The sequence below is a fragment of the Brevibacillus sp. MER 51 genome (genome assembly GCF_023714195.1).
Taxonomy (GTDB): Bacteria; Bacillota; Bacilli; order Brevibacillales; family Brevibacillaceae; genus Brevibacillus.
In genome coordinates this window covers 57,672-109,208 of sequence record NZ_JAMAUS010000016.1, presented here as the reverse complement: position 1 = coordinate 109,208, position 51,537 = coordinate 57,672, and the positions used below count along the sequence as shown (strand labels likewise).

Annotated in this window: 44 protein-coding genes (1 of these 44 cut by a window edge); 9 read left to right on the top strand and 35 right to left on the bottom strand. The window is 49.3% G+C overall.

The features are described 5' to 3' along the window. Positions 1-308: 308 nt before the first annotated feature. The 3 genes from mdh to citZ all read right to left on the bottom strand — a co-directional run bounded on the left by mdh (position 309) and on the right by citZ (position 3,849). On the bottom strand, positions 309-1,247 hold the full coding sequence (gene mdh / locus M3630_RS26010; protein WP_251254005.1) for a malate dehydrogenase: 939 nt from the start codon (positions 1,245-1,247) through the stop codon (positions 309-311). 52 nt (positions 1,248-1,299) lie between these two features. Beyond that, the gene (icd, locus tag M3630_RS26005; protein ID WP_173608867.1) at positions 1,300-2,583 is read right to left on the bottom strand and encodes an NADP-dependent isocitrate dehydrogenase; all 1,284 of its coding nucleotides are present in this window, start codon (positions 2,581-2,583) and stop codon (positions 1,300-1,302) included. A gap of 153 nt (positions 2,584-2,736) precedes the next feature. After that, positions 2,737-3,849, bottom strand: a complete 1,113-nt coding sequence (gene citZ / locus M3630_RS26000) for a citrate synthase (protein ID WP_048031704.1) — start codon at positions 3,847-3,849, stop codon at positions 2,737-2,739. A gap of 425 nt (positions 3,850-4,274) precedes the next feature. On the opposite strand from citZ, the gene ytvI reads away from it, so the two are divergent. Continuing rightward, on the top strand, positions 4,275-5,405 hold the full coding sequence (gene ytvI, locus M3630_RS25995) for a sporulation integral membrane protein YtvI (protein ID WP_221867561.1): 1,131 nt from the start codon (positions 4,275-4,277) through the stop codon (positions 5,403-5,405). A 76-nt stretch (positions 5,406-5,481) separates the two neighbouring features. On the opposite strand, the gene M3630_RS25990 is transcribed toward ytvI, so the two are convergent. From M3630_RS25990 to M3630_RS25940, 11 genes are all read right to left on the bottom strand, one after another. Then, positions 5,482-5,877: an FxsA family protein gene (locus M3630_RS25990; protein WP_173608869.1), complete on the bottom strand. Its 396-nt coding sequence runs from the start codon at positions 5,875-5,877 to the stop codon at positions 5,482-5,484. Between the two features lie 2 nt (positions 5,878-5,879). Next, positions 5,880-6,311 carry an acyl-CoA thioesterase gene (locus M3630_RS25985; protein WP_251254004.1) on the bottom strand — a complete coding sequence of 144 codons (432 nt, stop codon included), beginning with the start codon at positions 6,309-6,311 and terminating at the stop codon, positions 5,880-5,882. Positions 6,312-6,940: 629 nt separating this feature from the next. Next, the gene (gene nrdJ / locus M3630_RS25980; protein ID WP_251254003.1) at positions 6,941-9,202 is read right to left on the bottom strand and encodes a ribonucleoside-triphosphate reductase, adenosylcobalamin-dependent; all 2,262 of its coding nucleotides are present in this window, start codon (positions 9,200-9,202) and stop codon (positions 6,941-6,943) included. Positions 9,203-9,643: 441 nt separating this feature from the next. Next, the gene (pyk, locus tag M3630_RS25975; RefSeq protein ID WP_251254002.1) at positions 9,644-11,398 is read right to left on the bottom strand and encodes a pyruvate kinase; all 1,755 of its coding nucleotides are present in this window, start codon (positions 11,396-11,398) and stop codon (positions 9,644-9,646) included. Positions 11,399-11,437: 39 nt separating this feature from the next. After that, a complete protein-coding gene (gene pfkA / locus M3630_RS25970; protein ID WP_173608873.1) occupies positions 11,438-12,397 on the bottom strand; it encodes a 6-phosphofructokinase in 960 nt (319 codons plus the stop codon). 221 nt (positions 12,398-12,618) lie between these two features. Next, entirely contained in the window at positions 12,619-13,575 is a 957-nt protein-coding gene (gene accA, locus M3630_RS25965) for an acetyl-CoA carboxylase carboxyl transferase subunit alpha (RefSeq protein WP_173608874.1), read from the bottom strand. Next, on the bottom strand, positions 13,542-14,486 hold the full coding sequence (gene accD, locus M3630_RS25960; RefSeq protein WP_251254001.1) for an acetyl-CoA carboxylase, carboxyltransferase subunit beta: 945 nt from the start codon (positions 14,484-14,486) through the stop codon (positions 13,542-13,544). Before accD ends, accA begins: the two co-directional genes overlap by 34 nt. Before the next feature lie 20 nt (positions 14,487-14,506). Continuing rightward, positions 14,507-14,689 carry a glutamate decarboxylase gene (locus tag M3630_RS25955; RefSeq protein ID WP_173608876.1) on the bottom strand — a complete coding sequence of 61 codons (183 nt, stop codon included), beginning with the start codon at positions 14,687-14,689 and terminating at the stop codon, positions 14,507-14,509. 81 nt (positions 14,690-14,770) lie between these two features. Continuing rightward, the gene (locus tag M3630_RS25950; protein WP_047070614.1) at positions 14,771-15,442 is read right to left on the bottom strand and encodes a FadR/GntR family transcriptional regulator; all 672 of its coding nucleotides are present in this window, start codon (positions 15,440-15,442) and stop codon (positions 14,771-14,773) included. A 104-nt stretch (positions 15,443-15,546) separates the two neighbouring features. After that, positions 15,547-16,791, bottom strand: coding sequence for an NADP-dependent malic enzyme (ystJ, locus tag M3630_RS25945; protein WP_017250746.1), 1,245 nt, complete (start codon positions 16,789-16,791; stop codon positions 15,547-15,549). Between the two features lie 168 nt (positions 16,792-16,959). Beyond that, entirely contained in the window at positions 16,960-20,388 is a 3,429-nt protein-coding gene (locus M3630_RS25940; protein WP_251254000.1) for a DNA polymerase III subunit alpha, read from the bottom strand. A 169-nt stretch (positions 20,389-20,557) separates the two neighbouring features. Here M3630_RS25940 and M3630_RS25935 point away from each other — a divergent pair, with 169 nt between their 5' ends. After that, the gene (locus M3630_RS25935) at positions 20,558-20,869 is read left to right on the top strand and encodes a YtpI family protein (protein ID WP_173608878.1); all 312 of its coding nucleotides are present in this window, start codon (positions 20,558-20,560) and stop codon (positions 20,867-20,869) included. A 220-nt stretch (positions 20,870-21,089) separates the two neighbouring features. Here the strand turns inward: M3630_RS25935 and M3630_RS25930 are convergent, their stop codons facing one another. The 3 genes from M3630_RS25930 to M3630_RS25920 all read right to left on the bottom strand — a co-directional run bounded on the left by M3630_RS25930 (position 21,090) and on the right by M3630_RS25920 (position 25,099). Further along, positions 21,090-21,719: a DUF2087 domain-containing protein gene (locus M3630_RS25930; RefSeq protein ID WP_251253999.1), complete on the bottom strand. Its 630-nt coding sequence runs from the start codon at positions 21,717-21,719 to the stop codon at positions 21,090-21,092. A 697-nt stretch (positions 21,720-22,416) separates the two neighbouring features. Then, positions 22,417-23,727 carry a DRTGG domain-containing protein gene (locus M3630_RS25925; protein WP_087344701.1) on the bottom strand — a complete coding sequence of 437 codons (1,311 nt, stop codon included), beginning with the start codon at positions 23,725-23,727 and terminating at the stop codon, positions 22,417-22,419. A 214-nt stretch (positions 23,728-23,941) separates the two neighbouring features. Continuing rightward, complete coding sequence (locus tag M3630_RS25920; RefSeq protein ID WP_251253998.1) at positions 23,942-25,099, bottom strand: DUF445 domain-containing protein; 1,158 nt, start codon at positions 25,097-25,099, stop codon at positions 23,942-23,944. A 91-nt stretch (positions 25,100-25,190) separates the two neighbouring features. Here M3630_RS25920 and M3630_RS25915 point away from each other — a divergent pair, with 91 nt between their 5' ends. From M3630_RS25915 to M3630_RS25900, 4 genes are read left to right on the top strand one after another with little or no spacing between them, the layout of a single operon-like run. Beyond that, a complete protein-coding gene (locus M3630_RS25915; RefSeq protein ID WP_221867555.1) occupies positions 25,191-26,636 on the top strand; it encodes a YheC/YheD family endospore coat-associated protein in 1,446 nt (481 codons plus the stop codon). Positions 26,637-26,641: 5 nt separating this feature from the next. Beyond that, positions 26,642-27,730, top strand: coding sequence for a YheC/YheD family endospore coat-associated protein (locus M3630_RS25910; protein ID WP_251253997.1), 1,089 nt, complete (start codon positions 26,642-26,644; stop codon positions 27,728-27,730). Positions 27,731-27,733: 3 nt separating this feature from the next. Further along, positions 27,734-29,110 carry a YheC/YheD family endospore coat-associated protein gene (locus M3630_RS25905; protein ID WP_251253996.1) on the top strand — a complete coding sequence of 459 codons (1,377 nt, stop codon included), beginning with the start codon at positions 27,734-27,736 and terminating at the stop codon, positions 29,108-29,110. A gap of 41 nt (positions 29,111-29,151) precedes the next feature. Further along, positions 29,152-30,459, top strand: a complete 1,308-nt coding sequence (locus M3630_RS25900; protein WP_173608884.1) for a YheC/YheD family endospore coat-associated protein — start codon at positions 29,152-29,154, stop codon at positions 30,457-30,459. Positions 30,460-30,481: 22 nt separating this feature from the next. Here the strand turns inward: M3630_RS25900 and M3630_RS25895 are convergent, their stop codons facing one another. After that, the gene (locus tag M3630_RS25895) at positions 30,482-30,685 is read right to left on the bottom strand and encodes a hypothetical protein (protein WP_251253995.1); all 204 of its coding nucleotides are present in this window, start codon (positions 30,683-30,685) and stop codon (positions 30,482-30,484) included. A 108-nt stretch (positions 30,686-30,793) separates the two neighbouring features. On the opposite strand from M3630_RS25895, the gene M3630_RS25890 reads away from it, so the two are divergent. Beyond that, positions 30,794-31,552, top strand: coding sequence for a hypothetical protein (locus tag M3630_RS25890; RefSeq protein WP_251253994.1), 759 nt, complete (start codon positions 30,794-30,796; stop codon positions 31,550-31,552). Between the two features lie 54 nt (positions 31,553-31,606). On the opposite strand, the gene M3630_RS25885 is transcribed toward M3630_RS25890, so the two are convergent. The 11 genes from M3630_RS25885 to M3630_RS25835 all read right to left on the bottom strand — a co-directional run bounded on the left by M3630_RS25885 (position 31,607) and on the right by M3630_RS25835 (position 45,013). Next, positions 31,607-32,113 carry a hypothetical protein gene (locus M3630_RS25885; protein WP_173608887.1) on the bottom strand — a complete coding sequence of 169 codons (507 nt, stop codon included), beginning with the start codon at positions 32,111-32,113 and terminating at the stop codon, positions 31,607-31,609. A gap of 68 nt (positions 32,114-32,181) precedes the next feature. Then, positions 32,182-33,861 carry an SGNH/GDSL hydrolase family protein gene (locus tag M3630_RS25880; RefSeq protein WP_251253993.1) on the bottom strand — a complete coding sequence of 560 codons (1,680 nt, stop codon included), beginning with the start codon at positions 33,859-33,861 and terminating at the stop codon, positions 32,182-32,184. A gap of 3 nt (positions 33,862-33,864) precedes the next feature. Then, positions 33,865-34,731: a hypothetical protein gene (locus M3630_RS25875; RefSeq protein WP_251253992.1), complete on the bottom strand. Its 867-nt coding sequence runs from the start codon at positions 34,729-34,731 to the stop codon at positions 33,865-33,867. Between the two features lie 47 nt (positions 34,732-34,778). Next, positions 34,779-35,801: a bifunctional UDP-N-acetylglucosamine diphosphorylase/glucosamine-1-phosphate N-acetyltransferase GlmU gene (glmU, locus tag M3630_RS25870; RefSeq protein ID WP_237900227.1), complete on the bottom strand. Its 1,023-nt coding sequence runs from the start codon at positions 35,799-35,801 to the stop codon at positions 34,779-34,781. Continuing rightward, entirely contained in the window at positions 35,798-36,004 is a 207-nt protein-coding gene (locus tag M3630_RS25865) for a hypothetical protein (RefSeq protein WP_173608891.1), read from the bottom strand. Before M3630_RS25865 ends, glmU begins: the two co-directional genes overlap by 4 nt. 57 nt (positions 36,005-36,061) lie before the next feature. Beyond that, positions 36,062-37,894 (bottom strand): glutamine--fructose-6-phosphate transaminase (isomerizing), encoded by a 1,833-nt coding sequence (gene glmS / locus M3630_RS25860; RefSeq protein WP_232774682.1) that lies wholly within the window; start codon positions 37,892-37,894, stop codon positions 36,062-36,064. A 44-nt stretch (positions 37,895-37,938) separates the two neighbouring features. Beyond that, on the bottom strand, positions 37,939-39,300 hold the full coding sequence (locus M3630_RS25855) for a nucleotide sugar dehydrogenase (RefSeq protein ID WP_251253991.1): 1,362 nt from the start codon (positions 39,298-39,300) through the stop codon (positions 37,939-37,941). 30 nt (positions 39,301-39,330) lie between these two features. Continuing rightward, entirely contained in the window at positions 39,331-40,122 is a 792-nt protein-coding gene (locus M3630_RS25850; RefSeq protein WP_221867548.1) for a response regulator transcription factor, read from the bottom strand. After that, positions 40,119-41,561 (bottom strand): glycosyltransferase family 2 protein, encoded by a 1,443-nt coding sequence (locus M3630_RS25845; protein WP_173608895.1) that lies wholly within the window; start codon positions 41,559-41,561, stop codon positions 40,119-40,121. Before M3630_RS25845 ends, M3630_RS25850 begins: the two co-directional genes overlap by 4 nt. Positions 41,562-41,578: 17 nt before the next feature. Then, on the bottom strand, positions 41,579-42,769 hold the full coding sequence (locus tag M3630_RS25840; protein WP_251253990.1) for a HEAT repeat domain-containing protein: 1,191 nt from the start codon (positions 42,767-42,769) through the stop codon (positions 41,579-41,581). Between the two features lie 21 nt (positions 42,770-42,790). Beyond that, the gene (locus M3630_RS25835) at positions 42,791-45,013 is read right to left on the bottom strand and encodes a hypothetical protein (protein ID WP_251253989.1); all 2,223 of its coding nucleotides are present in this window, start codon (positions 45,011-45,013) and stop codon (positions 42,791-42,793) included. Positions 45,014-45,452: 439 nt separating this feature from the next. Here M3630_RS25835 and M3630_RS25830 point away from each other — a divergent pair, with 439 nt between their 5' ends. Further along, complete coding sequence (locus tag M3630_RS25830) at positions 45,453-46,367, top strand: NAD(P)/FAD-dependent oxidoreductase (RefSeq protein WP_251253988.1); 915 nt, start codon at positions 45,453-45,455, stop codon at positions 46,365-46,367. A 107-nt stretch (positions 46,368-46,474) separates the two neighbouring features. On the opposite strand, the gene M3630_RS25825 is transcribed toward M3630_RS25830, so the two are convergent. Genes M3630_RS25825 through M3630_RS25815 form a run of 3 tightly spaced genes read right to left on the bottom strand, consistent with a single transcriptional unit; the run spans position 46,475 to position 48,268 of the window. Next, a complete protein-coding gene (locus M3630_RS25825; RefSeq protein WP_173609140.1) occupies positions 46,475-47,029 on the bottom strand; it encodes a peroxiredoxin in 555 nt (184 codons plus the stop codon). A gap of 45 nt (positions 47,030-47,074) precedes the next feature. Further along, positions 47,075-47,323, bottom strand: a complete 249-nt coding sequence (locus M3630_RS25820; protein ID WP_173608899.1) for a glutaredoxin family protein — start codon at positions 47,321-47,323, stop codon at positions 47,075-47,077. A 21-nt stretch (positions 47,324-47,344) separates the two neighbouring features. Further along, positions 47,345-48,268 (bottom strand): NAD(P)/FAD-dependent oxidoreductase, encoded by a 924-nt coding sequence (locus M3630_RS25815; protein ID WP_251253987.1) that lies wholly within the window; start codon positions 48,266-48,268, stop codon positions 47,345-47,347. Positions 48,269-48,600: 332 nt separating this feature from the next. Here M3630_RS25815 and nhaC point away from each other — a divergent pair, with 332 nt between their 5' ends. Beyond that, complete coding sequence (nhaC, locus tag M3630_RS25810; RefSeq protein WP_173608901.1) at positions 48,601-49,953, top strand: Na+/H+ antiporter NhaC; 1,353 nt, start codon at positions 48,601-48,603, stop codon at positions 49,951-49,953. Here nhaC and M3630_RS25805 read toward each other — a convergent pair. The 3 genes in view from M3630_RS25805 to M3630_RS25795 are tightly spaced (at most 14 nt apart) and all read right to left on the bottom strand, a layout consistent with a single transcriptional unit that may run on beyond the window. Further along, a complete protein-coding gene (locus M3630_RS25805; protein WP_173608902.1) occupies positions 49,950-51,164 on the bottom strand; it encodes a sensor domain-containing diguanylate cyclase in 1,215 nt (404 codons plus the stop codon). The two genes, nhaC and M3630_RS25805, sit on opposite strands and share 4 nt — an antisense overlap. Positions 51,165-51,178: 14 nt before the next feature. Then, entirely contained in the window at positions 51,179-51,505 is a 327-nt protein-coding gene (locus tag M3630_RS25800; RefSeq protein ID WP_251253986.1) for a DUF3870 domain-containing protein, read from the bottom strand. A 12-nt stretch (positions 51,506-51,517) separates the two neighbouring features. Further along, a protein-coding gene (locus M3630_RS25795) for a PAS domain-containing sensor histidine kinase (RefSeq protein WP_251253985.1) crosses the window boundary here: on the bottom strand, positions 51,518-51,537 show its end. 1,393 nt of this gene lie beyond the right edge of the window; 20 of the gene's 1,413 nt are visible here — the last part of the coding sequence; its start codon lies beyond the right edge, outside the window — the gene reads right to left on this strand; the stop codon is at positions 51,518-51,520.

The window sequence follows — 51,537 nt, the reverse complement described above, 5'->3', positions numbered from 1 at the left end:
AATCCTTCATAAGTAGCAGCTCCTTTCGTATTGTAGCGCTCTGTCTATTGGCGTACTTGCCCTTAGTGTAGCCAGAGTAACCTACGAAGTTACGAATAGGGGCTGTCCTCGTTCATAATAACTTATGAAATCCTCCCTCGAAACTTCTACGTTTGAAGCGCTCCCGCCATTTATTCCGGAGCGAACAGTCATACCCCTTGCGGGGCGTAGGCCGAAGCGTAGACTGGAAATTCGCTTCTTCCACCACCACAGCAACTTTAATAGCAAAAGACGCCTTCCCAAAGAAAGGCGTCTTACATGTATTAATCTTATTTCAAAACAGCCATTACACTGCGTACAGAGTCAGCAGATTTATCAAGAGCTGCTTTCTCTTCGGCAGTCAGATCCAATTCGATCACTTTTTCGATCCCGTTTGCGCCGAGCAGAGTCGGTACACCCAGGTAGAGATCGTTGTAGCCGTACTCTCCTTGCAGAAGAGCGATGGATGGCAGAATGCGTTTTTTGTCCTTGATGATGGCTTCAGCCATTTGTACCAAGGAAGCCGCAGGTGCATAGTAAGCGGAACCGTTCCCCAGAAGGTTTACAATCTCGCCCCCGCCCTTGCGGGTACGCTCTACGATCGCATCCAGACGGTCTTGCGGGATTAATTTTTCCAATGGGATACCACCAGCATACGAGTAGCGAACCAATGGAACCATGTCATCTCCGTGACCACCCAGAACGAAGCCCGTTACGTCTTCTACAGATACGTTCAGCTCCATCGCCACGAAGGCACGGAAGCGAGCAGTATCCAGAACGCCGGATTGACCGATTACGCGCTCTTTTGGAAAGCCGGACGTTTTGAAGAAGGTGTACGTCATCGCGTCAACTGGGTTGGACAGTACGAGCACGATAGAGTTTGGTGCATATGTTTTTACTTGCTCTGCAACAGATTTCATAATGCCAGCATTGGTGTTAACCAGATCATCGCGGGACATGCCAGGCTTGCGGGCAATACCAGCTGTGATGATGACGAGATCAGCATCTTTGATGTCTTCATAGTTCGCAGTACCTGTGATGTTTGCATCAAAGCCAAATACTGGCGAGGATTCCATCATGTCGAGAGCTTTACCTTTTGTTGGGTTCTCCAGTTGCGGAATGTCAACCAATACGATGTCGCCCAGTTCTTTTTGCCCCAAAATGAATGCAGTTGTTGCACCAGTGAAGCCACTACCGATAACAGCGATTTTTTTACGGTTGAATGCCATGAACTATTCCCCTCCAAAAATGTAAGTGTAAAAATTTGTGCCCAAATCTATCTTACATGTTTTGAATCAGAGCGTCAGCAAACTCGGAGCATTTCAGTTCTTGTGCGCCTTCCATCAGACGAGCGAAATCGTATGTTACTGTTTTCGCGGAGATGGTTTTTTCCATGGAGTTGATGATCAGATCAGCTGCTTCGTTCCAACCCAGGTGACGCAGCATCATTTCTCCGGACAGGATTACGGAGGATGGGTTTACTTTGTCCAGACCAGCGTATTTCGGAGCTGTACCATGAGTTGCTTCGAAGATCGCATGACCAGTCAGGTAGTTGATGTTTGCACCTGGAGCGATACCGATACCGCCTACTTGTGCAGCCAAAGCGTCGGATACATAGTCACCGTTCAGGTTGAGTGTTGCTACTACATCGTACTCAGCTGGACGAGTCAGGATTTGTTGCAGGAACGCGTCAGCGATAACATCTTTCACGATGATTTTGCCAGCTGCTTCTGCTTCTTTTTGTGCTTTGTCAGCGTCGCCGCCTTCAGCTTTGATACGATCGTATTGTGCCCAAGTGAACACTTTGTCGCCGTATTCTGCTTCAGCCAGTGCATAACCCCAGCTTTTGAACGCACCTTCCGTGAACTTCATGATGTTACCTTTGTGTACGAGGGTAACGGATTTGCGCTTGTTGTCAATTGCATAGTCGATCGCTGCACGAACCAGACGCTCTGTACCATCTTTGGAAACAGGCTTGATACCGATACCAGAAGTTTCTGGGAAGCGGATTTTCTTCACGCCCATTTCGTTTTGCAGGAAGTCGATTACTTTTTTCACTTCTGGAGTACCTTCAGCCCACTCTACACCAGCGTAGATGTCTTCAGTGTTCTCGCGGAAGATTACCATGTCTGTCAATTCAGGATGTTTCACTGGGGATGGAACACCATCGAAGTATTGAACAGGACGTACGCAAGCATACAGATCCAGCTCTTGACGCAGTGCTACGTTGATCGAACGGATACCGCCGCCTACTGGTGTAGTCAGAGGACCTTTGATTGCAATCAGGTATTCACGAACAGCAGTCAGCGTATCTTCTGGCAGCCACTCGCTGTATTGGTTAAAGGATTTTTCACCTGCGAATACTTCGAACCAAGCGATTTTCTTCTCGCCTTTGTATGCTTTTTCTACAGCAGCATCCAGAACACGAACGGAAGCTTTCCAAATGTCAGGGCCAGTACCGTCACCCTCGATGAAAGGAATGATCGGATTGTTTGGAACTACCAATTTACCGTTATCCACAGTAATTTTTTCGCCTGCAGTTGGTTGCGTCAGGTTTTTAAACACAAAAAATCCCTCCAGTGTTATATATATTTGGTGATTATGAATATTTCCAGACGTAGGAGAACTACCACTCACTTGTGGTAGTTCTCAAGCTTGCGCTCAGGAGCGATCAGCTTGGCTGACCCCCTACCCTCCACGCTCGAAAATAGCGAGTTCTTAGCGGCGGTCAATTGGAACGTAGTGTTGGTTGACCGGACCGGTGTAATCCGCGCGAGGACGGATCAGGCGATTATTTTCATACTGTTCCATGATGTGTGCTGTCCAACCGGACATACGGCTGATAGCAAAAATCGGTGTGAACAGGTCCGTTTCGAGGCCGAGAGAAATGTACACAGATGCGGAGTAGAAGTCAACGTTTGGCTTCAGTCCTTTTTCACCGGAAATCATTTCATCGATCTTCACAGACATCTCAAACAGCTCAGGGCGACCGATTTGCGCGGTCAGTGCTTTGGACATTTCTTTCAGCCATTTCGCACGTGGGTCACCATCTTTGTATACACGGTGTCCGAAGCCCATGATTTTTTCCTTGTTATCCAGCTTGGTGCGGATGTAGGATTCTACGTTAGCCATGCCGCCGATTTCGTTCAGCATCTTCGCTACTGCTTCATTAGCGCCACCATGCAGAGGGCCTTTGAGTGTACCAATTGCAGACACGATACCGGAATAAATGTCAGTCAGAGTCGCAACAGTTACGCGAGCAGAGAATGTAGATGCATTGAACTCATGGTCAGCATGCAGGATCAGAGCAACGTCAAACGCTTTTACTGCTGTTTCTGTTGGCTCCTGGCCTGTCAGCATGTAGAGGAAGTTTTGTGCAATCGTGAAATCTGCACGTGGAGCTACTGGCTCCAAACCTTTACGCATACGCTCGTAAGCAGCGATCAAGGTAGGAGTTTGTGCCATCAGGCGGATAGATTTCCGATAGTTGGCTTCAGGAGACATATCTTGCGCTTCTGTGTCGTAGAGCGCTAACGAAGAGACAGCTGTGCGCAACGCCGCCATTGGGTGTACGCCTTTTGGATAGTGGCGAATGCTTTCCAGCACTTCTTGGGCCACTGCTGCATTTTCACCCAATTGTTTTTTCAAAGCGTCCAGCTGATCACGCTTCGGTAACGCTCCATGCCAGAGCAAATATACAACCTCTTCAAAAGTTGCATGTTCTGCCAGCTCATCGATGTTGATCCCGCCATAGCAAAGAACCCCATCGACGATCGAACAGATGGATGATTGAGCGGCAACAACGCCTTCAAGTCCACGAGTAGTTGTCATAGAACTCCCTCTCCTTTTCCACTCAAGTAGTAGTGCTTATCTAGTCTTCGCTTGTCCGCCATGACTGATAAACGGCCTGATCAAGTTCAAAATAGACGACTTTTTGAACATCCTATCTATGAAATTGTAAGCAGCGGTTTCTTTCATCCACCACTCTTGACAGGGAATGTATCCACGCAAATCCTCACAAGGTCGTACATGCAAATGTCGCTCGTGCAAGGGGAGAGGCGAGAGAAAAGAATCCACTAAGACGACCCAATTATAAAAGATTATTGCGATTTTGTGAATAAGGTTGGCGAAAAAATGTTTCGAAGGGTGAAACGGAGTTTTGTTTTTTCGCGATTCTTGCTCCACCTATCAGGCATGCTGCATAATAGAAACATCAGTATTTTGTTCGCACCTTCGCGGCGGAAAGGAGAAACCGTTTGAATCAGGAAAACTGGGTAGAGCGCCTCTTTCAAATCATTCGATTGTTATGGGTTTGCCTGCTTGTCTATGTAGGGATTTGGGTATTCCAACATGCAACACCTTTACTGTACCCATTTATAATCGCTTTAGTCATTGCGCTCATCATCAACAAGCCCGTTACGTTTATGACCAGAAAGTTCAGGATTCCCCGCTGGCTTTCCGTCATTATCGCGCTCTTGGTTTTGATGTTGCTCGCTGGCGGAGTGCTCACACTGATCATCACGGAAACAGTCGTGGAAATCGGAGAGCTGGCCAAGCGTTTGCCAGTCGTTGCACAGGAACTGGCCCATTATTTGCAAAATACGATTTCTCAGGACTTCTTGATGGGCATTTACAATCAGCTTCAGTGGTTTTACGAGCAACTCGATCCAAGTTATAAGGATAAACTTACCAGTACGGTAGGTAGTGCGATCTCGACCATCACAAATGTTGGGCAGGACTTGATCGTCAAATTCCTGGATGGATTGAAAAACCTGCTTGTCTCACTCCCGAATATGGCAACAGTTTCCGTTATTTCCATCATGGGTGCCTTCTTTATCTCCAAAGATTTTGCCCTTTGGGAAGCGCGGGGTCGCCGTCTTTTGCCAACAGGAGTAAACAGCCGTCTCGATCAAATTTTCATCGATTTGCGCAATGCCTTGTTCGGGTTCGTCAAGGCGCAGTTGACTCTCATCTCCTTAACCGCTGCCATCGTCATCATTGGCCTGTTGGTCATGCGTGTCGAGTACGCGATTACGATTGGCTTGATCACGGGCTTGGTCGATCTCTTGCCTTATCTTGGGACAGGGACCGTCTTTGTTCCTTGGATCATCTACATGTTTTTCAAAGGCAATTACACGATGGTCATCGGCTTGTCCATTTTGTACGGGGTCGTCTTGATTTTCCGTCAAATTATCGAGCCAAAAGTCGTTGCGGAAAACGTCGGTCTCGACCCTCTCCTCACATTGGTCGCGCTGTTTGTTGGCCTCCAGCTGTTCGGATTCCTGGGCTTGATCATTGGACCTGTTTCACTTGTCATGATCAATGCTCTGGTAAAAGCCAACGTCTTCGTCGATGTATGGGGCTACATCCGAGGGAAGAAAACCTGACCTCATGTAAAAAGAACCGCTTGCGAGCAGCTTGTACACAGCTCGGAGCGGTTCTTTTTTATAGGGAATTTTAGTATTAGCGGCGGAAAAACAATTGAACACGACCAGACGAGATGAGGTTCCACAGCCAGCGCTTCAACAGATGACGAATGATCATCCGTGTGTACGGAATAAGAAAGACCAGTCCAATCACATCTGTGACGAATCCAGGCAACAAGAGCAAAATACCACCGATCAAGATCAAGACACCGTCAATGAGCGAATCGGTAGGCATTTGCCCACGCGACAACTGGTGTTGGACCATGCGGAATACTTGCATCCCCTGCTGCTTCGCAAGCCAAGCTCCCAAGATCCCTGTGAGAATGACCAGCATGACTGTATTCCAGCCGCCAATCCACGAACCAATAGTAATAAGCCCCCAAAGCTCTAAACCAAACGCTACGACAAATAGAATGGCAAAAAAGCGGAACATGCCTATTCCCCTCCTTTATGCTGGGAGTCCAACCAATCATAGATGTCAGGCACCGCTCTGGACAAGCGAATCGGCCTCAAAGCTGTGTTGGTAAATACATGCATTGTCTCTCCTGACACCAACAGCTGTTGGTCAGGCAATCTAACAACCTCGTAAGCAAAAGTGAGACGGACAGGACTGATCTCTTTTACACGTGTCCGTATTTCTACCTCATCGTCATAACGAGCAGGCTGTTTGTAAGATATGTTCGCATCTGTGACAGGCAGAAGTACGCCTTTTTCCTCGAGTTCACGATAGGTAATCCCCGCATGTCGAATCAGTTCTGTTCTTCCTACTTCAAACCAGTTCAAGTAATTCGTATGGTATACCACACCCATCTGATCGGTTTCTCCATAGCGGACACGCAATCGATGGGAATGAATAAACGGAGTCATTTTAGATCGCTCCTTTCTCTATAAAATGATTGTACCATAGTCCCCCTACTCAAGGCTCATTGATATAAGATACTGTAGTGGTGGGGAGGAAACAGGAGAAAACGCTCAGATTCTAGGTCCACCCGCTGGGGGATTCACTGCCCGGCTCCATGAAAAAAAGCGAAACCCGCGTCCAAAGTCGTCCATTCAGGAGGTCTCTCAGAGGTGGACGCTAAGAGCTTGTTTCCCTTTTTTTCATTGCGCCTCGGTCGGCGTCCCTAAGATCTTCGCTTATTTCTCCTGTTTCCTCTACGAGCTTTCTGTGTTATCCGATTTTTTAAATCCTTCAAAGAATGAAGAATCTCATCCTGTTACGCCAGAGAAGAATATTTCCAGACGTAGCGACTTGTGGAGTCCTACCGAGCGGAGAAGGGATTTGCGGGTAACAGAAACGCAACGTGCCCACGCGACGAAGCGGCTACCACTTTTGCGTTTCCCCGCGAATCCCTTCGGAGCGGACAGCCCCAGCCCCCAGCGGGACGGAGCCTGGAGCCTAGACTGGAAATATTCTTCTCTCCACCGCAGCCACATAAAAAAACAGGGGGAGACTGTTTCTACCAGTCTCCCCCTGCTCTTATTATTCGGATCGCTTAACGAATCGGGCAAGCTCCGCCTTCGCAAGATTCAGCCGTGGACAGATCAGCCTCGCCGCCAGTTTCATACTGCTGCAAAATCGCAGGATCAAACGGCTTCATGGACTGCTTTAATGCCTCGTACTGTTCTTTGGTGCACTCTTCGTAAGGAGCCAATTGGTAGTTTCCTCCATCCAATTGCAAGAAGGATACACCTACGAAATTATCCCAGTTATCGTATACGATGTCTTCTACTTCTGCCCATTCTTCCTTACGTACAGTAATGGTGTTCGAAGAGTTGTGCTCCGTATATTCCTTCTGGAAACGGAAGTACGTATCGAATTGGCGTTTTGCACTTACTTCGTTCTTCGTTTCTTCTGCGCCTGATGCTACAGGGAAATCGATGACGAGTGTACGTGCATTTGCCATGCGCTCTTCATACGTTTCGCCTGGTGTTCCTACCTCTGGGTTGACTGTCCAGCCGAGAGTTTGAACCGCTTTTGCCAATGGATCCTCAGCATTGATGCGAATGCGGCGGATGTAGTACGGCGAATGGGACCAGTGCAGACCGCTGGAGACACCACCAGCTACCTGAGACAGCGTACCTTCCGGCTTCACAGTCGTTACCAAGAGTGGAGAGTTCACACGCAGCTCATACGCATAACGGTTCGCCTCGTCACGAGCAGCATCGCCCAGCTGGCGCAGCAATTCGAGCTCTTGCTCTTCTGTATAGCCAAGGGATGCCAGCGCATCCTTCACACCAGTAAGAGAAGTTCCGAGCAAGCGGTCACGCTGTTGAACGGTATCCCAATGCGGCAGCTCCAACGTAACCAGCGTCATGCGCAGACCGGCACGAGCAGATTTGCGCTGAGCTTCCAGCAAGCCATCGAGATCCAGATACTTGGAGCCATCCCCGCGATCCTTCACGAATTCAACCAGATTGACTGTCGTCAGGTTGCAGACGCCATAAGAATCGAGCAGGATTTCTGCACAAGGGTTCAAGCCCTCTGCATTTGGGCGGCGACGGTTTGCTTCTTCCAGGTTGATGAAGCCTGGTTCGCCTTCCAATTGCATCAAAGTGAACACGAGGTTCAAGAATGGCTTAGTTGGTTGTTTGGTAAAGGCGATGGAGTTGTTGGACATACGGCGGTGATCCAGACCAAAACGTCCGTCTCCTACGTTTTGGATGCTGTCAAACCATACAGGCTTGTGCTCTCCCAACAGCTCGCCTACACGACGGTGATGGTTCAGCTGATCCTCCGTCCAGAAACCATTGATGCCGTATTTCGCCAGCATGCACTCGTAGTCATCGTGATCAAACAGGAAAATTTCCGCTGTACGGCGCACGCCACCTACTACAACGTTTGCTCCGATGAGGTTTCCAATGTCGAGAATATGTATCGGACGGATTTTACCGTATCCTTTTTCATCACTCTCGATTGGTGCCAAATGCTGGTCGATTTGGTTTTTCAACACTTTATCGATTCCTTCAAACATTTCGCGAAGCGGCTCATGACCACTAGCTGTACCGCCAAAACGCTTCAGTCGCTCGCCTTTCGGACGCACGCTGTTATAAGAGATTTTCACGGTGTGAATGTGCTCGTAAGTGGAATCTGTCAAAATTTGCAGGTAGAGACGGAGGGATTCTACCCAGCCTTCTTTACTGTCTCCCACATAAATTTTGGCAAAGCCGTTATCCAAAACGTTCAGCTCAGAGCGCTCCAGGCGTTGATGCTTTGGCAGCGGTCTGTATTCAGAAGAAAGCAGCGAGACATTCGTGCGAATCGGGCCCAGTCCAGCAGCCATTTCCTTCGTGCATTTGAAGCCTACGCCAGTTCCTACCAAGAGAAGGTAGAACAAATCGCCCAAGTCATCCCAAGACTTGATGTTCAGGAAGGAGCAGTTGAAGTTCGCCAACGGATACAAATCCGCTACGCCGTTGTCTGCACCGCCAACCCACAAGGTACGGCCGGACAAAAACTGGCGAAGGTTGAACATGTTGTCAAACAATCCTTCTGCCTCTTTTTCCATTGCGCGGGAATCGGCATACATTCCGATTTTGTTCAAATGCTGATAAGCCAGCTTAATATTGTAATCCACCGATCGGCGGCAAGTTTCTTTCCACGTTTCCCGTCTTCCTTTTTCCGGTACAAAGCGAGAATAAGTACGGTAGTAAACAAATTGTCCAAGAGGACTCATATGGTTCGGAAAATCAGGATATTGATTTAAGAATTCATCCCGCAAAAATTGAGTTCGGGATACGGTTTCGGTCGCCAGCATAACGTTCCTCCTTCGAATCTTTCCTCTCTAGTTTAACTATCTTTATCTGTAAAACTCAATAGTTTCACCTATATATTGTGCAAAATAATTTTCGACAATACTAGATGTTGTGTTCACCCTAAAAAAACACTTGACACAAAATCCCGAACATTGGACATACAAAAGGACCATTTTACGTTCAGCCTTTTCCTGAGAACGAGCCCTACAACACCCATTCTGTCATGATTTGGAAACCCCGAACGTATGGATTTCATCCGTTCTGGCACAAAGCCACCGACCGATTTTAACAGATTCCCACTCGCTTTGCATCACCTAATAATCGCCGTTATCTGGTAAAACTTATCAAGCAGTTCGTCGGCTAATCCTTTTTCCACCAAGCCAAAAAAGGTGACACTTGGTCACCCTTCAGAGGCATTCTTCATTAAAGATGAATAGTATTACCTACAGAATCCGGGCATGTCCTGAATAAATATGCCCACGTTCAGAATCCACCGTTACGATTTGCCCGTCCTTCAATACATCCGTAGCAAACTGCACACCTACGATGACTGGAATGCCGAGATTCAGGCCTACAATGGCTGCGTGAGAAGTAAGTCCTCCCTCTTCGCAAATCACCGCTCCAGCCTTGCCAAACGCTTCAATCATATCGGAGTCGGTACCGATGGTAACCAGGATTGCACCTTCTTCTACCTTTGCCAGCGCCTCTTCAGCGGATCTGGCAATCACTACCTTGTTGGTGACAACTTTTCGGCCGATTCCTTGTCCTTTTGCTACCACATCCCCAATGACGTGGATTTTCATCAGATTCGTTGTCCCAACCTCACGCACAGGCACGCCTGCTGTGATCACAACGAGATCGCCATGACGAACGAAGCCTGCATCAAGCGCCTCTTGAACAGACATCTCCAGCATTTCATCAGTGGTATTCGCCATTTCTCCCTTCACCGGATACACGCCATTTACGAGTGCAAGACGGCGAATAATCGCTTCGTGTGGCGTTACAGCCACGATTGGTGCTTTTGGACGGAACTTGGATACCATGCGAGCTGTGTGTCCGCTTTCCGTCGCAGTAATGATTGCCGCTGCGTCCAGATCCAGTGCTGCATTGGATACAGCTTGGCTGATGGCATCGGTAATCGTCACTTGTTTGAGCTGTGCTTGTGCGTACAAGATCTCACGATAATTCAGCTCTTGCTCTGCACGTACAGCGATGCGCACCATGGTTTCGACAGACTCAACCGGGTATTTACCGGCAGCCGTCTCTCCAGAGAGCATGATTGCGTCTGTCCCATCGAAAATGGCATTCGCAACGTCACTCGCTTCCGCACGTGTTGGACGTGGGTTGCGCTGCATGGAATCAAGCATTTGTGTCGCCGTAATAACTGGCTTCGCGAGTTCGTTACATTTTTTGATCAGCTTCTTCTGAACAAGTGGTACTTCTTCTGCCGGAATCTCTACGCCCAAATCACCACGCGCAACCATGATTCCATCTGTTACTACCAAAATTTCGTCTACATTATCGACGCCTTCCTGGTTTTCGATTTTCGCGATAATATCGATACGCACGTTATGGCGCTCCAGGATTTGGCGAATCTCCAAGATATCCGAAGCTTTTCGGACGAAGGAAGCCGCAATGAAATCGACTCCTTGTTCAATACCGAATTCGATATCCTGCGCATCCTTTTCTGTGATACCTGGCAAGTTGATTTTGACACCAGGAACATTGACGCCTTTTTTGCTTTTCAGTGTTCCGCCGTTTTTGATCAAGCAGATGATTTCGGTGTCACTCACTTCTTGTACAGTCAACCCGATCAAGCCGTCGTCGATCAAGATCGTATCGCCGATTTTTACATCACCAGGCAATTCCGGATACGTAATGGAGACGCGCTCTGCGGTACCCGCTACTTCCTCAGTGGTGAGGGTTAGCGTATTTCCTTCTACGAGCTCGACTGCATCTACTGCAAGCGTACCCGTGCGAATTTCAGGACCTTTTGTATCCAACAGGATTGCAACGGGTTTCCCGGTTTCTTTTGATGCCTGACGAATGTTTACAATTCGCGCCGCATGCTCCTCATGGGAACCGTGCGAGAAATTCAAACGCGCTACGTTCATTCCTGCTTCGATGAGTTTTTTCAGCGTTTCAACCGATTCACTCGCTGGTCCGATGGTACACACAATTTTTGCTTTCCTTAACATAGGATGTAAGCCTCCTCGACACTCCGAAAACTGTCAGTATTATATAGATAGCGTGCGCGCCAATTGATAAATAGATAAATCCAATTGATGCTTTTTCGCCAATGCTTCTTGAAAATCAACATCCACGATCTGGTTGTTCTGAATCCCAACCATTCGGTCCTGCTTGCCCTCCAGCAACAAATCGACAGCTGCGGCACCCATTCGGCTCGCCAGCATTCGGTCCATCGCAGTAGGGGAACCACCACGCTGAATATGACCGAGTACCGTCACACGAGTCTCCCAGCCTGTCTCTTTCGTGATAGCTTCGGCGTACGAAGCGGCACTTCCTACCCCTTCCGCCACAATGATGATGGAATGCTTTTTGCCACGGCGTTGTCCAGCATGCAGTCGCTCAATAATGTCGTCCATCTCCTGCGACGCTTCCGGGATCATAATGGACTCGGCACCAGCCGCAAGCCCTGCCCACAATGCCAGGTCGCCAGCATCTCGCCCCATTACTTCAATAATGTACGTGCGTTCATGCGAAGTGGCCGTATCGCGGATTTTATCGATTGCTTCCACAACGGTATTCAATGCCGTATCAAACCCGATCGTGAAATCGGTGCATGGAATATCATTATCAATCGTACCCGGCACGCCAATAGTCGGGAAGCCTTTTTCGGTTAGCTTCTGCGCACCGCGAAACGACCCGTCTCCCCCAATGACAATCAGACCCTCAATTCCATGAGTACGTAATTGCTCCACCGCTCTTTGCTGTCCGGCTTCCGTCTTGAACGCTTCACTGCGAGCGGAGTAGAGAATGGTTCCTCCCCGTTGGATAATATCCCCAACAGAGCCTAGAGACATCTCCGTGATATCTCCCCTCATCAGCCCTTCGTATCCGTGGTAAACCCCAAACATTTGTACCTCGTGAAAATGAGCACGACGTACAGCCGCCCGGACTGCGGCATTCATTCCAGGAGAATCTCCACCGCTAGTGAGAACTGCAAGTTTCCGCATGGAATCCACCTCTCCAATCGTATCGTCTTTAGCATGTCATTTAACGGAAACAGTATGTACCATACTTTGTATGAAACATGCTGTATCACTCAAATCCTCATATCTGTTATACAATCAAAAGATATGTGCCATACTTTTTGAAAGCTCTGATAACTCTTTCATCCGACTTCGATTGTAGCAGATTTTCCTCGGAGAAAAAAGAAAAAAACGCCCCCTGTTTCTTACAGGGAAGCGAATTCTCCGATCTGCTTAAACTTCTCGTAACGGTCCTGTATCAATTCATCTGGAGTTAAACGCCCTAGCTGTTCTAGTTGTTCCGTGATGACCGCCTTGACCATGCCTGCCTGCGCGATCAAATCACGATGGGCTCCTCCGAATGGTTCATCAATAATTCCATCAATGACTCCTAATTCCAACAAATCAGGTGCCGTAATTTTCATCGTCTCCGCTGCCCGCATACCCAAGCTGGAATCTCTCCAGAGAATCGCGGCGGCACTCTCCGGTGCAATCACGGAGTAATAGGAATTCTCCAACATATAGATGCGGTTACCTACGCTAATCGCCAAGGCTCCGCCGCTTCCGCCTTCCCCGATGACGATACAAATAATCGGCACGCCAAATGTCGCCATTTCACGCAGATTGCGAGCAATCGCTTCGCTCTGACCGCGCTCTTCTGCCGCTTTTCCAGGATATGCCCCTGATGTATTGATAAAGCAGATGATCGGGCGACCGAATTTATCCGCCTGCTGCATAATGCGCAATGCCTTCCGGTAGCCTTCTGGATGAGCCATCCCGAAATTACGCTTGATGTTGTCCTTCGTGTCTTTCCCTTTTTGGTGACCGATAACCGTAACCGGACGTCCATCCAGCTTGGCAATTCCACCCACAATCGAATGGTCGTCTCCGAACAAACGGTCTCCATGAACCTCGATAAAATCAGTAAAAAGTAGTTGTATATAGTCCAAAGTCGTTGGCCGTTCTGGATGACGAGCCAGCTGTACGCGTTGCCATGGAGTCAAATTGCCGTAAATTTGCACAGCAAGCTCTTTTGATTTTTGTTCGAGACGCTGTACTTCGTCAGAGAAGTCAATTCCCTTTTCCTCAGTAAAACGGCGCAATTCCTTAATCTTATCCTGTAATTCTACTAATGGCTTTTCAAAGGAGAGCTCGCCTGCCATGTTTCTACTCCTTCCCGAGACGTGTGCATCTCTACCAGTTTGGACAGCGTATTTCGCATATCCTTACGGTGTACCACCATATCGAGTTGCCCGTTTTTTAACAAGAATTCCGCTGTTTGGAAGTCTTTTGGCAACTCCTGACGGATCGTTTGCTCAATGACTCGACGCCCAGCAAAACCGATCATAGCTCCTGGTTCTGCAATATTGTAATCTCCCAACGAAGAAAAGCTCGCTGATACCCCACCATATGTAGGATTTGTCATGACCGAGACAAACAGCAAGCGTTCGCGATCCAATCGAGACAACGCTGCGCTGGTTTTCGCCATTTGCATCAGGCTCAACACACCTTCTTGCATGCGTGCTCCACCAGATGCACTGAACAAAATGAAAGGCAAACGCCGTTCGATCGCTTGCTCAATTGCGCGCGTGATTTTTTCCCCGACGACCGATCCCATACTCGCCATACGGAAACGAGAATCCATGACCCCAATCACGATGCGGTTCCCACTCAGGAGACCTTCACCTGTAATGATCGCCTCGTTCAAATTGGTGTTGGCCATGTCTTGCTCCAGTTTTTCCAAATAGCCAGGAAAACCGAGTGGATTGGCTGTTATCAAATTGGCATCAAATTCTTCTGTCAGAACCCCATCATCCAGAAGCGCTTGCAGACGCTCTGGAGCGGACATGGAGTAGTGGAACTGGCAGCCTTTGCAGACGCGCAAGTTCTTCTCCAAATCCTTCGAGTAGTGAATCGTCCCACAATGTGGGCATTTATTCATCAATCCCTCAGGGACTTCCTTTTCTTTCGTACCCGCTTCCTTGCTCATGTTGGTGGAAGCAGGGACACGTGCTAGTGTCTCTGAAGGAACTGTAGCGAATTTGCGCTTTTTCCCAAACAGATCTTTAAGCACAGGTACACCCACCTTTCTCTTCAGTGAAGGATCGTGCCGAGTACATCCCGGACTTCGTTTAGTTCGCTCTCGGGCACGAGAATCTCGTATTGCTTGGAGACCCTGCCTTCGCGAACCTTTACCAAAAACCCTTCATCTGTCAAACGTTGCTGTATCCGTTCTGCAATTCTAGCGCTAGGAGCGATGTAGATGACCGTCCACATGCTGGCTTCCTCCTCAATCGTCCAATACAGGTCTGCATCATCATATCACAGCGCCAGCGCCCCTCGCAAATTGAGGGAAAACTAAAGCTTGCTGTTCTCCAAATGCTGTTTCATTCTCTCTAATGCGACGTTCACATCGCCTTCGCGAATGGCTTCCATAATCTGTCGATGCTCTACGAGTGCTGCACTTGCTCTGCCTTCGCGCGACAGTGATTCAATGCGAATACTGTTGCTGTACTCAACCAAAGGCGTCCAGATGCGATGCAAAATCGAGTTACGGCTGGAGCGACATATGACACGATGAAACTGATAATCTTCCTCCGCAGGTACCTCGCCCCTTGCTACTCTTTCCTCTGCAATGGCCAGGATGCGTTCCATTTCATCAAAATGCTTGTCCGTCGCCCGTCTACAGGCTAGGCGGACAGCATCCAGCTCTAGCATTCGCCGCATTTCGATCAAGTCCTTCTTGGTTTTGGTATCCCGTAGGATAAAAAAGCCAAGAATATCGATCAGTCGATTGTGCCGGTAATGCTTGAGGAAGGTGCCTTCTCCGCGACGCGTCTCAATGAGTCCGAGCAGCTCGAGAGCCCGAAGAGCCTCGCGTACAGAGGAACGCCCTGCTCCCAGTTGTTCGGACAGCTCTCGCTCAGACGGCAGCTTGTCCCCGGGCCGCAAGTTTTGCTCCTGAATGATTTCATGAAGTTGCAGGAGAATTCCTTCGTAAACCTTTCGATCTTGAGAAGAGTCGAGCACGATTATCCCCCTTACTCGTACCTTCAACGAGGAGCACCCTCCACGTTTGTAAAATACCTACGTTTTTCGCGGAGGGTGTCGTCGGTGCCTCGATAAAGAGTATTTTACGCTTCTTGGTAAGAGATAGCTGTCAATTTCGTTGTCTTTTGTTTTACTTCTTCCGGATCAACTGTGATGCGAGCTACACCCGTTTCCATCGCTGCTTTTGCTACTGCCGCAGCTACGTTTGGCGCAACACGTGGATCGAATGCGGAAGGGATTACTTTATCCGCAGTAAGCTCTTCTGGCGTGATCAGGTCTGCGATTGCATATACAGCAGCCAGCTTCATTTCTTCGTTGATCTCCGTTGCACGTACATCCAACGCGCCACGGAAGATTCCCGGGAATGCCAGCACGTTGTTTACTTGGTTCGGGAAGTCGGAACGGCCTGTACCGATTACTGCCGCACCTGCTTCTTTTGCTTCTTGCGGCATGATTTCTGGTACTGGGTTTGCCATAGCGAAAATGATCGGATCGCGGTTCATCGAACGAACCATGTCTTGTGTAACAGCGCCAGCTACGGATACACCGACGAATACGTCAGCGCCCTTCATTGCATCAGCCAGGTCACCTTGCAGCATGCTGCGGTTCGTAATTTTCGCCATTTGTTCCTTCACCGGGTTCATACCGAATGGACGGCCTTCGTACACGATTCCTTTTGTATCAACCATGATGACTTCTTTCACGCCCATGGAAATCAAAAGCTTCATGATTGCGATACCAGCTGCACCTGCACCGTTCGCTACTACGCGGATATCTTCCAGCTTTTTGTCCACCACGCGCAGCGCATTGATCAGACCTGCCGCTGTAACGATTGCTGTACCGTGTTGGTCATCGTGGAAAATCGGGATGTTTGTTTCGCGCTTCAGACGCTCTTCGATTTCGAAGCATGCAGGAGCTGCGATATCTTCCAAGTTCACGCCACCGAAAGTAGGCTCGAGCAGTTTTACTGTCTCTACAATTTTATCTACATCTGTCGTATTCAAGCAGATCGGGAATGCATCTACGCCTGCGAAGGATTTGAACAAAACCGCTTTCCCTTCCATAACCGGCATTGCTGCTTCTGGTCCGATGTTTCCGAGACCCAGTACGGCAGTACCGTCGCTGACTACTGCAACCAGATTGCCTTTCATCGTGTAATCGTACACTTTGGACTTGTCATCGAAAATATCTTTGCAAGGTTCAGCAACCCCAGGAGAATAGGCTAGACTCAGATCGTAAGCATTGCGAACGGGTACCTTGGTCACTGCCTCCAATTTTCCTTGATGTTTTCTGTGAAGCTCCAGTGCTTCCTCTCTCAGGTTGGACATGAGATCCCACTCCATTTCACGATAATAGTTTCTATGATTGCTTGTAGGCAGTAAAAACGCCTGGGGTATTCCAAGTGGTCTGACCACTCATTGAGTTATGCTCTCAATATAATAAAAAACTGTTCTCCTGTAAACCTGCCGAAAACGGCGAAAAAGGGAGGACATTCCTCATCCTCCCCAATTTATAGGCATTTCTTTCCGAATTACGCTGTCAGGCCCCACAATTTCTCGCGCTTGCTCCAAAAATGACTCATCTACGTCTACCCAATTTGCTTCTGGCAGGCGAATTGTCTGTCTTTTTCCCTCGTAGAAGAGGATAACGGGAATCGTTCCTTTTTTTTCGACAAACAAGCGTGAAAGTTTTTGCAGCGTCGAATCGTGCTCTTGCTCTGCCGATATTTTGACAAATAATACAGTCTCAGACTTCGGCTGCGGCAGCGTTTGTGCATCCCAGAAACGGGAAGCCAAGAGCTTGACCATGTCTTCCTGGTGATCGACTCGGGCTTCTGCCACGACGATTTGTTCGCGCTCGAGCAGTGGCCCGTACTTCGCATACACCTGCGGGAAAACGACCAGCTCTACTGGTGCGGTTTTGTCCTCTAACGTAATAAATGCCATCGGGTCCCCTTTTTTCGTTTGGATGCGTCTGGCTTCCGTAATCATTCCAAAGACTTTTACCGTCTTGTCGCGTGGCACATCCCCCAACGAAGAGATAACCGATACTTCCGGGCGGCTCGCGACATGAGCAAACTGATCAAGTGGATGACCGGAGATGTATACCCCGATCAAATCCCGCTCCTCTTTTAATTGCTGTGTATGTGAGAGCGGCGGTACCTCGGGATATTCTGCTGGCTCGCGCAAAGGTGTCGTATCTTCTTCTCCCGCAAATAGATTGAGCTGGTTGGCGTCTCGCTCAATTCTCTTGCTGTTTGCCTTCCCTACCGCTTCATCCAGCAATAGCAAAAGCTGACTGCGATGGCCTGGCAACGAGTCCAACGCGCCGCATAAAGTGAGCGACTCTACTACTCTGCGATTGACTAACCGCGCATCCACGCGCGCACAAAAATCAAAGACATCGCGATACGGTCTGCCTTTGCGCTCTTTCACGATCGATTCAATGGCACCGTAGCCGACGTTTTTCACTGCGGCCAAACCAAAGCGAATCGCATCCTGCTCCACTGTAAAGTAGGCCAAGCTCTTATTCACGTCAGGTCCGAGTACGGTAAGCTGCAGTCGCCGCGCTTCCTCCGTGTATTCAGCAATCCTCGTTTGACTTCCAATGGACAAGGATAATAGCGCTGCCATGAACGCAAGCGGATACGTTGCTTTCAAATAAGCCATTTGGTAGGCGATGACCGCATAAGCAACCGAGTGGGCTTTGTTGAAGCCATAATCGGCAAAGCGCACAATCAAATCGTAGACTTGATTGCCCAGCTCTTCTCCGTACCCTTGCCGGACACAACCGGCCACGAACTTCTCCCGCTGCTCCGCCAATAGCTCCCGTTTCTTTTTCCCGACCGCTCGGCGCAAAATATCTGCCTCACCAAGGCTGAAGCCTGCCAGTGTCGAGGAAATCTGCATGATTTGCTCCTGATAAATCATAAAACCGTGGGTCTCCCGCAAAATCGGCTCGAGTACCGGATGAGCGTACTGCACTTTGCTCTGCCCGTGTTTGGCGGCGATATACTGCGGGATGATCTCCATCGGCCCCGGGCGATACAATGCCAGAACCGCAATGATGTCATCAAGGCTGCTCGGCTTCAAATCTCGCAGCACATTGCGCATCCCCGAAGATTCCAATTGGAAAATGCCGGTTGTCTCCCCACGGGAGAGCATGCGAAACGTTTTCTCGTCGTCTGTCGGCAGCTTATCCAGATCAAGTGATATTCCCTGCTCCTGCAAATGACGCAACGTCTCCTGAATGATTGTCAAATTGCGCAAGCCGAGGAAGTCCATCTTCAACAAACCGACTTCTTCGAGAATCTCCATCGGATACTGAGTAAGGGCCAAGCCTTCGTTGCCCGTCTGTAATGGAACGTAATTCGTCAGCGGTTCACGCGAAATGACGACACCCGCCGCATGCGTAGAGGCGTGACGCGGTAAACCTTCTACGCCCCTTGCCGTTTCGATCAGTTGTGCTGCCTGTTTGTTTTCTGCGCACAGCTTGCCGATATCCGGGTTGATCTGCATCGCTCGTTCAATCGTCATGCCTGGCGATTGCGGAATCATTTTGGCAACGCGATCCACGATGCCCAAAGACAAGCCTAGCGCCCGTCCAACATCGCGCACAGCTGCACGAGCCGCCATCGTACCAAAGGTAATGATCTGGGCGACGCGATCATGACCGTATTTGCTCGCTACATAGTGAATGACTTCGTCACGACGCTCTACGGAAAAATCGATATCAATATCAGGCATCGTCACCCGCTCCGGGTTGAGGAAGCGTTCAAAGAGCAAGTGAAAGCGAAGTGGATCGACATTCGTGATTTTCAATACGTACGCCACCAGGCTACCTGCCGCAGACCCGCGTCCAGGTCCAGTCGGTATCCCGTTCTCGTGAGCGTACCGCATGAAATCCCATACGATCAGGAAGTAATCGGTGAAGCCCGTCCCTGTAATAATCGCCAGCTCGTGATCCAGACGCGCTTGTGCCTCTGGCGTAATCTCGCCGTATCGCTCCCGGCAGCCCTTTTCACACAGTTCACGCAAATACTGCGTCGAATCTTGTCCCTCTGCCAAAGGAAATTCCGGCAAAATATGCACGCCAAAGGTAAGGTTCAGCTTGCACCTGTCAGCAACTGCTATCGTATTCGCTAACGCCTGGGGTGCAAAAGCAAAGAGCGCCGCCATTTCCTCGGCACTTTTCAGATAGTATTGATCCGTCTCATAGCGAAAACGGTTTTCTTCGCCAACCGTCTTGCCTTCCTTGATCGCCAACAAGATATCATGCTGCTGGTGATCCTCCCTGTGGATGTAGTGAACGTTGTTCGTCGCAATTAGCGGAATCCCCGTCTCCTGGCTCAGTTTCACGAGACGAGCATTCAGCCTGCGCTCCGCTTCCAGTCCGTGATCAGCCAGCTCCAAGTAAAAATGCTGCTCTCCAAACATTCGCTGATACTTGCGGGCTGCTTCCTTCGCAGCGTCCGCTTCTCCAGCCAGTAACAGCTTGGGTACTTCCCCTTGCTGACAGCCGCTTAGAGCTATGAGGCCGTCTGTATGCTTTGCCAACACTTCTTTGTTGAGACGCGGAAGGATGTAGTTGCCGTCTGTATTCGCGATTGTCGCCAGCTTCAGGAGATTCCGGTAGCCCGTTTCGTTTTCAGCGAGAACGATCAGATGACTAGGCGGCGGTGCATTTCGCACGCGATCTTGAAGATTTCCCTCTATTACGTATATTTCCATCCCGATAATCGGTTGGATGCCTGCCTCCAGACAAGCTTTATAAAACGGGATCGCCCCGTACAGATTGGCATGTTCTGTCATCGCCAGTGCATGCATGCCCAATTCGCTGGCTCGCTTCACTAGCGCATCGATACGTGCTGCTCCATCCAGCAGACTGTACTCCGTATGAACATGCAAATGGACAAAGGAGGTCATGATATTACCCCTCTCACTTTTCACGATTGAAACTTTCTCTCTTACATTATACCGGAAGTATAGCGCATACGGACGATAAGAACAAACGTTCTTGCTTGTATTTGACCGTTATCCCCTGATTTTGGTAGGATGGGTAGTACCAGAATGGCTAGAAAGGATGAATCCATCTATGTGGTCTGCCTTTTACATGACCGGTATTCTCGCTTCCCTAGTAGCCAGCGTCTACTATAGTATCCATGCTCGCAGACGAGGCATCCATCCACTTGAATCGCGTATGCTGCTGGGGAAGATGAATGTGTCATTGGGGATACTCGTTTCTTTGTTCGGGATCAATCAGTTTACTTTTGATTCGCTCGATACGATCCGCATTGTCGTTGCATTGATCATGCTGATTGTAGGGGCTATGAATTTATTTTTGGGAACGCGCAATTATTTCCGTTATCGTACAGCTTGGCAAGCAGAATTGAAAAAAGGGGTATAAAAAAAGGGCATGAGAACAAATTTACGTTCACATGCCTTTTTCATTTGGGGAGAAGCAACGCTGGAAATACTTTTCCTCTATTCCCAGCTGTTTATCATACAAACCCGATAGAGCTTTCGCTATAATGGATTTGTGTGACATTCTATTGCTTCGACAACCTGAGCGGCAGTGCCGAAGGTTGTCCTTTTTTCTGTTCAGTTCAGGAGGAAACGATTTCCAGCTATTGCAGGTCTTCGGCTTTTGCCCACATTTCCTCCGGGTTCAGCTCGTAGATGCCCTCTTCCCGATACATATAATGATTCATGATGAATTCCCGGCGAATCGTAGCATAATCTTCGTGGAATTGGCGAATGTATTCGTTGATCTCTGGTTCCTTGTATTTGCGGCCTTTTTCTAACCCTCGAACCATGTATTCAAAGACGATCAGCTTTTTCTTACGCTGGGACGGGATTTGTTTCAGCTTGCCATCTGGCGTAATGAAGCTGCGAATGACCTGCATTTTTTCCGCTGCCATCTGATGCCTCCTTTGAACATGAGAATTGTCTTGTGCAAAAATGTCCTCTGCTGTCGAATCCTTTGCTTTTTCCATGACGTTCACGATTGCCTGCGACTGGCGTTGTACATTGGCTTCGTGTAGGTAAAAGTAAATGGTGTTTTTATCACGCCGTTCGTAAACGACACCTGCTTCCCGAAGCTTTGCCATATGGTGAGTAATAGTGGGAGGTGTCACACCGAGCTTGCCTGCCAACGCCTGTCCGTGCAGGGGGCCATTTGCCAAAATCGCGAGAATGCGTACGCGCGTCGGGTCTCCGAGTGCCTTGTAAAAGGTGACGAGTTGATCTAGTTGCAAAATGGGGTACTCCTTTCTTTGATTGATTGTTACAATTAGATGATATTCTAATTAGATGATAAGTTGCATTGCTTCTCCTGTCAATTCTAGGACGTTTAAAATACCCTTAACTGTTGCTGTTAGTGGCAGCGGAAAAAGGAGAAAACGCTCGAGCTTCTTGGGCCCCCTGCATGGGGGTCATTCCTGCACGTCTCCGTGGAAAAAGGGAAACCGCGTCCAAAGTAGTCCTCCCCATGGAGCATGTTCAGAGGTGGACGCTTAAAGGCGTGTTTCCCTTTTTCCACTGCGCCTCGGCTGGTGTCCCAAAGAGCCTCGCTTATTTCTCCTTTTTCCTTGAATCGGCTGTCTGTTTAGTTACGGCTTGATTTGTTCGTTTATCAGGATGATTTTCGCCTCATGAATTAACTTTCAGGATGCCTTTACCAAAGCTGCGTAGAAGAAGCGCATTTCCAGTCCAAGCGCCTCTGGAGCCCATCTCAGCGTAGGTATAAATGACGGGGAATTTAAGCTTCACTTATGGAATACTTCCTCGAAACTTCAACGTTTGAAGCGCTCCCGCCATTTATTCCGAAGCGGACAGTTCACACCCCTTGCAGGGCGGAGGCCGAAGCGTAGACTGGAAATGCGCTTCTTCTCCCCCACAACAGCCACTTTTCAACACAAAAAAGAACAGTCCATAAGAGACTGTTCCTTTCTTCTAACGCTCAATAATTTGCGCAGTAATCATGGCCTGCCCCACGAGCTGATCGCCGTGGAATACCGATACTTCGACTTTTCCGAAGCGGCGGCTGATGTCTAATAGGCGCGGCTTTACTTCGATATGGCTTTCCATCTGGACTGGCTTTAGGAAATAGACGGTGATATTTTCCGGTACCATGTCTCCTCGACGATGATGACGCAACAGGTTACAAGCAGCCTCGACCATGACCGTCGTCATGATTCCGCTGGCAATCGTACCGAGGTGGTTGGTCATTTGTGGGCTCACATCCCCCAGATAGACCATCTCATCTGCCTGTCGCTCCTCACGGAAATGGGACATGATCAGATTCGGGAACGTTTCACTCATCTGTGGTTGCTTAGCTGTAAATTGCAGTGCTTTTAATACGTCGTTGCGGCTCAAGACCCCTACGAGCTTGCGATGATTGTCTACGACAGGCAATAGCTCGATTCCTTCCCACACCATGGTGTGCGCAGATGACGCTACGGATACCCGCGGCGAGGTCGTGATCGGGTTCTTCGTCATGACCTTGTCGATCATTGCAGTCTCCTCATGACCGATGATGTCTTTGGAGGTAACAATCCCGATCAGGCGCATCTGCTCGTCAACAACGGGGAATCTCGTGTCCTGATAAAGCTCCGTATACTGGTGCCACTTGGCAACAGAATCTGAAGTCAATAAGACAGGCGTTTCTGCTAGCGGCTTCAAAATATCCTCAACCATTACGATTTCTTTTTTGATAAGGCGATCGTAAATGGCCCGGTTAATCATCGAAGCTACCGTAAAGGAGTCGTAGCTGGAAGAGATGATTGGCAGCGCTAAGCGGTCAGCCAGCTGCTTGATTTCCTCGCTTGTATCGAATCCCCCGGTAATTAATACTGCAGCCCCTTGCTGCAAAGCGATTTTGTGCGCCTGATAGCGGTTACCGACAATCAAGAGACTCCCGGCATCGATATAGCGCATCATGGCTTCGAGCTGCATGGCCCCTATTACAAATTTATTCAAGGTCTTGTGTAAGCCTTCGCGTCCGGCTTGCACATGACCATCGACGATGTTCACAACCTCCGCAAAGGTCAAACGTTCAATATTTTCCTTTTGCTTCTTCTCGATTCTCACCGTACCGACACGCTCAATCGTGCTGACGTATCCTTGTGTTTCCGCTTCCTTGATCGCGCGGTATGCAGTCCCTTCACTCACATCCAGGTCTTTCGCGATCTGCCGCACGGAAATCTTCGAACCGATCGGAAGGCGATCAATATGTTGCAAGATTTGTTCATGCTTCGTTGCCATATTGCTATTCCCCCTTCCTTTTCTCCCACCCGTTCCATGTACGTGCGCTCCTTCGACCAATATACCCGAAGGCGGGGCAAAAAAAAAGGGTAGCTTTTTCGAAAGCTACCGACCAGAAAGTATATCATTAAGGGGGTTTTCATCGTGCTTTTATCATACCCAAGGAATATTACAGGATTATTACAACACAGTTACAGTTTCTTTTCAGTTTTGTTTAACTGACCAAATTTGCCAATATACCTTGGACAAGCCCAATAATCCCGCCGAGGATAAATCCAAGCACGGTAATCATACGGAATTCCTTGCCCGAGATTCCGACTACCATCTCTTCAATTCTTTCAATCGGGAAACCCTCTACTTGCCGGGTAACAATATCCCGGATGGCCAGGCGCGAAAATATTCTCTCTATGTTTTGTTGCAGCGTGTCCACCATCCACTTGGCCAAACGAGGAGCGAGTTCCGTTGTCACCGTTTCAGAAATAGGCGCCGTCAAACGAGACAGAGGCTCGTCCACGATGCGCAGGCTTTGCTCCTCCAGCTTGGCAAAAAGCTTCCGCGCCCAATCGTCCACCTGATCTCGCCCAATCCAGGCAACCACTTCACCCACATTTTTGTCCAAGAGCTTGTCCGCTTCCTTATGTAAAAAGTGGTGCACGCGTTCTAAAAGCTCTCTGCTTTGCAAAAGCTCATCGATATACGGGAGAATCTTGCCCAAAATCTTGTCATCCCCAAGAAACATCCCGACCAAGCCACCAAACATGCCTCCGCCTCCACCGAGTAATCCGCGAACCATGTTTTGCAAGGTTTGCTGGCCTTCCGGGGAATGCAAATAATCACGGAAACGTTTCAAGAGTAGTTTGCTCACACTGCCAAGTGCAGCATCCAAACGCTCGCGTCCATTGTCCGTTACCAACTCTCGCAGTTTTTTCTCTTCATATTGTGCCAGAACCTGATCGACAAAGGTACCCCATTTCGACTCGATAGGCGCGCGGACACCCTCACTCCACGTTCCGTCTTCCTTAAATAACTGTGGCATCACCGTGAGCAATGCTTGACGCAGACTACGCTCATCTGTCATCCAATCCCGAGCGATGGTGTTCATCCATCCTGTCAATGTGCTCTCCAAACCACTTTGGTTCAGCGCACGCTTGACCCCCTCTGTCGTCAGCAAATGTTCTTCGACGAGTCTGCCCATTTGTATCGCGATATCGTCCCGTCTTCTCGGGATCAAACCCGGGGTAAAAGGCACTTTCCATCTGCCTATATACCACGGTTTTACTGGTTTAAACAGCATTCGGATGGCTAACTCATTCGTCACTCCACCGATGACAGAGCCTACTGCAATGTTCACTAATAGTATCCAAGCGTTCATAAATCCTAACAACCTCTCTTCTCTACATGGCACCAAACGTTTTGGATGCTCATACCATAGACTAACTTTGCCTGATGGGAAGGGGATACTCATGTCCTACGTTCCAACAATCGTTGTCGAAAACGAGATAATATCGGAAGTAGACCTTTACCTGCCCCAGGCGCACTTGCGCAAATGGAATCTTTCAACACCATCCACCATTGCGGTCCAATTTGGGAGCAAAACCGTTTCCGCACGCGTAGGCGGTTGGGAACGGGGAGGCAAAACCTCGGGTAAAACCTTCATTCGACCCTCTTTAGCTCAATCACTTTATCTACCCAGGGGCGTTCCTCTCTTAGTCCGTTATGATGCGAGTCAGAAAATAATCGTTTTCGGACCGTATGTAGGTGTTCTTGTTTCAGGCTACAATGCAGCGTTCTCGCAAGGACCGTTTGGACACCTAAACTCTTTCTTCCATGAGATGTCCGATATCACCCGCAAACGCGGAGGGATCCTTTGCGCATTTCGGCTTCAGGATGTCAACTGGGATGCAGGAATCGTGCGCGGCCTCGTCAGAAAGGGAGGCGTCTGGAGACAGACCTTACTTCCGCTTCCGCAATGCATTTACAACCGGCTCGTATCCCGCCAACGCGAACGAAGCGAACAGATGGCCAACTGGGTTCAACGCTGCAAGGACGCTTCTATTCCCTTTTTTAACGAGCGTTTTTTGAATAAGTGGCATGTACACGCCGCACTCGAGAATCAACCGACAGCCTCCGAACATCTTCCCAGTATGGTTCGTTATTTGAAACAGGAAGACCTGCGGCAAATGCTATCTACCTATCGCACCGTTTATGCAAAACCAGCTAACGGAAGCATGGGGCGCGGGATCATTCGAGTTCGCAGTTCGCCCGAGGGATACCAGCTCGCGTTCCCAGGAGGATTGCGCAAATCATTTGCTAGCATTCAGGGCTTACATCAGTATTTGCAAAAAAGGACAAAAGGCACATCCTATTTGCTGCAGCAAGGGTTACCGTTAATCGGCATCCAAGGACGACCGACAGATTTTCGTGTATTGGTGCAAAAAGACCGAAAAGGCGAATGGTCCGTCACTTCCATGGTGGCTCGCCTGGGATTAAACCGCATTGTTTCCAATATATCCAGAGGCGGGCAGATGATGACTCCCCTTCAGGCGCTGCGAGTATGTGGACCTCGGGCGAGTGCGATTCGACCTTCTCCCCAAACGTTACACGCCGTAGCACTGAAGCTCGCAATCCTTTTAGAGGAATCACTGCCTGGGCATTACGCAGAATTCGGAATTGATCTGGGAGTCGACGTCCATGGACGGGTGTGGCTATTGGAGGTCAACAGCAAGCCATCCAAGTCAGCCAAAACTGTTCCGCTGCCTGAGGGTGCCGAAGAGCTGCCTCGGCGTGCTCGCCCTTCTGTCATTCGCATGCTGGATTATTCCGCCTTTCTAAGTGGTTTTCCCCGGACCATTCAACCACAAAAGACGATAAAAAGAAAACCGAAACGCAACAATAACAGGCGAAGGTGACCTACATGACAGCATCCGAGAGAAGTCTTGGCATCATGACCCGGTGCCAAGGCTCCCACTTTGTAGACAAAGGGTACTACAAAAAGCTTACGCTCTATGGACGCAAGCACGGTATTCGCGTCTTCGTTTTTTCACCACGTCAGGTTAACTTTTCCACGCGTATGGTAAAAGGCTTCGAATATCGCAATGGGTCCTGGCACGCGAAAGACTTCCCAATCCCCGCCTTTATCTATGATCGTTGCTTTGTGGGCCCATCTTATCGCCACTATAAACCATTTGTGGAAAAGTTGCAAAACGATCGCAACATTACGTTTTTGGGGCATGGTCTGTCTGGAAAATGGCAGGTGCACCAGATGCTCGTTAAGTCCCCTCTCCTCGCCCCGCTGCTACCACCTACTGAAATATTCTCATATCCTGTGCTTCATGCAACCTTGGAAAAATACGGGGCAGCCATCATTAAACCGATGGCGGGAACTCACGGTATTGGCGTCGTGAGAATCAAAGAAATGCGCAGTGGCTATGAAGCTTCCGGACGAAACCGGGACAATAAACCTTTCACCAGGCGAATTCATGACACTGCCGGATTAAAAAATTTTGTTTCAGTCTTTACTGCCGGCCGCAAGTTCCTGGTACAGCCCTATTTGGAGTTGCATACCCCGGATGGTACCCCATTCGATGTCCGTGTTCTCGTTCAAAAAAACGGGCTGGGTAAATGGGGGACAACGGGCAAAGCTGTGCGCCTGGGAGACAAACGCAGTATCACCTCCAATTTACACGGAGGAGGGAAAGCAACACCTCTGGCCTCTTTCCTGCCCCTTCACTTCACATCCGCAAAAGCGGCACGCATCGAGCAAACAATCAACCGAGTGGCGGAAGAACTTCCCCGTTTTTTGGAAGAGTCACACGGCAGACTCGTTGAGCTGGGAATCGATATTGGCATCGACACCGCAGGTAATGTTTGGATCATCGAGGTAAACAGCAGACCAGGGCGAACTGTTTTTCGCATGATTGACGACCCGACTGCACAACTGCATTCGATTACTCAGCCTGTTCGCTACGCCCACTATCTCATGAAAGAGCGTGTAGGAGGTTAAAGCATGGAAACGTTCAGAATGCGGCTTCGCTTCCTTTCCAACCCACGTATCAGTGGGATTATCCTGCCAGCTACTCTCTTCCAACAGCTACAGCTACGGCAACGCCAAAAAATTAAAGTCTTACTGGGTAAAAAGGAAGTAGTCGCAACTGTCTTACAAGATAAACGCAATCCGGATACGAACGTCATGAAAGTGACGACGCTCTTGCAAACGGAGCTGGGCATTCCTCATCCTGGCTTGATCCAGCTCAAACTAGAGGGCGCCGCACTCCGGATCGGTCCTTCCATCGGGATCGTTACGACTGGCATCAGACGAGATCCCAAGCAACCAATTGGCTCTCGCACCTCGTTTTTTTACAATTTGTTACAGGCACAAGAAGGGAAAGGCGTTTTCTACTATATATTTTCCCCAAACGATGTGGACTGGGAATCCAATACGGTCAAAGCGTGGTTTTTGCGTAGAAACAAGTCAGGTGGATACTTTTGGAAAAAGCATGTTACCGCTATGCCCGACGTCGTCTATGATCGCATTCCCTCTCGTTCGGCAGAAAAACATGAAGCCGTTCAGGAATTCAAGTATCGACTCGCCAGCTACCCCAATTTACCGATGTTCAATCAGGGCTTTTTTAACAAATGGGGCGTGCACCAACTGCTGTACCCGAATCCAGAAGTGAATGAGCATATCCCAGAGACTTACACCTCTCCGTCCCTTACAACAGTTCGAAACTTGCTGCGTAAATACCCTATCGTTTATTTGAAGCCCAAAAACGGAAGTCTCGGGTACGGAATTGTCAAAGTTGTTCGCCAGGCCGGCGGTGGCTTTACTGCCTCTTATCATACAGGCAGCGGCAATGTCAAAAGGCAATTTTCCAAGCTGTCCAGCCTTTATCAGCATGTCTTCCGCAGTCGCCGCGTCAGTGCGTATCTGGCACAACAGGGCATTTCGCTCATGACCTTCCATGGACGACCGTTTGATTTCCGTGTTCACTTGCATAAAAATCAGCAAAATGAGTGGGTCGTCTCCTGCACGGCAGCCAAGGTTGCCGGTTCTGGCAGCGTAACTACCCACGTACGCACAGGTGGAACTGTCATCCCCGGCGATGACCTGTTACAACACCTGTTTGGCAAACAAAAAGCCCTCATGACCCAGCGAATTTCCGATGCCTCGATCCGACTCGCTACCGCGATTGAACTGGCGAAAGGAATCGATTTAGGCGAATTGGGGCTGGACATGGGAATTGATACGCAAGGTCATGTCTGGATGTTCGAAGCGAATTCCAAGCCTGGCCGTTCTATTTTCAAGCACGCCCGTCTCAGGCAGGCTGATCAAGAATCACGCAAGCTGCTCGTCGATTATAGCTGTTACTTGGCCAATTTCTAGTCACACGCGATCTGTACCGTTTTTCAGGAAGGAGGAACACCATGCTTCAGCAGCGCTCCGGGTGGCTGACGATCCTCCCTAGCGGTAGATGGTTCGTACAGTTACCTCGGCTAGTCCTTAAACGCTCGCCAAAGCCACTGGTCGCCAGTCTTGGTCCCTTTTCTCATACGAAACGGATATACGCTGGTTTACCCCGCGTGCAAGCAAGCCGCATTCGTACACGCATTAACTGGAAAATGGCGGACGACTCCCTGAAGCTTGGCCCATTATTTGGCATATTGACTGTTGGTGAAGGGGCAGCATTTTTAGGAAACCGAGAGAACTTCAAGGATATTTCTCAATCGGGAAAGCAATGGGGTGCACTCGTCTATGTGTTCACTCCACAAGGAATCAATTGGGAGAAGAAAAAGGTGCGCGGCTATTTGTACAACAATCGTCTAAACTCGTGGCAAGAGGTGATTCTGCCTTTCCCCCATGTGGTTTACAATCGAATTCCGACGAGAAAAGCAGAACGGCGACCTGAAGTCCGAAGAGCATTGAACCGCATACATGAGATGCCAAATGTCACATTGTTTAATCGCGGCTTTTTTGACAAGCAGCAGCTGTTTACGATGCTTGAGTCCCACCTGGAAGTGCAAGCCTTTCTACCGGAGACGAAACAGCTGGACACCTTGGCTCGCTTTCGAAGCTTTTGCACAGAACATCGCTTTGTCTACTTGAAACCTGTGCGCGGTAGAGCTGGTCAGGGAATTATGCGCATTGATTTCAAAAACGATAAGTGGTTCCTGCAACGGTTAAAGGAGCATAAGGCCATTACTCGCCGCTTTTCCAACTTGAATGAAGTATGGAAGCATATTAGACTTCATGTCAAACAGCAAAAGTACATCATGCAGCAAGGTATCCGTCGTGCCCGTTACAACGGCAAACCTTTTGATGTGCGCGTCCTCGTACAGAAAGATGGCGAGGGCGAGTGGAGTGTAACCGGGGTTGGCATCAGAAGGTCCGGCTCACAAAGCATCACCACTCATGTGCCACGCGGCGGCTCAATCCACTCGTTATCAACCGTTATGCAAGCCTTGTTTCATAATCATCACGAGCAAATGGAAAGACACATTCACGATACAGCGCTCGCCATCGCACGATCATTAAATGAAGAATGGACGGATTTGGCTGAGATGTCGATGGACCTTGGCTTGACAGAAGAAGGAAAGCTATGGCTCTTTGAAGCAAATGCAAAGCCGGAGAAATTCGATGAACCATCGATTCGACGATTATCGCTATCGAATTTGATCCACTACGCACAGCATGTCTCCCACTTGCCAGGCAAGCGAGGGAGTGCCGCAGGATAAAGGAGTCGAGCAGCACCTTGATTCACAGACGACCTTCGTGCGATTTGCCCGTCAGGAAGGGGAACGGCGCATCACCCAACGAACGACTGGCTGACGCGATTGACCCCCAAGCTGTTGACTTATAATGGGTCAATCCTTCCTGGTTGTAGATAAACGCTACCGCAAAAGGTGAATCGGCATGCTGGCTGTACATGCGGGTAGCACTGAACAATGAGGCAAGTCTCACGTTTTGCTCTAAAGGAACATGCCGTTTAGACTCCGGCATGTTTTTTTCGTTTCAAATGCATGACCTGACCAACCTTGGAAAAAATACTCCATGGAGGTGGTCTTAACCATGACCTACACAAACAACAATATGATGCAATCCCAGCAACAACCGCAATTTTTTGGAGCAGTAGGCCCTGCAGGTTCGATGTTCCAACCAGGCTTCGCCGGAACCAACGTACAAGAAGTACAATATTGGAACCAAGGCGGCCATGCACAATCGCTCGGAACGCCTTCATCTGCTGCATCCTTCAGTGGCGGAGTCGGTGGTGCCCAATCCATCTTTTCCCCAGGCTTTGCGAATACCAATGTACAAGAAGTAAGACAACAAAATGCTAGCTATCCAGTACAACAACAGCAACAATTTGGTTTTGGTCAAAATCAAGCATCCCAGTACATCCCAGCGCAGCCATCGTATCAACAAGCATTTGGTGGAGCGAACGCGGTCTTTTCTCCTGGCTTTGCTGGAACTAATGTTCAAGAGGTTCAGGCGCGAAATCAAGCTGGCTTTAACAGCTTCGCGGGTCAAACTGGCTTCGCTGGACAACCTGGATTTGTGAACCAAGCCGGAAACGCTGGCAGCATCTTTTCCCCGGGCTTTGCCGGAACCAATGTTCAAGAAGTACGCCAATTGAACAACACCGGATTCGGTCTGCAAGCACAGCAGCCTCAACCGCAACAGCAGGCTTTTGCTAATACAATCGGCATGGGAGCACAATCTGTCTTCACTCCAGGTTTTGCTGGCACGAATGTACAAGAGGTGCGCCAATTGAACGCTCCGGGTCAGGTTGCTCCACATACAGGATCAATCTTCCCTGGCACTTTCTAAATGAGAAAAGCGTGACCATCCATCGCGACGGTCACGCTTTTTATTATCGGTGGTTCAGCAATCTACATTTTCCCAAATCGCCTGATACACGGCGTGCAAATCTCGCAGACTCTCTTCATCCACTGTAAAAATAATACTGCCAAACACGTAAGCATCCTTCTGCACGCAGGACCATCCATCTCCGATTGGTTGAAACTGCGCCTCCACACAAGCCTCCGTTTGATCCAGCAGTTGCCGTACCGCTACATGCTTTTCCAACGATGGTCGGTATCTTTCCATCACTTGCGCAAGGCGTTCATCCTGACGCGCCAGCCGATACAGGGCAAGCTCAATCTGGAGCCAGCAGGTCACATAAAAATGGAACTCCAAAAATAACGTGTGTACGGCTGCACGGATTTTGTCGTGGTCACCAGTTTCCAAGGCTGCCCGTGCTTCCTGCTTTTTCTCCTGAATCAAGTCAAAATGACTGACAGCTCCGCGGTAAAATTTGCGCACCACGTTGTACAACATCTCTGGTGTACGCTGCGGGAGATTGCGATGTCGTTTTTGCACATCTCGCATGACTTGTTCTCCTCTTTCCGACACTCGTTTTCTTCTATTGTACAACAATGATGCACGATGCAGGCAGCCTACTCTTTCCCGTTTTTCCAGTAGTCATAGGCATGAATGGCGAGCCCCCAATAAGAGGAGTATCGATCCAGCGCTTTTGTCACCAGATCCAGCTGCCGATCCATTTCGCCCATGCCTTCATCGTGAAAGGTGATTCCTTTCCCTTCGTGGCTCTCTTTTGTCTCCACGGCGACGACCAGCTTTTTCTGGAGACTCTCTGCGTACTTCATCTGATTTTCAACCAAGCCAATGATCCCAGGAGCGCGATCGCGAAAGGCCATCAAGGTCGTATGATCAAGCTGCTCGATCATCCAATGCGAAAAGGGCAATTCAGGCTGACCCGGAGTAGGTGTCTTGTCCAGCCACGCGGCGAGATCGACGCTTGCTTCCAGGGAAGTTTCTTTCTTGGTCTCCTCGACAAAAGCTTCGATGTTGCCCATCCATTGACGTAAAACTTCCTCTTTATCCTCGCGCCAGACAGGAAGGACATACGGCTCAATGTCTAAGTGAATGCCGTGAAACTGCTCTTCTGTCGAGACAGCCTCATTGTAGGCTTTCACCCAATTCACGAGCTTCATGATCTTGCTCCGACTTTCAGACAGAGCCCAAATTGGATGGCCGCCCATCGCATGAACCTCGATCCCCGCTTCACGAGCCTCTCTGACGAAATCGCGATAATAGGAAGTCGGTTGCTCTAAATCCAGACGAACATAGAGGAGATTCACCCCGTTTTGTTCCGCAAAGGAGAGTATTTCCTCCTTTTCCGTACCTATCAATTCTGCACGCCATATGTAGGTGCCTTTATAACGCTGCTTCGTTATCGGGGGCAGTGGAGCCGCCTCCTTCCAATAGCGATAATCGTGGATCGCGACGCCAGAGAAGGACGGATGGTGTGCCAAATGTGCAGGCAATTGCTCTAATTGCTGTTTCATAAGAGCCGGGCCTTCCTCTGCAAAAGAAGCGTGGTCTTCATCCAGTGGCTTAATATTCACAGCAACCAAGACACGCTTCTCTAATTCATCCGCTTCCTTCATTTCCTGATCAATTAAATTCAGGATGCCGTTTTGACCGGAAAGTGTGTCACGATACGCCATGATACATACCGTATCAAACTGGCTGATTATCCATTTGGACAGAGACATCTCTTCTTGTCCCGGAACAGGAATATCGTCCAGCCAAAATGGAATGGCTGCGCTGGCAACCAAATCCTCATCTTTTGACACCTCGGCTGTGAACGTCTGCACATTGGCTTGCCATTCACCGATAATCCGCTTCTGATCGGTCTCCCAAAACGGCAGGAGATACGGCTCGATGTCTAACTGAATCCCGCGAATACGCTCATCCTTCTGTGCTTCACGGTTGTAGCTTTTTACCCAGTGGACGATGTTCATCATCCGCTTTTCATTGCTTTTGAGCGCCCACGCCGGATGACCGGCTACCGCATGAACCTCGATCCCCATCTCTGTTGCTTCGCGGATAAAATCGCGATAGTATTCATAGGGCTTGTTCATCTCGATTCGCAAGTAGACGAGATGAATATCGTTACTTTTGCAGAAATCGAGAATCTCTTGTTTCTCTCTCCCGATCATTTCGGATTGCCAGATCCATGTTGCTTTACTCTTCTTCTCCGCGGGGGAAAAGCCGAACAGAAAGCCGACCGTCAGGCAGAGTACACTCAAATAGATGCGCGCAGCTTTCATTCGTCAAAGTTGCTCCTCTCGTTGACTTGCGTGCTTCCAGCTCTCGTAATCATGGATCGCACTTCCTGCAAACGCCGGATTGTTTGACAGCTCCTCCTGTAAAATGGCCAACTGATTGTTCATCTCTTTTGTGCCTTCTTCAAAAAAGCTCACATGCGCGCCTTCCATCGTTTCCATGATGTTGACGCCTACGATGACCGACCCTTTTTTGCGTACATTGGCATCATCGACGATTTTTTCTACGATTTCGACGATCCCATTTTGCCCAAGGGCTTGATTGCGGTAGGCCATTAACGTAATACTGTCGAGACGCTGCACCATCCAGTTGCTCACTTTCTCATCACTGTCAGGAACGTTTACGGAGTCGATCCAAAAAGGCAAGTCGGCACCGACAGCGAGATCAGTATCCTTCTTTGTCTCCGCTACCAGATAGCTGACATTTTTCAGCCATTGCTGGACGATTTCCGCCTGGTCTTCCTTCCATGCAGGCAACAAATACGGCTCGATATCGACGTGAATCCCCGCGAATCGTTCATCTGGCTTGGCACTGCGATTGAACGCCTTCACCCAGGAGATGAGATCGTTGATGCTCTGTCGATTCGCTGTTAACGCCCAATTTGGGTCACCGCCAAGCGCCTCTACCTTGATGCCTGCCTGATTGGCTTTTTCAATGAAGGTACGGTACGTCTTAGGCGCAACTGCTGCTGGTTCGACGTGAAGATAGATCAGGTTGATGTCGTTTTTCTCGGCAAACTCGATCATTTCATAGGTTTGGGTCTCCATTTGCTTGGCATCCCATATCCAGGTTGCTTTTGTCAGCGGAGAGCGGGTGTTTGCCAACGACAGCATGATGATCGAAGCCACTGTCACAAGGAGCAGTGCTATCCAAAGCCAGCTATATCGACGAAGTACCTGCATCAGCGCTGGTCGATACCGTACTGTTGTGTCGTCGCTCCCACTCCAGCAAAAGCCCGCTCACCAAACGTACTGCCATCAACCGCTGAAAAGGGCTGAATTCTCGTGTAATCCTCGATGCTCTTGTTTTTGACCAGCGCGTACGGCCCGATTTGGCAGCCTTCACCAATCTGTGTGTCGCCAAGTAGGCAGGTTCCCGGATAGAGCACCGTATCGCGGCCGATCATTACGTCCGAATCGATGTATGTCGAGCTCGGGTCTATCATCGTAACTCCGTTTCGCATATGGAAATCGTTGATTCGCTTGCGCATCAGTTGTTCCAAATCTGCGAGCTGCACACGATCATTGACGCCATTGCCTTCTTCTGGATCATCCGTTGCAAACGCCGCTACCAAATGACCTTGCTCTTGCAAAAGCCCCAGAACGTCTGGCAAGTAAAACTCCCCTTGCGCGTTTTCATTTGAGACCATCGGCAGCATCGAAAACAGCTTTTGATTGTCAAAGCAAAAGATTCCGGTGCTAATCTCGTTCACCTTTTTTTGGCCCAAGGTCGCGTCTTTTTCCTCGATAATTTTACGGACATCGCCGTTCTCGTCGCGAATGATCCTGCCATAGCCTGTAGGCTCGTCCACAATGGAGGTCAAAACCGTGGCTGCTGCTTGTTTGAGCTGGTGATACTCGAGCAAACTTCGCAGCGTCTGTTCTTGTACGAGAGGTGTATCGCCATTCATGACAATCGTAACACCATCCTGCGCCCCGAGAATTTCGTGGCTCATCCAAACAGCATGAGCTGTTCCCAGTTGTTCCGGTTGATACGCATACTGAACGCGGTTTTTCAGCTGCTCTTTGACTACTTCGGCTCCGTGACCGACAACGACGACCAAGTGGCGAAGCGACAAGGCCTCCAATGTCTCTACGACATGCTCAATCATCGGCTTCCCGCAGATTGGATGCATGACCTTGTAGAGCGAAGACTTCATTCTGGTTCCTTTTCCTGCTGCGAGTACTACTGCATGTATGTTCATCCTATCGCCTCCGTCTTGGTCAGCTCCCCATTTGCAAGCTGACCCTGTTGGATTTGCTGATCGAAGTATGGTTTCAATTCATAGGTCAGTGTGTCAATCATCATGCTCAAATTAATGTCTTTCCTCTGCACGCCCAGCTGATAGGCCTGAAGCATAATCTCCAGTAATTTCTCCTGATTCAACGTCCGCTTCGAGGTGTTCATTCATCTTTCCCCCTTTTTCCTATTACTCTCTAGCCTTAATACGACTGACGTTCGTGTTTACTCAACTGTTACACTTTTGGCCAAATTCCGTGGACGATCTACGTCATTGCCGAGCGCAACCGAAGTGTAATAGGAAATGAGCTGGAGGGGGATAACGCCTAACACCGGTGTAAACAAGGCATCTGTCTGCGGAATCAGGCATACATCATCAACCGAGCGATGCAGCTCTACATGTCCATCTAAAGTAATACCGAGAACCTTTGCTCCACGGGCTTTCACTTCTGTAATATTGCTGATCATTTTCTCATGCAGCTCATCCTGTGTAGCCAAGGCAATGACTCTCGTTCCCTCTTCAATCAGCGCCAGCGTGCCGTGCTTCAGCTCCCCTGCCGCATACGCCTCCGAGTGAATATACGAGATTTCCTTCAGTTTGAGTGAGCCTTCCATCGATACTGCATGATCGAGTCCTCGTCCGATGAAAAACAGATGCTGCTCGTCCTTGATCGACTCAGCGAAATGACGAATCTCATCTGCATGCGCGAGAATATGCTCCACTTGATCAGGGAGCGCAGTCAGTTGGTCAAGCAGTGAGGCACGGGTGCCAATATCCAGTGTTCCCTTCGCTTGCGCCAAATAGATCCCGAGCAAGTAAAACGCAACCAGCTGCGAGGTATATGCCTTCGTCGAAGCAACCGCGATTTCCGGACCAGCATTTGTCGTAATTACGTCATCAGCATCACGGGCAATCGAGCTTCCGACTACATTCGTAATAGCGAGCACTGCCGAGCCGTTTCGTTTGGCTTCACGCATGGCTGCCAGTGTATCTGCTGTCTCCCCTGATTGGCTGACGGCAATCGTAAGCGTATTGGACTGAAAAAGTGGGCGACGGTAACGAAACTCCGACGCTACGTCTACTTCTACCGGAATCTGTGCCAGTCGCTCGATCACATGCTTGCCGATCAAGCCCGCATGATAAGCGGTACCGCATGCGACAATGTAGATTTTCTCCACACGCTTGGCATCCGCTTCCGATAATTGAAGAGTAGGAAAAATAACCTTTTGCTGGGTAGCATCGATTCGACCCGTCATTGTGTTGCGCAGGGCACGCGGCTGCTCGTAAATTTCCTTTTGCATATAGTGAGCAAAGCCGTCTTTTTCCGCTTGTTCCTTGTCCCACTCAATCCGCACCAGCTCACGCTCGATTGGCTCCGTCGTATCCAGACGCATGACGTGAACAGAATCTTTGGTCAAAATCGCCAGGTCTCCGTCTTCCAGAACGTACACATCACGCGTGTGCTCCAGGATCGCCGGGATATCAGAACCGATGAAATTCTCATTCTCTCCTACCCCGATAATCAACGGGCTCGCCATGCGTACTGCAATCAGCTTGTCAGGTTCATGCTCCGTCATCACGCCGAGGGCAAATGCTCCGCGAATTTTGCCAGCGACCTTCTGCACTGCCGCAACCAGGCTATTGTCGTATTCCTGCGCCAAAAGGTGCACGATGACCTCTGTATCTGTCTCCGAGGTAAACGTCACGCCTTTTTCGATCAACTCCTGCTTGAGATCCAGATAGTTTTCGATAATGCCGTTATGCACGATCGAGAACTTGCCGGATTGATCAAAATGAGGATGAGAGTTTTCATCAGAAGGTCGCCCGTGTGTCGCCCAGCGCGTATGACCAATGCCGATGGAGCCTTGCAAGCCGGACTTTTGGGTTTGGCTCTCCAGTACATCAATTCTGCCTTTTGCCTTGCGAATGCCGATGGTTGCTCCATCACAAATCGCAATGCCTGCTGAATCGTAGCCTCTGTATTCCAGCTTTCGCAGCCCATTGATTAGGATCGGCTGCGCTTCCCTGTTCCCGATATATCCCATAATTCCGCACATATCTTCGGTTCCTCCCTTGTTGCGTATACTGTTCGGACTTTGTATTATGCGAGCAAGCTGACGACTTCTTTCTCCTGCCTGATTGCGACGGAGGTTCCGATGCGATACACATTCGGATTCGTGATGCCCTCAAATGCATTTCGTGTGTCGATAATGGCCACTCCCAAATCCGCCAGCTCCTGATAGGCAAAGCATTGGTGATTCGTAATGAGCACCATGCAATCGTATGTCTTGAACGCCTCGTAGTCATTGGCGATGGAATGGACGATCTCGCCTTTTTTATTCACAAAGCTCTGCGCATACGGGTCGTAATAGTCAACCGTTGCTCCACTATTAGTGAACAGCTCGTAAATCTCCAGACCCGGTGATTCACGCAGATCATCTACTTCCGGCTTGTAGGCCATGCCGAGAATCAAGATGCGCGAGCTGTTGATCGCTTTGGCGTAAATATTGAGCACCTGTGCTGTCTTGTTTCGGACATAGTCCGGCATGTTGTCGTTAATCGATTGGGCGATCTCAATAAATTGGCTGTGAAAACGAAAGCCCTTGGCCTTCCACGACAAATACATCGGATCGAGCGGTATGCAATGCCCACCGATTCCGGGTCCCGGGTAAAACGGCATGAACCCGAAAGGCTTGGTCGATGCGGCCTTGATTACTTCCCAAACATTGATGCCCATTCTGTCGCACATCATTGCCATCTCATTCATGAAGGCAATATTGACGCTGCGGAAGGTGTTTTCCAAAAGCTTGGACATCTCCGCCACCTTTGGCGAGGAGACCGGTACGACGGTTTTGACCAGACTGCCATACAAGAGTGTGCCTAGCTCCATGCAGCGTTCTGTCGTCCCGCCGATCACCTTTGGCGTATTGTACGTACTGTATTTGCTATTGCCCGGATCGACCCTCTCCGGCGAGTAGCAGAGGAAAAAGTCGACGCCAGCCCGATAGCCCAGCTTTTCAAATTCGCGCTGGATCAGCTCCTCCGTTGTTCCCGGATAGGTTGTGCTCTCCAGCGTAATGAGCATTCCTCTTTTCATGAATCGCTTGATTTGCTCGACAACGTTTGTAATGTAAGAGGTGTCCGGGTCCTGATTGGGACTGAGTGGAGTCGGAACGCAAATGCTGATCGCATCCAGCTCCTCGATTACGCTATAATCAGTCGTCGGAAAAAAGCGATTGGTCGCGAGGCATTCCTGCAAGGTCTCATTAGAAACATCCTGGACATAAGACTCTCCTCTTTTCAGGCTCTCGATTTTTCCGCCATGCAGATCGATTCCGATTACGGTATAACCACTCTTGATCGTCTCTACCGCCAGCGGCAGCCCTACATACCCAAGCCCAATGACACCCACTCTCGCTGTCTTTCGTTGAATCTTCTGTTGCAGTTCCTCGTATCTCGCCATCCTCGTCTCTCTCCCTTTCTCTTTCTAAAATTATGAAATTAGCCTTTTCACCCTGGCTTCCAGCTCTACCGGGGAGAATGGTTTGGTAATGTAGTCAGATGCTCCCATCGCAAATGATTTTTGCACATCTTCTTCCAGACGTTTGTCTGTGAGCACCATAATCTTGCTCATAGAAGCGCTGATATCCTTGATTTTTTCCATGAGCTGGTATCCATTGAGGATAGGGAGATTCAGGTCGGTAATCACGAGATCAGGGGCGACCTCCTGATATTTTTCCATGCCATCCATCCCGTCATTGGCTACCGTAACGAGATACCCTTTGCGCTGAAAGTAGATGCTCAAAAACTCGTTGACAGTCTCATCATGGTTAACCAGCAAAATACTTGCCGGCCCCTCTTTTTGAGCGGGATTCTGCTCGTAAATCTTGATTTCCCCATGAGCACCTGGCTCTCTCATCTCTTGGATCATCCGCATCAGCATTTGACCGGACGAGCGAGAGCTTTCGGGAAAACTTGCAATCAAAAGGCTGCCTGCTAGCAGTTTGTGCTCTTGCAAATAGTCTTTGACACGCAATGCATAGAAATGGGTGTTCGAAAGCTTCTGTCCTTCCAGCAGTATTCCGAAGAGCTGCTTGTTTTTGTCATACGCGTAGTGCAAAGCAATCTCGGAGCCGTCTCCTGAACTGGTGCCCAGGTCTTGCTTGATCAGCTCCATTGACTCTTTCGTGAGGGTTTTGCAAGCCGCCAGAATAACCCCACACGCCAAATGTTTCTCTTCCATCTTGTTCAGATGCTCGTAAAAAACAGGTACGAGATTACTCATGATCTAGCCTCCAAACTTGAAATGTTTTCGCTGCTCTTCGTCTGCCAGCTCGTCCGCGTCATCGTTCCCCAGGAGTTGTTGTTGCGCAAATATTCAATATGACCGAGGAATCTCCAGATGACGCCGATTTGCCGATAGCCGAAGAACATCAGAATCGTATAGAAAAGCATTTTGACGATGTCCCGAAAACGCGGATACCGTCGAAACGCGATTTCCTCCAGCAATAAGGAGCCAATGCCAAGCAGCATGCCATACAGCACATTGAGCAAGCCATAGAGTAAGAGGACATAGCCGTTGGTCATATCCAGCAAGGTGTAACCGATGAGAGCCAATAGACCCGTGATACGGAAGTACGGATTCAGGGTTTCAAACAAAATATTGAACGGTAGCGTGAGCATCCCGAACAGCTTGTACTTGGGGCGAAACGCCATGTATCTGCCGTACTCAATCATGTTTTTCAGATTGCCTCGACCCCATCTGCGGCGTTGACTGCCCAAGATTTTGAGCGTATCCGGCGCTTGCGTCCAGCAGACCGCATCGGGGCAAAATGCCACTCGGTACGGCAGCTTGTTTTCAAGCATGTACTTGTGCAGCTTGATGATGATGTTCATGTCTTCACCCGGATACCCCTCGCGATAGCCGCCTACCTTGATGATGTAATCCTTGCGAAAAACACCGAACGCACCTGAGACGATAATCAATCCGTTGATTGCGCTCCAGCCGATTCTTCCCCCGAGAAACGCCTTGAGGTATTCGACGGATTGCATCATCGGCAAAAACTTGTCTGGCAAACGAATGTCTTTCACGACACCGTCTTCGATCTTGCAGCCGTTGGCGATGCGAATATCTCCGCCGATAGCTACGGTTTCATCCGGATTTTCCATATACACCTTCGCAATGCGAATCAGCGCGTCTTTTTCCAGCAAGGAATCTGCATCGATAGAAGCGATCAACGGATAGTGGGAGAGATTGATCCCCGCATTGAGCGAGTCAGCTTTTCCTCCGTTCTCTTTGTCAATCAAGTACAGATTCGGAAAAGCCGGATTGTGGTAGACTCCCCTGATCTTCGACGTATGCAGAAGCGGCTGCACCGGCATGTGCTCGGAATAAACCAGTGAAAACTCGTCAATCAAGACCTGCAAGGTAGCATCCTTCGATCCATCGTTGACCACAAGCACCTCGTAGCGCGGATAGTTCAAGGACAAGAGCGACCTTACGTTTTCAATAATCGTCAGTTCTTCGTTGTATGCAGGCACGAGAATCGAAATCGGCGGAACGTGCTCAGAGCCTGAAAGTGTCTGGAATCTCGAATAGATGGAGCTTTTTAAGATTCCCATGATGCTCTTGAACGAGAACAGCATGATGATGAAGTACAAAGAGTTGATCGCGATCACGTAATAGACCGCAAATACTCCGTAGTAAAGTAGAAATTCTCTCATGGCAGCCTCCTTTCGCTCTATCTTTCCAGTGCCTGAACCGTGGAGATCGTTTTGCGGTACGACTTGCGGTACAGATGCAGCTTTTCGTTGTATTGCACGAGCTTCTCTGTCGTTGTTGCTGTCGCACGCTGTAGAACCAGCTTCTCTTTTTCCAGCTCCTCCTGGATCACTTGATGAGCCATCTCACTCTTATGACTGTTTCTCTCTTCCTGCAAAATTTCACACAGGGCAGCAAAGCCTTCGACCTCTAGCTGCGCCAGACTGCGCGCACTGTGATGACGAACCCACCAGTTCGCATCGCCCACCGCTTTTTTCAGTGAGGGGATGTACGAATGCAATTTCAGTGAACCAATTGCTTTCGCTGCCATTGCCCGAATTTCCCAATCTTTGTGGTTCATAAAATCCGTGACTGTCTGCTCATTCATATAGCGGATATCCCGACTCATGAGCTTGACTGACTTAATTCGGACTTCCTTGTCAGGCGATTGAATGAGCTGGTATAGCGCAGGCTCAATGCCAGGCTGGGCATGCACCGCGTAGCCAATCAGTCCGATTTTGACCAGTTCAGGATCGGATTCTTGTAAAAACTGTGCGAAAAGCGGTGCTGTATCCACCTGCGCATCACTGATAATGTCCACGATAAGCTGGTGGACATTTTTCTTCGCTCCGACAACCCAGGTCACCATTTCCCGCAAATCTTCTGTGTTACGTGCACATTTGGCGACGGAGCGCGCAATAATAAAAACACTGGTGTCATTCGTGTTTTTTTGCAGGAGGGTGAGTAGTGCAGGTACGGCGAGCTTGGAGCGCATGATCCCCAAATTGTAGGCGGCATCCACCCTCGTCCATTTCCACCAGCCATTTAGTCTTTGCATGTCCAGCTCTACGAGTCCCATATCCTCGCATAGCCAGATCAGCTTGTCCCGATGAATTCCTGTGACTCGCTCCATCAGCTCAAACAGCTTTTTCTGAATGATTTGCTTTTCTTTTTGCGTCACATCGCCATAAGGCACTTGCAAGCGCTCGTCTTCTTCCCCGTGTGCTTGCAGGTAAACGAAGTAGTCGCGATATTTTTCCAGACAACGCATGGTCTGTTTCTCCACCGAAATGTTGCGCAGCTTCAGTGCGAACAAGACAAGCAAGCCTAGTACTGTCAATCCACATAGCGCGTACAGAAAAACAATTGCCGTCGCCAATGGTGTTTGCACGTTTGCCACTCTCCTATCCAATCAAGGCTGAGTCCCGATCTTCACCGGAGCCTCAATCTCATGGAATGCTTTTTTTAGTATGGAATAGCTCTGTTTTTTGCGTTCGTGATAGCCGACCTGCTCCCAGCCTTGCCATGAATACATCGGGAGCTTCGTCACTGCATAAGCCTTTTGTCCGACGATTTGTTTGGTCGCTGTATCCACCAGGAGCGGCAGGATGCGAATGCCTTTCGTCTTCTTCGTCGTGAAGCTTTTGCCATCATCTTCATAACTCATGACGGACAAGGAGCTCGGGTCTGTAAATCCAAGCAGCATCCACGGTACTCTCAGCTCTACCACTTTGCCCTTCGCTTGCCAGGCGGTTCGTGAGTCGTACTGCGGGTCTGCGGCATCTGTCGTTCCCCGGATTAGCTTGCCGACCTCGACTTCCTCCAACGGATAGTACTTCTTGCTGTCTGGCGGCTCCATCTCCAAGCTAACAGCTAGCTTCCACGGCTTGAAAATCCCGGAATTGTCTTTTTTCTCCTCTTCCTTGATGGCAAGCATGCCGTAGCGTTTTCCGTATAAGCGTGCATGAAAGTCGTAATTGGCGGCGATTTGAATCTGGCTCTCGTCTGCTTTTCCCAACGCGATCAACGTCTCTAGCCCCTCATCCAGCGTCAGACCAGGAAGCTGAGCCGCATGCCTGTTCCCGCCAGGAAGCGTATCAACACCCATATAGAGTTGTTGTTTTGCCGGGTCAAAGTCTTCCTTCAATTGAGCAAGAAAATAGACGTACCCTTCATCATGTGTCATCCAGATTTCGTCGATGCCCGGGACTTGAACATCAAGGCGTTGCTTCTCTTCCGGCACGAGCTGATCCCAATCCGTGCGATTCCCATCGATGGTCATCACGCCTTCTTTGTTCGGGTACATCCCGAGGACTCCGAACAGAGACTCGTTGGTCAACACGTTGATCCACAGGGAGCGTCGATCTTCCGGCAACTCAAAGCGCATCGTGTTCCATGTTTTTTTGAACCACTCGTCCTGCCACACGAATACGATTGCTCCCGCATACCCTTCCTGATGGATTTCCTGCAAAAGCTCGGCGTCGATCTCTCCCTGCTGCTTTTCTGAATGACCACCCTGATTGCGCCCCAAATTGCCCAGATGGGCGACTCCCACCGATGCTGGGACCCCGAATTCTGTCACCATGATCGGCATGTTTTTGTGATACTGCTTCAGTTGTCGTAAATACGCTTTGTACGTATCGATTTGCCCTGCATCGTTCTTCAACTGTTGCAGGGTAGTGTCGTAGCGGAAGAAATCCGGATAATACGGGTACACGTGATAGGAAGCGAAGTAGCCTGCCTCCCACTGCGCTGGCTCTATATGGGTAGGATCGACACTGACCAAATCTTCATGATGGACCGGCTCTCCCGGATGCGATAAGGGATCTGTAGTCACCCAATTGGTGAAGGTCATCGGATGCTGCCAACCGTATTTGCTCTCTTCCATTGCCACCGTATCTACCATTTCAGCAATCCATGTCTCAAAAGCGGTTGCACTCGGTGTCGCGTGGAAGTACTTCCCTTGATAGGGAGTAACTTTTTGATGCAGGCGGTTGGTGTTTTGTACCATCACGGGGTCCCACTCGGTCCCTGTGTGCCAGCCGATCAAGTATTTGCCCGCATTGGCACGGTATGTACCACTTGCCTTTCCCGGTTTTTCTGGCAGGGTGATACCCCCGTAGACAGCGCCGACTGCATCCTTGATTTCCTGTCGAAACTCCTCGCGAATCTCTGGCAAATAGGCGTCTTTCTTTTCAATCAACAGCTCCTCTGGACTCCAAATGCCCTGCATCAAATAGAGAGGGTCCCCTTCTTTTCGCCGATTGTAATCGACCAGCGCTTCATAAAAGACAGGAGAATGGATGGTATACACACGAATGACGTTCGCTCCCATCTCGTCGATCATTGCGAACCAGCGCATGTAATCCTCTCTTGTTATGGGAAGCTCACCCGGATAATGACCCGGTAGCGATGCCCCCAGATTGACGCCTTTCGCAAAAAAGGGCTGCCATTTCTGATTCTGATAGACTTCGAACAGCTCGCCATTTGCGCGAAATTTTAATTGAGCACCTGTAGTCGTCTCCATGCTTTCGACACGATCTGCTGCCCAAAACCACCAGAAGGCACTTGCCCCCATCACGATCAGCATGGTCAGGCTCATCCAGCGCCATCTTCTCTTTTTTGTTGGCTCCATTTCTCGTCAACCTCCGATATGTTGCCACGTCACAGTCATTGTAAACATAGGGAGCAAATCGTTCCCATAGACAAAATTCACTATTGTGTCTTTTTCAAATTTGTCATGAAAATGTAATGTTGGGACAGATTCACCTCCATCGTCCTACGTTTTTTGGAGGGAAGTCCTGCAACCGGGACGGTCTTCTGGCCCACATTTTTTGCCAACTAGGTACATTTACTCCTTCCTTTTTTTTCCTTTTCGCTAGTAAAAATGGTAGGTTGCTACTATTTGAAAGGCGCTGGATTTTTCCGATATAAAGGATTATTTACAAAAAGAACACAAAGTGTTTCTCGGCTTGATTCCTGGGAAGGTTCGTTTATAATAGATATTACAGGTCTATAATAGTTATTTTATTTTTATTACAGATATAAAGAATCTGCAAAGGTGGTATACAAACATGAATCAACTTATCGATGTAGGGATTATTGGCGGCGGACCAGCAGGTATGAGTGCCGCTCTCGCACTTGGCAGGGCAAGAAAAAGCGTCGTCGTTATCGATGAAGGCCGTCCACGCAATCGGGTTACACGTGAGTCACATGGCTTTCTTACGAGAGACGGCATCACTCCGGGCGAATTTCGTCGCATTGCAAGAGAGCAAATCAGCGCCTACCCCACCGTCCGTTTCGTGGAGGATACGGCTGTAACGATAACGGGACAAGATGGAAATTTCCTCATTACGACTGCACAGGGAACGAATTATCAAAGCAAAAAGCTGCTGTTCGCAGTGGGAATGAAGGATCTTCCTCTACCTGTTAACGGATTGGCAGAAGTGTATGGAAAAAGCGCTTTTGTCTGCCCTTATTGCGATGGATGGGAATTACGCGACCAGCCACTCGTCTTGATCGCCAACGGGGAAAAGGCATTGCATTTGGCAAAAATGCTGTCAGGTTGGACCAATCAATACACCATCTGCACCAATGGACCAGATGGATTCACAGAAGAACAAAGGTTGGAGCTGTTGCAGCATCGCGTTCCTGTCTATGACTCCCCGATTGAGCGAATTGTATCTATCGATGGGATGGTACAGCGCGTTGACCTTGCAGATGGCGATAGCATTTCGTGCAAGGGGATCTTTTTTGCTCCAAAACTCGCGGCTGGATCTGAGTTGCCGCAAGCATTAGGCTGCCAGGTAACGGAAGCAGGAACGGTCATCGTCGACAGCTTTGGGAAAACGAGCGTACCGGGTGTCTACAGTGCAGGCGATGCAGCTACTACACAATACCAAGTGATAACTGCTGCTGCTCTAGGTTCTGCCGCTGGAATGAGCATCAACAACGAGCTGCTTTCAGAGGCATGGAATCATCAAAGTTAGCTCCATCCCTCCTCGTTCCTTCCATAAAAAAAGACAATCCCTCCGTCTGCAATAGATGGGTGGGATTGTCTTTCTTCTATATTATAGAAGAAATGCTTTTTCTTTGATTACAGCGTCTTCTGACCTGGCTTCCAGTTCGCCGGGCACAGACCGCCAGCCTGCAGAGCTTGCAAAATACGAGTTGTTTCTGTCACGCTGCGGCCTACGTTCATGTCCGTAACTACTTGGTAGCGCAGAATGCCGTCTGGATCGATGATGAACAAGCCACGGTGAGCTGCACCGGTCTCTTCGTCCAGGACGCCATAAGCTCGTGCCGTCTCTTTTTTGAAGTCGCTCGCGAGCGGGAAGTTTACTTCACCGATGCCGTTTTCATCGCGAGGTGTTTTGATCCATGCCCGGTGCGTATGTACGCTATCCGTGGATACCCCCAGCACTTCGCAATCCAAATCTTCGAACTCTTCCATGTTGTCACTAAATGAAGTAACCTCTGTCGGGCAAACGAATGTGAAGTCGAACGGCCAGAAGAATAAAATCAACCATTTTCCTTTGTAATCAGCCAGCGACACACGTTCTTCCAGTGTCTCAAGGTTTTTGGTCGTGAGCATGTTAAAGTCAGGTGCTGGTTTTCCTACTTGAAGTTGAACAGTTTGTTGGGTTGTCATTGTTGTCATGATAAATCTCTCCTTTTATATGTTATCTAATGAAAATTACTTCGCAGCTTCTTCCAATGCTGCCAGTGCTTTTTTGATACGTGTCGGGTTGAAGCCCAAAATTTGCTTTTCACCAATGACTGTCAAGGGAACAGACATCACGCCTAAACGGCTCAGCTCCTGACCGTACTCTTCCTTTTCATCGATGTTGCGTTCTTCAAAAGAAATGTTTTGTTCTGTCAAATACTTCTTTAATTCCTTGCAGAAGTTGCAATTGGTGCTGGAGTATACGATTGCTTGTGCCATGTTTGTTTCTCTCCTGTTCTTCTATTTGTATTGGGGGACAACTTTTGAACGCTTGTTGATGTATTTGTCTACAGCCATAGCCGCAATGGCACCGTCTGCCGCAGCGACTACTGCTTGCTTCACAGGTGTTTTGCGCACCTCTCCCGCTCCAAATACGCCTGGAACAGAAGACTGCATGAACTCATCTAGAATCATAAAGCCTTCCTCATCGAGGGGAACCTGTCCATCCAAGAAATCGGTACCCGGCTTGCTGCCAGACAGGAAGACGAAGACCCCGTCTACGGATAGCATTTCTTCCGTCCCTTCTGCCGTGCGAATGCGCAACCCTTCGACCGCTTTTTCTCCCACTATTTCCAATGGGCGCGTACGGAAACGCATTTCCGTATTCGGCAGTTCAGGTAGTCCATCTACCCCTTGGAGATCAGCGCGCGGCACCAAGAAGGTGATCTTGTCCGTAAATTTGGTCAGTGCATGTGCTTCTTCCAATGCTTCCTCCGTATCACCGATTACCGCCACATACTTGCCTTCATAAAAAGCTCCGTCGCATGTCGCACATGTGCTCACGCCTCGTCCGAGCAATTGCTCTTCTCCTGGAAGCATACGGTTGCGCCCTTTGGAACCAGTCGCTACGATCACGGCCTTCGCTTGGAAAGTACCATGAGCCGTGAAGATGCTTTTATCCTCATCCTCTACGTCTACCGCAGAAATCGTAGTCTGGATGAATTCTGCACCGAAGCCCTCCGCTTGTCTGCGCATTTTATCCAACAGTTCTTTCCCAGTCATCTCGCCTTCAACCCCTGGGTAGTTGGCAATTTTATGTGTCAGGGCAAGTGCCCCTGTTCCGGGTGCCTTATCGATGACGAGCGTCTTTAGATTTCCACGAGCTGTATAAATGGCAGCGGAAGCACCAGCTGGTCCTCCCCCGATGATGATGACATCATACATGAACGGCTCCCCCTTTCCTTATTATCAAATTATAATTATTATCAACTAGGAACAATTATCATTCTACTCGATAAAATTTTAAAGTCAATATCTTTTTATAATAATTTTAAATAAGTTCTTATTATAAAAAGCGCACAAAAAGTCCGCCCACTGCCTTGAATTATTTTACGATTCCGAATTCACCCGATTTCGTTGACGAAACAAGTAATTCAGGATAAAGTACCACTAACACTTGAACGCACAAAAGCAAAAAAGCAAGAAAGCACAAAAGTGCGAAAGTAAAAACGTGCCTTCTCACTGCTTTCAGGCTGATTTAACAAGGAGTTGCCATTATGAACAAGCCATTATCTTTTTCACAAAGTATTTGGGTGCTTGTCACCGTATTCGGAATCTTGTTTCCTGCCCTTTTCTGGGGAAAAGTTGAACCGCATATGCCGCTCTTCCTCGCAACCATAGGAGCTGCCACTCTCCTCTTCCTGTTCGGCGTTCCGTGGAAGCAAATGGAGGAGGGCTTGATCAAAGGAATTCAAACCGCGATCGCCCCCATGCTGATTCTTTCCTTGATCGGCATTTTGATCGGGGTGTGGATGATGAGTGGGACCGTTCCGATGATTCTGCACCTCGGCATTTCGCTCATCTCACCGGAGTACTTCACACTCTCCGCCCTGTTTCTGACGGTGATCGTCTCGACTGTTACAGGAAGCTCTTTTACCACGGTTAGTACGGTAGGGGTCGCTATGATGGGGGTCTCCACTGCACTCGGACTTGATCCGTTGATTACAGCTGGAGCCATTATTTGTGGAGCTTGCTTTGGGGATAAAATGTCGCCGCTCTCCGACACGACCAACTTTGCAGCAGCCATTGCGGGCGTCTCCTTGTCGGAGCACGTCAAGTTCATGTCACGCACTGCCGTTCCTGCCCTTGTCATTACCGCGATTTTCTTCGGAATTCAAGGACAAAGCGCCAGCGTGAATCTTGACGCCATTCAAGAAATCCAGCTTGCTTTGGAACAAAACTTCTCGCTTAGCCTCTTATCGCTGCTGCCTGCATTCGTCGTCCTGTTATGCTCAGCGCTGCGAAAACCGATTTTGCCTACATTGGTATTCGGGATTTTGAGCGGGATTGTCACAGCTGCTCTTTCCGAAGGAGTTACCTCTCCGGTCGAATGGATGACCGTCATGCAAAAAGGCTTCACCAGCAATATCGCCAATGAAGCCGTTGCATCGATTGTAGACCGCGGTGGACTGTTGTCGATGACCTGGTCCCTCGCCTTGATTTTGATTGCCTTGTCTTTAGGCGGCATCCTGCAATACAGCGGTGTGTTTCATGCACTCTTTTCCGGATTCATCAATCGAATCAAACGGGACGCTGAAATGGTCGGACTAGCCGGATCTTCTTCTATTCTCGTGAATCTGCTGACAGGAGAACAATATTTGTCCATCCTGCTCCCTGGGCAGATGTTTCGTGAAGCATTCACAGCTCGCGGAATGGCGGGCAGACGACTGTCTCGTACTCTCGAAGACTGCGGGACACTCGTCAACCCACTCATTCCATGGGGGGTAAGTGGTGCATTCTTTACCGCTACCTTGCATGTATCTACAGTGGAATACTTGCCTTACGTCATCTACCTGTGGATCTCGCCAGTTTTGACGTTTCTTTTCGCCATGCGTCGGCAGAAAGCTTAGCCGGCTGCATACACGGTCGTACAGTTTTTCCCTTTGCGCTTGGAGCGGTACAGTGCCTCATCTGCTGCCCGCTTCAAGCCATCTGCCGTGTTTGCGTCTTGAGGGTAGCGCGCGATGCCAACACTGACCGCTATCAAGATGCAGCAATCGTCCTGTGTTAACGGGCGCAAGCGCAAATATTCCCGAATGGCATGCGCTTTTTCCTCCGCCATCTCCATCGACGATCCGGGGCAGAGCAGCATGAACTCGTCTCCCGCATAACGATACGCAGTATCCTCTGGTCCCGCCACTTCTTTCATCGCTTCGGCAATTTGTTTAATCAGTGCGTCCCCTGCATGATGACCATAATGGTCGTTCACCGTTTTTAAGCTGTCTGAATCCAGCATGATCAAAGAGACAGACGCATCCTCTTCACCCAGCAGCTTTTCCAAATCACGATGGAAAGCACGATAATTCGCAATCCCTGTCAGCTCATCCTGAAACGACATCTGGTACATTCGCTCATATAAACGCGCCGTTTCGATAGCACTTGCTACCTGAAAACCAATGATTTTCAGTAGTTCCTCGTGCTCTTTTTTATAAGCAAACTCGCGATAAGACTGGGCAGAAATAACGCCTTTGATCTGATTCCCCAGCATGAGTGGAACGAAAATGCATGTATTCGTATCAATTTCCGGGCTTCCCCAGCGGATCATTTCTGGTTCGCTTGGCTCGTTCTTCATCGTCTTGATGTGGATGGTTTCCCTTGTATCAATCACCTTGGACACCATCGCTTGCCCATAGGGAATGGTGAGCGGACCATAATTGACCCCGTTATCGATGCTGATTGGAATTTTGATCTCACTGTCGCCTTCATCATAAAAGGCGATAAAGAAAGCATCTGCACGCATTACGCGCGAGACCAGCTCGAATGCTTTCCACAAAATTTTGCTTTCCTCAAACGTTTTCGCAAAAATGTGGCTGAGATCGTGCAAAATCTTCATATGCTCGGAGATCCACATCATTTCGGTTACCTTATTGCGCAACTCCACAATCTGCTTTAGCAGTTCCGCATGCAAGGCACTGTCCTGTTCCGACAGCATGCTGTCTACCTCACGGGATAACGCTTCAACCTCGCCAAGCTCGACTTCTTCTATGTTGCCGAGCCATTGGCTATAACGCTCCAGCAACTGTCTTGCATACGCTTCTCTAACGTCGTGCTTCTCATGCATATTCAACCCTCCGGCTATTGGGTAGCTTTACACTTTTTTTCATGATATCGCTCAATAGCTGCACGGATGGCTTGCAAGACAGCTCCCTGACCAGGTGCTAAAAAGCGTTCTTGGATCGCCTTCGTGATCTCCTGCATGCCATCTGCAACTGTCTTGCCCACAAGCAAGCTCACCAAAAACTCGCTCGTCTTGTCCATGACAAAGGTAAAGCTGGCGTCGCAAATCACTTCGGCGTCTACATCAATGATGAGTACACAGCCCACCATGGTAGAAACCTCGTACAAGGTAGTTCCCTTGGGGATTTGGGCGAAGCCTGCTGTCAGTACCGTATTTTTGTTCATCCAGTCGTCCTCCTAGCTGCTGATCGGCAAGC

Bases quoted from the DNA above. Each gene is read 5' to 3' on its own strand.
- mdh (WP_251254005.1), bottom strand. From the start codon at position 1,247: ATGGCATTCAACCGTAAAAAAATCGCTGTTATCGGTAGTGGCTTCACT.
- citZ (WP_048031704.1), bottom strand. From the start codon at position 3,849: ATGACAACTACTCGTGGACTTGAAGGCGTTGTTGCCGCTCAATCATCC.
- M3630_RS25990 (WP_173608869.1), bottom strand. From the start codon at position 5,877: ATGTTCCGCTTTTTTGCCATTCTATTTGTCGTAGCGTTTGGTTTAGAG.
- M3630_RS25985 (WP_251254004.1), bottom strand. From the start codon at position 6,311: ATGACTCCGTTTATTCATTCCCATCGATTGCGTGTCCGCTATGGAGAA.
- nrdJ (WP_251254003.1), bottom strand. From the start codon at position 9,202: ATGCTGGCGACCGAAACCGTATCCCGAACTCAATTTTTGCGGGATGAA.
- pyk (WP_251254002.1), bottom strand. From the start codon at position 11,398: ATGTTAAGGAAAGCAAAAATTGTGTGTACCATCGGACCAGCGAGTGAA.
- pfkA (WP_173608873.1), bottom strand. From the start codon at position 12,397: ATGCGGAAACTTGCAGTTCTCACTAGCGGTGGAGATTCTCCTGGAATG.
- accA (WP_173608874.1), bottom strand. From the start codon at position 13,575: ATGGCAGGCGAGCTCTCCTTTGAAAAGCCATTAGTAGAATTACAGGAT.
- M3630_RS25955 (WP_173608876.1), bottom strand. From the start codon at position 14,689: ATGTGGACGGTCATCTACATCGCTCCTAGCGCTAGAATTGCAGAACGG.
- ystJ (WP_017250746.1), bottom strand. From the start codon at position 16,791: ATGTCCAACCTGAGAGAGGAAGCACTGGAGCTTCACAGAAAACATCAA.
- M3630_RS25940 (WP_251254000.1), bottom strand. From the start codon at position 20,388: ATGACCTCCTTTGTCCATTTGCATGTTCATACGGAGTACAGTCTGCTG.
- M3630_RS25935 (WP_173608878.1), top strand. From the start codon at position 20,558: ATGTGGTCTGCCTTTTACATGACCGGTATTCTCGCTTCCCTAGTAGCC.
- M3630_RS25925 (WP_087344701.1), bottom strand. From the start codon at position 23,727: ATGGCAACGAAGCATGAACAAATCTTGCAACATATTGATCGCCTTCCG.
- M3630_RS25920 (WP_251253998.1), bottom strand. From the start codon at position 25,099: ATGAACGCTTGGATACTATTAGTGAACATTGCAGTAGGCTCTGTCATC.
- M3630_RS25915 (WP_221867555.1), top strand. From the start codon at position 25,191: ATGTCCTACGTTCCAACAATCGTTGTCGAAAACGAGATAATATCGGAA.
- M3630_RS25910 (WP_251253997.1), top strand. From the start codon at position 26,642: ATGACAGCATCCGAGAGAAGTCTTGGCATCATGACCCGGTGCCAAGGC.
- M3630_RS25905 (WP_251253996.1), top strand. From the start codon at position 27,734: ATGGAAACGTTCAGAATGCGGCTTCGCTTCCTTTCCAACCCACGTATC.
- M3630_RS25900 (WP_173608884.1), top strand. From the start codon at position 29,152: ATGCTTCAGCAGCGCTCCGGGTGGCTGACGATCCTCCCTAGCGGTAGA.
- M3630_RS25890 (WP_251253994.1), top strand. From the start codon at position 30,794: ATGACCTACACAAACAACAATATGATGCAATCCCAGCAACAACCGCAA.
- M3630_RS25885 (WP_173608887.1), bottom strand. From the start codon at position 32,113: ATGCGAGATGTGCAAAAACGACATCGCAATCTCCCGCAGCGTACACCA.
- M3630_RS25880 (WP_251253993.1), bottom strand. From the start codon at position 33,861: ATGAAAGCTGCGCGCATCTATTTGAGTGTACTCTGCCTGACGGTCGGC.
- glmU (WP_237900227.1), bottom strand. From the start codon at position 35,801: ATGAACATACATGCAGTAGTACTCGCAGCAGGAAAAGGAACCAGAATG.
- M3630_RS25865 (WP_173608891.1), bottom strand. From the start codon at position 36,004: ATGAACACCTCGAAGCGGACGTTGAATCAGGAGAAATTACTGGAGATT.
- glmS (WP_232774682.1), bottom strand. From the start codon at position 37,894: ATGTGCGGAATTATGGGATATATCGGGAACAGGGAAGCGCAGCCGATC.
- M3630_RS25855 (WP_251253991.1), bottom strand. From the start codon at position 39,300: ATGGCGAGATACGAGGAACTGCAACAGAAGATTCAACGAAAGACAGCG.
- M3630_RS25850 (WP_221867548.1), bottom strand. From the start codon at position 40,122: ATGAGTAATCTCGTACCTGTTTTTTACGAGCATCTGAACAAGATGGAA.
- M3630_RS25845 (WP_173608895.1), bottom strand. From the start codon at position 41,561: ATGAGAGAATTTCTACTTTACTACGGAGTATTTGCGGTCTATTACGTG.
- M3630_RS25835 (WP_251253989.1), bottom strand. From the start codon at position 45,013: ATGGAGCCAACAAAAAAGAGAAGATGGCGCTGGATGAGCCTGACCATG.
- M3630_RS25830 (WP_251253988.1), top strand. From the start codon at position 45,453: ATGAATCAACTTATCGATGTAGGGATTATTGGCGGCGGACCAGCAGGT.
- M3630_RS25825 (WP_173609140.1), bottom strand. From the start codon at position 47,029: ATGACAACCCAACAAACTGTTCAACTTCAAGTAGGAAAACCAGCACCT.
- M3630_RS25820 (WP_173608899.1), bottom strand. From the start codon at position 47,323: ATGGCACAAGCAATCGTATACTCCAGCACCAATTGCAACTTCTGCAAG.
- M3630_RS25815 (WP_251253987.1), bottom strand. From the start codon at position 48,268: ATGTATGATGTCATCATCATCGGGGGAGGACCAGCTGGTGCTTCCGCT.
- nhaC (WP_173608901.1), top strand. From the start codon at position 48,601: ATGAACAAGCCATTATCTTTTTCACAAAGTATTTGGGTGCTTGTCACC.
- M3630_RS25805 (WP_173608902.1), bottom strand. From the start codon at position 51,164: ATGCATGAGAAGCACGACGTTAGAGAAGCGTATGCAAGACAGTTGCTG.
- M3630_RS25800 (WP_251253986.1), bottom strand. From the start codon at position 51,505: ATGAACAAAAATACGGTACTGACAGCAGGCTTCGCCCAAATCCCCAAG.